Annotated in this window: 56 protein-coding genes and 2 pseudogenes (2 of these 58 running past the window's edge); 36 read left to right on the top strand and 22 right to left on the bottom strand. The window is 74.2% G+C overall.

Features of this window, described 5'->3' with window-relative positions:
* Positions 1–106, bottom strand: the beginning of a protein-coding gene (locus tag ACIP60_RS16840) for a DUF5937 family protein (protein WP_400684705.1). It extends 878 nt beyond the left edge of the window; only the first 106 of its 984 coding nucleotides appear in the window; its start codon is at positions 104–106; its stop codon lies beyond the left edge, outside the window.
* 160 nt (positions 107–266) lie between these two features.
* Between ACIP60_RS16840 and ACIP60_RS16845 the strand changes: the two genes are divergently transcribed.
* Positions 267–1,484 (top strand): MFS transporter, encoded by a 1,218-nt coding sequence (locus ACIP60_RS16845; protein WP_400684707.1) that lies wholly within the window; start codon positions 267–269, stop codon positions 1,482–1,484.
* A 25-nt stretch (positions 1,485–1,509) separates the two neighbouring features.
* Here ACIP60_RS16845 and ACIP60_RS16850 read toward each other — a convergent pair whose 3' ends face one another.
* Positions 1,510–2,373, bottom strand: coding sequence for an alpha/beta fold hydrolase (locus ACIP60_RS16850; RefSeq protein WP_400684709.1), 864 nt, complete (start codon positions 2,371–2,373; stop codon positions 1,510–1,512).
* 101 nt (positions 2,374–2,474) lie between these two features.
* Here ACIP60_RS16850 and ACIP60_RS16855 point away from each other — a divergent pair, with 101 nt between their 5' ends.
* Positions 2,475–2,876 carry a winged helix-turn-helix transcriptional regulator gene (locus ACIP60_RS16855; protein WP_400684712.1) on the top strand — a complete coding sequence of 134 codons (402 nt, stop codon included), beginning with the start codon at positions 2,475–2,477 and terminating at the stop codon, positions 2,874–2,876.
* 46 nt (positions 2,877–2,922) lie between these two features.
* Here the strand turns inward: ACIP60_RS16855 and ACIP60_RS16860 are convergent, their stop codons facing one another.
* A complete protein-coding gene (locus ACIP60_RS16860; protein ID WP_400684715.1) occupies positions 2,923–3,933 on the bottom strand; it encodes a zinc-binding dehydrogenase in 1,011 nt (336 codons plus the stop codon).
* A gap of 296 nt (positions 3,934–4,229) precedes the next feature.
* Here ACIP60_RS16860 and ACIP60_RS16865 point away from each other — a divergent pair, with 296 nt between their 5' ends.
* Together ACIP60_RS16865 and ACIP60_RS16870 are read left to right on the top strand one after the other, a co-directional pair.
* On the top strand, positions 4,230–4,766 hold the full coding sequence (locus ACIP60_RS16865) for a TetR-like C-terminal domain-containing protein (protein ID WP_100840530.1): 537 nt from the start codon (positions 4,230–4,232) through the stop codon (positions 4,764–4,766).
* Positions 4,767–4,893: 127 nt separating this feature from the next.
* A complete protein-coding gene (locus tag ACIP60_RS16870; RefSeq protein WP_400685367.1) occupies positions 4,894–5,322 on the top strand; it encodes a chemotaxis protein in 429 nt (142 codons plus the stop codon).
* 102 nt (positions 5,323–5,424) lie between these two features.
* Here ACIP60_RS16870 and ACIP60_RS16875 read toward each other — a convergent pair whose 3' ends face one another.
* From ACIP60_RS16875 to ACIP60_RS16885, 3 genes are all read right to left on the bottom strand, one after another.
* A complete protein-coding gene (locus tag ACIP60_RS16875; RefSeq protein ID WP_400684718.1) occupies positions 5,425–6,321 on the bottom strand; it encodes an aminoglycoside phosphotransferase family protein in 897 nt (298 codons plus the stop codon).
* Between the two features lie 112 nt (positions 6,322–6,433).
* Positions 6,434–8,926, bottom strand: a complete 2,493-nt coding sequence (locus ACIP60_RS16880) for a DEAD/DEAH box helicase (protein ID WP_400685370.1) — start codon at positions 8,924–8,926, stop codon at positions 6,434–6,436.
* Between the two features lie 338 nt (positions 8,927–9,264).
* Complete coding sequence (locus tag ACIP60_RS16885; RefSeq protein WP_400684721.1) at positions 9,265–10,215, bottom strand: beta-ketoacyl-ACP synthase III; 951 nt, start codon at positions 10,213–10,215, stop codon at positions 9,265–9,267.
* Positions 10,216–11,025: 810 nt separating this feature from the next.
* Here ACIP60_RS16885 and ACIP60_RS16890 point away from each other — a divergent pair.
* The 8 genes from ACIP60_RS16890 (at position 11,026) to ACIP60_RS16925 (ending at position 18,110) form a co-directional block, all read left to right on the top strand.
* Positions 11,026–11,418: a copper chaperone PCu(A)C gene (locus tag ACIP60_RS16890; protein WP_400684724.1), complete on the top strand. Its 393-nt coding sequence runs from the start codon at positions 11,026–11,028 to the stop codon at positions 11,416–11,418.
* 28 nt (positions 11,419–11,446) lie between these two features.
* On the top strand, positions 11,447–11,824 hold the full coding sequence (locus tag ACIP60_RS16895) for a hypothetical protein (protein WP_400684726.1): 378 nt from the start codon (positions 11,447–11,449) through the stop codon (positions 11,822–11,824).
* A 243-nt stretch (positions 11,825–12,067) separates the two neighbouring features.
* Entirely contained in the window at positions 12,068–13,189 is a 1,122-nt protein-coding gene (locus ACIP60_RS16900; RefSeq protein ID WP_400684729.1) for an NADAR domain-containing protein, read from the top strand.
* Positions 13,190–13,313: 124 nt separating this feature from the next.
* Complete coding sequence (locus ACIP60_RS16905; RefSeq protein ID WP_400684732.1) at positions 13,314–13,940, top strand: TetR/AcrR family transcriptional regulator; 627 nt, start codon at positions 13,314–13,316, stop codon at positions 13,938–13,940.
* Between the two features lie 85 nt (positions 13,941–14,025).
* Positions 14,026–14,553, top strand: coding sequence for a hypothetical protein (locus ACIP60_RS16910; protein WP_400684735.1), 528 nt, complete (start codon positions 14,026–14,028; stop codon positions 14,551–14,553).
* A gap of 290 nt (positions 14,554–14,843) precedes the next feature.
* Positions 14,844–15,686, top strand: a complete 843-nt coding sequence (locus tag ACIP60_RS16915) for a nitrilase-related carbon-nitrogen hydrolase (RefSeq protein WP_400684737.1) — start codon at positions 14,844–14,846, stop codon at positions 15,684–15,686.
* Positions 15,687–15,691: 5 nt separating this feature from the next.
* The gene (gene hydA / locus ACIP60_RS16920) at positions 15,692–17,080 is read left to right on the top strand and encodes a dihydropyrimidinase (protein WP_400684740.1); all 1,389 of its coding nucleotides are present in this window, start codon (positions 15,692–15,694) and stop codon (positions 17,078–17,080) included.
* A gap of 31 nt (positions 17,081–17,111) precedes the next feature.
* On the top strand, positions 17,112–18,110 hold the full coding sequence (locus tag ACIP60_RS16925; RefSeq protein ID WP_400684743.1) for a TIGR03842 family LLM class F420-dependent oxidoreductase: 999 nt from the start codon (positions 17,112–17,114) through the stop codon (positions 18,108–18,110).
* 29 nt (positions 18,111–18,139) lie between these two features.
* On the opposite strand, the gene ACIP60_RS16930 is transcribed toward ACIP60_RS16925, so the two are convergent.
* Together ACIP60_RS16930 and ACIP60_RS16935 are read right to left on the bottom strand one after the other, a co-directional pair.
* Entirely contained in the window at positions 18,140–18,577 is a 438-nt protein-coding gene (locus ACIP60_RS16930; protein ID WP_400684746.1) for a hypothetical protein, read from the bottom strand.
* Between the two features lie 109 nt (positions 18,578–18,686).
* Positions 18,687–19,127 carry a LamG domain-containing protein gene (locus ACIP60_RS16935; protein ID WP_400684749.1) on the bottom strand — a complete coding sequence of 147 codons (441 nt, stop codon included), beginning with the start codon at positions 19,125–19,127 and terminating at the stop codon, positions 18,687–18,689.
* Between the two features lie 31 nt (positions 19,128–19,158).
* Here ACIP60_RS16935 and ACIP60_RS16940 point away from each other — a divergent pair, with 31 nt between their 5' ends.
* On the top strand, positions 19,159–19,974 hold the full coding sequence (locus tag ACIP60_RS16940; RefSeq protein WP_400684752.1) for a polymorphic toxin-type HINT domain-containing protein: 816 nt from the start codon (positions 19,159–19,161) through the stop codon (positions 19,972–19,974).
* Positions 19,974–20,234 (top strand): hypothetical protein, encoded by a 261-nt coding sequence (locus ACIP60_RS16945; protein WP_400684755.1) that lies wholly within the window; start codon positions 19,974–19,976, stop codon positions 20,232–20,234. Before ACIP60_RS16940 ends, ACIP60_RS16945 begins: the two co-directional genes overlap by 1 nt.
* 105 nt (positions 20,235–20,339) lie before the next feature.
* Here the strand turns inward: ACIP60_RS16945 and ACIP60_RS16950 are convergent.
* From ACIP60_RS16950 to ACIP60_RS16960, 3 genes and pseudogenes are all read right to left on the bottom strand, one after another.
* Positions 20,340–21,656 (bottom strand): annotated as a pseudogene (locus ACIP60_RS16950) (tyrosine-type recombinase/integrase).
* Positions 21,656–21,865 carry a helix-turn-helix domain-containing protein gene (locus tag ACIP60_RS16955; RefSeq protein ID WP_400684758.1) on the bottom strand — a complete coding sequence of 70 codons (210 nt, stop codon included), beginning with the start codon at positions 21,863–21,865 and terminating at the stop codon, positions 21,656–21,658. The pseudogene ACIP60_RS16950 and the gene ACIP60_RS16955 overlap by 1 nt, the downstream one beginning before the upstream one ends.
* A 218-nt stretch (positions 21,866–22,083) precedes the next feature.
* Positions 22,084–22,530, bottom strand: coding sequence for a replication initiator (locus ACIP60_RS16960; RefSeq protein WP_400684761.1), 447 nt, complete (start codon positions 22,528–22,530; stop codon positions 22,084–22,086).
* Between the two features lie 615 nt (positions 22,531–23,145).
* Between ACIP60_RS16960 and ACIP60_RS16965 the strand changes: the two genes are divergently transcribed.
* The 5 genes from ACIP60_RS16965 to ACIP60_RS16985 all read left to right on the top strand — a co-directional run bounded on the left by ACIP60_RS16965 (position 23,146) and on the right by ACIP60_RS16985 (position 27,233).
* Positions 23,146–24,048, top strand: coding sequence for a hypothetical protein (locus ACIP60_RS16965; protein ID WP_400684764.1), 903 nt, complete (start codon positions 23,146–23,148; stop codon positions 24,046–24,048).
* Positions 24,049–24,324: 276 nt separating this feature from the next.
* Positions 24,325–24,804, top strand: coding sequence for an Appr-1-p processing protein (locus tag ACIP60_RS16970; protein ID WP_400684766.1), 480 nt, complete (start codon positions 24,325–24,327; stop codon positions 24,802–24,804).
* Between the two features lie 95 nt (positions 24,805–24,899).
* Positions 24,900–25,619 carry a hypothetical protein gene (locus ACIP60_RS16975; RefSeq protein WP_400684769.1) on the top strand — a complete coding sequence of 240 codons (720 nt, stop codon included), beginning with the start codon at positions 24,900–24,902 and terminating at the stop codon, positions 25,617–25,619.
* Positions 25,620–25,667: 48 nt separating this feature from the next.
* Positions 25,668–26,246, top strand: coding sequence for a helix-turn-helix domain-containing protein (locus tag ACIP60_RS16980; protein ID WP_400684772.1), 579 nt, complete (start codon positions 25,668–25,670; stop codon positions 26,244–26,246).
* 93 nt (positions 26,247–26,339) lie between these two features.
* A complete protein-coding gene (locus ACIP60_RS16985; protein WP_400684775.1) occupies positions 26,340–27,233 on the top strand; it encodes a class I SAM-dependent methyltransferase in 894 nt (297 codons plus the stop codon).
* 61 nt (positions 27,234–27,294) lie between these two features.
* On the opposite strand, the gene ACIP60_RS16990 is transcribed toward ACIP60_RS16985, so the two are convergent.
* Positions 27,295–27,918: a VanZ family protein gene (locus ACIP60_RS16990; protein WP_400684778.1), complete on the bottom strand. Its 624-nt coding sequence runs from the start codon at positions 27,916–27,918 to the stop codon at positions 27,295–27,297.
* Positions 27,919–28,111: 193 nt separating this feature from the next.
* Between ACIP60_RS16990 and ACIP60_RS16995 the strand changes: the two genes are divergently transcribed.
* Positions 28,112–28,492 carry a VOC family protein gene (locus ACIP60_RS16995; protein WP_400684781.1) on the top strand — a complete coding sequence of 127 codons (381 nt, stop codon included), beginning with the start codon at positions 28,112–28,114 and terminating at the stop codon, positions 28,490–28,492.
* A gap of 99 nt (positions 28,493–28,591) precedes the next feature.
* On the opposite strand, the gene ACIP60_RS17000 is transcribed toward ACIP60_RS16995, so the two are convergent.
* From ACIP60_RS17000 to ACIP60_RS17010, 3 genes are all read right to left on the bottom strand, one after another.
* Positions 28,592–30,769, bottom strand: coding sequence for an RICIN domain-containing protein (locus ACIP60_RS17000; protein WP_400684784.1), 2,178 nt, complete (start codon positions 30,767–30,769; stop codon positions 28,592–28,594).
* Positions 30,770–30,801: 32 nt separating this feature from the next.
* Entirely contained in the window at positions 30,802–32,265 is a 1,464-nt protein-coding gene (locus tag ACIP60_RS17005) for a ricin-type beta-trefoil lectin domain protein (protein WP_400684787.1), read from the bottom strand.
* A 467-nt stretch (positions 32,266–32,732) separates the two neighbouring features.
* Positions 32,733–34,820, bottom strand: a complete 2,088-nt coding sequence (locus ACIP60_RS17010; RefSeq protein ID WP_400684790.1) for a serine/threonine-protein kinase — start codon at positions 34,818–34,820, stop codon at positions 32,733–32,735.
* 206 nt (positions 34,821–35,026) lie between these two features.
* On the opposite strand from ACIP60_RS17010, the gene ACIP60_RS17015 reads away from it, so the two are divergent.
* From ACIP60_RS17015 to ACIP60_RS17025, 3 genes are all read left to right on the top strand, one after another.
* Positions 35,027–35,701 carry a hypothetical protein gene (locus ACIP60_RS17015; protein ID WP_400684793.1) on the top strand — a complete coding sequence of 225 codons (675 nt, stop codon included), beginning with the start codon at positions 35,027–35,029 and terminating at the stop codon, positions 35,699–35,701.
* 390 nt (positions 35,702–36,091) lie between these two features.
* A complete protein-coding gene (locus ACIP60_RS17020; RefSeq protein WP_400684796.1) occupies positions 36,092–36,418 on the top strand; it encodes a hypothetical protein in 327 nt (108 codons plus the stop codon).
* 94 nt (positions 36,419–36,512) lie between these two features.
* A complete protein-coding gene (locus ACIP60_RS17025) occupies positions 36,513–37,697 on the top strand; it encodes an alpha/beta hydrolase family protein (RefSeq protein ID WP_400684799.1) in 1,185 nt (394 codons plus the stop codon).
* Between the two features lie 143 nt (positions 37,698–37,840).
* Here ACIP60_RS17025 and ACIP60_RS17030 read toward each other — a convergent pair whose 3' ends face one another.
* Positions 37,841–38,209, bottom strand: coding sequence for a class I SAM-dependent methyltransferase (locus ACIP60_RS17030; protein WP_400684802.1), 369 nt, complete (start codon positions 38,207–38,209; stop codon positions 37,841–37,843).
* Between the two features lie 146 nt (positions 38,210–38,355).
* Entirely contained in the window at positions 38,356–39,279 is a 924-nt protein-coding gene (locus tag ACIP60_RS17035) for an acyl-CoA thioester hydrolase/BAAT C-terminal domain-containing protein (protein WP_400684805.1), read from the bottom strand.
* A 370-nt stretch (positions 39,280–39,649) separates the two neighbouring features.
* Between ACIP60_RS17035 and ACIP60_RS17040 the strand changes: the two genes are divergently transcribed.
* From ACIP60_RS17040 to ACIP60_RS17050, 3 genes are all read left to right on the top strand, one after another.
* Positions 39,650–40,612, top strand: coding sequence for a quinone oxidoreductase family protein (locus ACIP60_RS17040; protein ID WP_400684808.1), 963 nt, complete (start codon positions 39,650–39,652; stop codon positions 40,610–40,612).
* 26 nt (positions 40,613–40,638) lie between these two features.
* Positions 40,639–41,232 (top strand): TetR/AcrR family transcriptional regulator, encoded by a 594-nt coding sequence (locus tag ACIP60_RS17045; protein WP_400684811.1) that lies wholly within the window; start codon positions 40,639–40,641, stop codon positions 41,230–41,232.
* A 183-nt stretch (positions 41,233–41,415) separates the two neighbouring features.
* Positions 41,416–41,934 carry a rhodanese-like domain-containing protein gene (locus ACIP60_RS17050; RefSeq protein WP_400684814.1) on the top strand — a complete coding sequence of 173 codons (519 nt, stop codon included), beginning with the start codon at positions 41,416–41,418 and terminating at the stop codon, positions 41,932–41,934.
* A 57-nt stretch (positions 41,935–41,991) separates the two neighbouring features.
* Here the strand turns inward: ACIP60_RS17050 and ACIP60_RS17055 are convergent, their stop codons facing one another.
* Positions 41,992–42,843 carry a LysR family transcriptional regulator gene (locus tag ACIP60_RS17055; protein WP_400684817.1) on the bottom strand — a complete coding sequence of 284 codons (852 nt, stop codon included), beginning with the start codon at positions 42,841–42,843 and terminating at the stop codon, positions 41,992–41,994.
* Between the two features lie 148 nt (positions 42,844–42,991).
* Between ACIP60_RS17055 and ACIP60_RS17060 the strand changes: the two genes are divergently transcribed.
* From ACIP60_RS17060 to ACIP60_RS17075, 4 genes are all read left to right on the top strand, one after another.
* Positions 42,992–43,348 carry a DoxX family protein gene (locus tag ACIP60_RS17060; protein WP_400684820.1) on the top strand — a complete coding sequence of 119 codons (357 nt, stop codon included), beginning with the start codon at positions 42,992–42,994 and terminating at the stop codon, positions 43,346–43,348.
* Positions 43,349–43,566: 218 nt separating this feature from the next.
* Complete coding sequence (locus tag ACIP60_RS17065) at positions 43,567–44,325, top strand: GNAT family N-acetyltransferase (RefSeq protein ID WP_400684823.1); 759 nt, start codon at positions 43,567–43,569, stop codon at positions 44,323–44,325.
* 77 nt (positions 44,326–44,402) lie between these two features.
* Positions 44,403–44,627, top strand: a complete 225-nt coding sequence (infA, locus tag ACIP60_RS17070; RefSeq protein WP_030463886.1) for a translation initiation factor IF-1 — start codon at positions 44,403–44,405, stop codon at positions 44,625–44,627.
* Between the two features lie 122 nt (positions 44,628–44,749).
* Positions 44,750–45,922, top strand: coding sequence for an 8-amino-7-oxononanoate synthase (locus ACIP60_RS17075; RefSeq protein ID WP_400684828.1), 1,173 nt, complete (start codon positions 44,750–44,752; stop codon positions 45,920–45,922).
* A gap of 49 nt (positions 45,923–45,971) precedes the next feature.
* On the opposite strand, the gene ACIP60_RS17080 is transcribed toward ACIP60_RS17075, so the two are convergent.
* A complete protein-coding gene (locus ACIP60_RS17080) occupies positions 45,972–47,468 on the bottom strand; it encodes an alkaline phosphatase family protein (protein WP_400685373.1) in 1,497 nt (498 codons plus the stop codon).
* A 263-nt stretch (positions 47,469–47,731) separates the two neighbouring features.
* Here ACIP60_RS17080 and ACIP60_RS17085 point away from each other — a divergent pair, with 263 nt between their 5' ends.
* On the top strand, positions 47,732–48,499 hold the full coding sequence (locus ACIP60_RS17085) for a GntR family transcriptional regulator (protein ID WP_400684831.1): 768 nt from the start codon (positions 47,732–47,734) through the stop codon (positions 48,497–48,499).
* A gap of 63 nt (positions 48,500–48,562) precedes the next feature.
* Here the strand turns inward: ACIP60_RS17085 and ACIP60_RS17090 are convergent, their stop codons facing one another.
* Complete coding sequence (locus tag ACIP60_RS17090) at positions 48,563–49,051, bottom strand: GNAT family N-acetyltransferase (RefSeq protein WP_400684834.1); 489 nt, start codon at positions 49,049–49,051, stop codon at positions 48,563–48,565.
* A gap of 30 nt (positions 49,052–49,081) precedes the next feature.
* On the opposite strand from ACIP60_RS17090, the pseudogene ACIP60_RS17095 reads away from it, so the two are divergent.
* Positions 49,082–49,492 (top strand): annotated as a pseudogene (locus ACIP60_RS17095) (isochorismatase family protein); the annotation flags it as partial.
* Between the two features lie 120 nt (positions 49,493–49,612).
* Here the strand turns inward: ACIP60_RS17095 and ACIP60_RS17100 are convergent.
* Positions 49,613–50,428: an SAM-dependent methyltransferase gene (locus ACIP60_RS17100; RefSeq protein WP_282204028.1), complete on the bottom strand. Its 816-nt coding sequence runs from the start codon at positions 50,426–50,428 to the stop codon at positions 49,613–49,615.
* Positions 50,429–50,764: 336 nt separating this feature from the next.
* Here ACIP60_RS17100 and ACIP60_RS17105 point away from each other — a divergent pair, with 336 nt between their 5' ends.
* Positions 50,765–51,325 carry a sigma factor-like helix-turn-helix DNA-binding protein gene (locus tag ACIP60_RS17105; RefSeq protein WP_400684838.1) on the top strand — a complete coding sequence of 187 codons (561 nt, stop codon included), beginning with the start codon at positions 50,765–50,767 and terminating at the stop codon, positions 51,323–51,325.
* The gene (locus tag ACIP60_RS17110) at positions 51,322–51,993 is read left to right on the top strand and encodes a hypothetical protein (RefSeq protein ID WP_400684841.1); all 672 of its coding nucleotides are present in this window, start codon (positions 51,322–51,324) and stop codon (positions 51,991–51,993) included. The genes ACIP60_RS17105 and ACIP60_RS17110 overlap by 4 nt, the downstream gene beginning before the upstream one ends.
* A gap of 89 nt (positions 51,994–52,082) precedes the next feature.
* On the opposite strand, the gene ACIP60_RS17115 is transcribed toward ACIP60_RS17110, so the two are convergent.
* On the bottom strand, positions 52,083–52,625 hold the full coding sequence (locus tag ACIP60_RS17115) for an AAA family ATPase (protein WP_400684844.1): 543 nt from the start codon (positions 52,623–52,625) through the stop codon (positions 52,083–52,085).
* Positions 52,626–53,072: 447 nt separating this feature from the next.
* Here ACIP60_RS17115 and ACIP60_RS17120 point away from each other — a divergent pair, with 447 nt between their 5' ends.
* Positions 53,073–54,536, top strand: coding sequence for a sulfatase (locus tag ACIP60_RS17120; RefSeq protein WP_400684847.1), 1,464 nt, complete (start codon positions 53,073–53,075; stop codon positions 54,534–54,536).
* Positions 54,537–54,714: 178 nt separating this feature from the next.
* On the top strand, positions 54,715–54,792 hold the 5' end (the start) of the coding sequence (locus ACIP60_RS17125) for a formylglycine-generating enzyme family protein (RefSeq protein ID WP_400684850.1). 885 nt of this gene lie beyond the right edge of the window; 78 of the gene's 963 nt are visible here — the first part of the coding sequence; its start codon is at positions 54,715–54,717; the stop codon falls past the right edge of the window.

Raw genomic sequence — 54,792 nt, forward strand, 5'->3', positions numbered from 1 at the left:
CCCCGCCCCGGTCCAACAGCCGCAGCAGATTGGCCAGTTCGAACGCGGGCGAGAGCGCGAACCGGCTGCGCACCAGGTCCTCCGCGGCGACCTCGAACCTCAGCATCCGGCGCTCCCTCCACCCTCCCCGCCGGGCCGTCCGACGGCTTCCTGACGGCCGCCCGACCGCTGCCCGCTCGCGGCCCGTCCGCCGCCCGTCCCCGTGACCCTACGTCCGGGGACGAATCTCTCGCCCACACCGGCCCCCGGCCGCCAGGCTCACCGGCATGACGACCTACCGCGAGGTACTGGGCGACCCGCGCTTCCGCCTGCTGTTCACCACCCGCACCCTCGGCATCGTCGGGGACTCGCTGCGGATCACCACCCTGGCCGTGCTGATCTACGCGGGCACCGGCTCCGCGCTGCTGAGCGCCGTCGCCTTCGGCATCGGGTTCCTGCCGCAACTGCTCGGCTCGATGCTGCTCGGCTCGCTCACCGACAGCCTGCGCCCCCGGCCGCTGATCACGGCCGGGTACCTGCTGGACGCCACCGCCGCTGCCCTGCTCGCCCTGGTGCGGATGCCGGTCGCGGCCGGCCTGCTGCTGGTCGGCGCGGTCGCGGTACTCACCCCCGTGTTCAACGGCGCCTCCAGCCGCCTGGTCGCGCAGACCCTGCACGGGGACGCCTACGTGCTGGGCCGGTCGCTGACCCAGATCGCCTCCTCCGGCGCCCAGTTGCTCGGCCTGGCCGGCGGCGGCGTGGCGGTCGCCCTGCTCGGCCCGCACGGCGCCCTGCTGGTCGCCGCCGGGCTGCACCTCGCCGACGCACTCGCGATCCGGCTGCGGCTGCCCGACCTGCCGCCCCTGCGGCGGGCCACCGGCTCGGTGCTCCGGCAGAGCCTGCGCGGCAACGGCGACCTGCTGCGCCGCACCCCCGTCCGCCGTCTGCTGCTCGCCCAGTGGCTGCCGTCCGCCGCCGTGACCGGCGCCGAGTCGCTGGTCGTCGCGTACGCCGGGGCCCGGGGCTTCCCGGCCGGCGGGTACGGGTTCCTGCTGGCCTGCCTGCCGGTCGGGATGCTGCTCGGTGACCTGCTGGTCGGACGGTTCGCCGCCCCCGCCACCCGGGAGCGGCTGGTCGCGCCGCTGGCCGCGCTGACGGGCCTGCCGCTGCTGGTCTTCGCGCTGCCCGTGCCCCTGCCGCTGTGCGCCGCCGCCCTGCTGGCCGCCGGTCCCGGCTTCGCCTACGCGCTCGGCCTCCAGCGCTCCTTCCTGGACGTGCTCCCGGCGGACGGCCAGGGCCAGGCGTTCACCCTGCTCGGCTCCGGCACCATGACCCTCCAGGGCGTCGGCCCCGCCCTGTTCGGCACCGTCGCCACCTTCACCGGCACCGGCCCCGCGATGGCCATCGCGGGCGCGGCCGCCGTCCTGACCGCGTTCTGGATCGCCACCTGGCACCGCCCGCCCCGCCCCGCCGCCGCGTCCCCCACGGCCGCGGCGGCGGCCTGAGGCTCCGTTCCCCGGCTCCGGTCACTCACGTCGCTTCCGCGCCGCCGCCCCCGCCCCCGTCGGCCAGGAACGGGCGCAGCAGCGCGAGGAGGGCGTGCGGCCGGTGCAGCGGGACGATGTGGCCGCAGTCCTCGATGAGGTGCCCGGTGAGGTCGTCGGTGATCGGGCGGAGCTGGCGCTCCAGCGCCGCGCCGACCGGCCGGGCGCCCAGCGCCATCGTCGGCACCGTCAGGCGGGCGGTGGCGACCGCGCGTTCGATCTGGGCCGCGCTCTCGGGCAGCGCCCGGTAGTAGGAGAACGCGCGGCCCAGCGCCCGGCGGCCGGTGTACGCGCGGACGAAGGCGTCCCGGAGGGCGGGGCGGACCCCGTCGCCGAGGGTGCCGGCGTCCAGGAACCAGTCGACGTAGGCGGCCTCGTGGCCCTCCAGCACGGTCTCGGCCAGGCCGGACGCGGCGCGGTGGAAGCCGAACCACCACGGCGGCCCGCCGGCCAGGAACTCCTCGGCGCCGGGCAGCCCGCCCAGCACGGACTCCATGACGGCCAGGCGCCGGACGAGGTCCGGGCGGCGCAGGGCGAGCAGGAAGGCCGGCGGGGCGCCCGCGTCGATGCCCACCACCGCGGCCGAGGGGACGCCGAGCGCGGCCAGCAGCGCCGCGGCGTCCTCGGCCAGCGTCCCGGCGTCGTAGCCGGTGGCCGCCGCGCCGCTGGCGCCGAACCCGCGCAGGTCGGGCGCGATGACGCGGTGGCGGTCGGAGAGGCCGGCCATGACGTCCGTCCACAGCTCCCAGGTGTGCGGGAAGCCGTGCAGCAGCAGGACGGCCGGGCCCGACCCGGCGAGTGCGACGTTCAGGTCGACGCCGTTGACGGGGACGCGCCGCAGTTCGGGCACGGAGGGGCTCCAGGTGGGGTGGGGAACGGTGACCACCTCACGCTAGGGACCTATCCTGGCCCCTCCAAGACGGCACTTCTCCCTCAGGTGGTGAGCCCGGAGTGACCACGTCCGAGTCCGATGGACCCGGTCGGCGGCCCGGTGAGCGGGGCGACCTGCTGGACCCGCTCTGCCCGACCCGCCGACTGCTCGACCGGATCGGCACCAAGTGGACCTCGATGGTGGTCAAGGTGCTGGCCGAGGAGGCGCCGGACGAGCTGCGCTTCGCGGAACTGCGGCGCCGCGTCCCCGGCATCTCGCAGAAGATGCTGTCCGTCACCCTGCGCGGCCTCGTCCGCGACGGCCTGGTCGCGCGCCGGGTGGAACCCACCGTGCCGCCCGCCGTCCACTACCGGCTCACCGCACTCGGCCTGTCCCTCGAGGGGCCGCTCTCCGCCCTGCGGGTCTGGGCCGAGACGCACATGCCGGAGATCGACCGCAGCAACCGGCTCGCCGACGGGTGAGCCGTCGGCGAGCCGGTTGCTGCGGGGCGGGGGTGCCGACCCGGGGTCAGGGCTTGAGGATCAGGCGGATCGGGTCGCCCTGCTTGCTGTGCAGGCGCTCGACGGCCTCGGCGGCCCGTTCCAGCGGGAGGACCTCGCTGACGGAGCGGGAGAAGTCGAGGCGGCCGCCCGCGGCGAGGGCGATGAGCTGGGGGACGGCGTTCTCCTCGGAGCCGTAGTGGCCGAGGATCCGCTGCTGGAGGTAGGAGAAGCGGATGCTGTCCCGGACCGTCAGGGGCTGGTCGGTGAGGCCGACCAGGACCAGGCGGCCGTGCGCGCCCAGCACCTTCAGCGCCTGCTCGCGGACGGCGGGCACGCCGGCGAAGTCGAACGCGGCGGACAGGCCCGCGCCGCCGGTGGCCGCGCCGATCTTCGCGGCGAGCTCGGGATCGGCGGAGTCCAGGGCGAGGTCCGCGCCGAAGGCGAGGGCGCGTTCGCGGGCGGCCGGGGCGGGGTCGACGGCGACGATCGGGTTGGCGCCGATCGCGCGCAGCAGCTGCACGCCGTGCGCGCCCAGGCCGCCGACGCCCCAGACGCCGACCGGCTCGGCGGGGCGCACCCCGCCGGTGGTGGTGACGGCGCCCCACGGGGTGGAGACCGCGTCCGGGATGATCGAGCCCTGCTCGAACGGGATCGTGTCGGGCAGCCGGAACAGCGTGTCGGTGCGGGCCAGCGCGTACTCGGCCCAGCCGCCGTCGTAGTCCACGCCGCGCGTCCAGGTGGTCCCGTCGCGCTTCTCGCCGGCCTGCAGCACCACCCGGTCGCCGACCTGCCAGGCACCCGACCCGGGGCCGGGCTCGGCGACGGTGCCCGCGACCTCGTGGCCCAGCGTGACGCTCTCGCCGGGCAGGTACAGCGGGGTGAGCGAGCCGTCGATCAGGTGGACGTCGGACAGGCAGACGCCCGCCGCCTCCACCTTGACCAGCACCTGGCCGGGGCCGGGAACGGGACGCTCCACCTCCTCCACGCTCAGGGTGCGGGTGGGAACGTGCAGACGGACGGCACGCATCACAGCCATGGTCGATCCTCTCCGGCCGTCGGCGAGCCGTCGGCGGCCTCGTTGCCGCTCGCGACGGCCCGGCCGGTTGCGGCCCGGACTATCGCAAGGTGACTTGCGTTGTCGAGGCTACGACGCCGCCCGGTGCAACGCAAGGTCGCTTGCGTTAGGCTCCGGGTGTGCCCGCGAAAGAACCGTCCCGGGAGGAACCGCCCGGGGGAGAGCCGCCTCGGGAAGAGCCGCCCGGGGAAGAAGTGCCGGACGCCGCGCCGCAGACCGTGGCCGGCACCGCCCCGCTGCGCCGGCGCGGTGCCGCGATGCGCCGGGCGGTCCTCGACGCGACGGTGCGCCTGCTCGCCGAGGGCGGCCTGGAGGCCGCCAGCGTCGCGGCGGTCGCCGCCGCCGCCGGGGTGCACGAGACCTCGGTGTACCGCAACTGGGGCACCCGGGAGCGCCTGCTGCGCGAAGCGCTCGCCGACTACACCGACCAGGCCATGCCGCTGCCCGACACCGGCAGCCTCCGCACCGACCTGCACCGGCTGCTCACCGCCCTCGGCGCCTTCCTCGACACCCCCGAGGGCCCGGCCCTGCTGCACCTGAGCATCGCCCCCGCCACCGCCGAGACCCGCAGCGGACGCGACGCCTACTGGGCCGACCGCCTCGACCGCGCCGAACAGCTCCTGCGCCGGGCCGCCGCCCGCGGCGAGATCCGCCCCGACGCCGACCCCCGCGCCGCCGTCGAGGCCCTGATGAGCCCGCTGTTCGCCCGCCACCTGCTGCTCGGCGAACCCGTCACGCCCGCCTTCGTCACCGCCCTGGTCGACCTGGTCCTGGACGGCCTCGCCCCGCGCTGAGCCCGGCGGCCACGGTGGGCCGACGACGGCCCGGGTGACCGTGCTCGACGGCGGCTCCGGCAGCGGCAGGACCAGCCTCGCGCGGGCCCTTCAGGCCCGACTGCCGCGCCCCTGACCGGCCTTCGGCATCGACGGCCCGGCCGCCGCGCTGCCCCCGGCCCGGCGGGAGAGCGGCGACGGCATCGGCTTCGCCACCGACGGCACCGTCCCGGTCGGCGACGCCTTCCGCGCGCTGGAGGCCGCCCGGACGGCCGGCGCCGCCGCCACCGCCCGGGCCGGCGCCCCGGTCATCGTCGACGACGTGTCCCTCTCCGGCCCCGCCTCCCCGCAGCGCCGGCGCGAAGCCCTGCACGGCCCGGACGTCCTCCGGATCGCCGTCCGCTGCGACCCCGCCGAGGCCGCCGCCCGCGACCGCGCCCGCGGCGACCGCGCCACCGGCATGGCCGCCGACCAGGCGGTCCGCGTCCACCGCGGCGTCCACTGCGACCTCGGGTCGGACACCACCTGCACCCCGCCCGCCGTCTGCGCCCGCGCCGTCGAATCCCACCCCCGGTAAGGGAGTTGACGGCACGTCAGCTGGTGGTGATCGGTCGAAGCGGCAGGGCCCGGCTGGGGTGCGGCGCGGTCCGGGCCCGTCCCGGGAACCGGAGCCGGAGGGTCAGTCGGAGCGCAGGCCCGCCAGACGGGCCAGGAAGCGCGTCTCCGGGTCCTCGCCCCGGCCCGCGTGCGTCCGGGGGACGGCGGTGAGGGCGCTCAGGGCGCGGCACCAGGCCAGCAGGCGGTCGGGGGAGAGGCCGGGGACGAGCGCGGCCAGCCGGTCGGTCCGCCGCCGTAGCGCGGCCAGGTCGGTGACGCCCTCCAGGGCCCAGTCCACGGCGTCGAAGTCCGGGTCGCCCCAGGTCGGTCGCGGGTCGATCGCCACCAGGCGCCCGCCGGGGCCGGAGAGCACGTTGGACGGGTGCAGGTCGCCGTGCACCAGCCCGGTCGGCCCGTCGGCGGCGAGGGCCAGGGCCGCCGCCCGGGGCCCGGCCAGGTCGCTCCCGGCCCCGGCGGCGGACGCGCGGCGCTCGGCGAGGTCGAACAGGAAGTCGATCCGGTGCGCGAGCGGGCGCAGGCCGGAGCCTCCCGCGGGCCGGGCGGCGGAGCGCAGGTCCCGCAGCAGGGAGGCGACCCCGGGCAGGGTCCAGCCGAGCTGCCGCACCGGCGTACCGGGCCGGACGTCCGCCAGCAGCAGCGCCCCGGCGGCGGTGTCCGCCGCGAGCAGCGCGACGACCGACGCCCTGCCCGCCCAGACGCGCAGGGCCGCCGCCTCCTCGCCCGCGATCGAGGGATCGGGCGTCAGCTTCAACCACACCCGGGCCCCGTCGCCGCGCCGCACGCAGCGGAACACCCGCGAGGTGCCCCCGCCCCCCGCCGCGACCGGCTCCAGCCCCCACCGCCCGGCCAACTCCCCGACCAGTCCGGGCAGCGCGTCGCACCACCCGAGCACCCCGCCCCCGAACCGCCCGACGAACCGCTCCCGCACCTCCGGCCCGACCCGAGCCAACTCCTCCACCGCGCCCTCCCCGGCCCACCGATCCGGATGTCGGGTCAGATCCCGGTCCCGGTCCCGGGCATCCTACGGGCGCGATCCGTCCCGCTCGGTGGCCGGGGGAGGGGCGGGTGGGTCAGTGCGCGCCCACCGAGGTGATCTTGACGACGGCGCGGCCCTCCTCGTCGGAGCCGTAGAGGTCGACCTCGGCGGAGATGCCCCAGTCGTGGTCGCCGTTGGGGTCGTCGAAGATCTGGCGGACGCGCCACAGGCCCTCGTCCTCGACCTCCTCGATCAGCAGCATCTTGGGGCCGCGCGCGTTCGGGCCGGTGAAGAGGTCGTCGTACTCCTCCCAGTAGCCGTCCATCGCGTCGGCCCAGCGGTCGGCGTTCCAGCCGTCCTCGCCGTCGAGTTCGGCCAGCGCGTCGTACTGCTCCAGGGCGCACAGCTCGACCCGGCGGAAGAGCTCGTTGCGGACCAGGACGCGGAAGGCCCGGGCGTTGGCCGTGACGGGGGCGGGCTTGTCGTCCAGGCGGACCTCGGCGGCCTCCGGCTCGGTCGGGTTGGCGAGCGCCTCCCACTCGTCCAGCAGCGAGGAGTCGACCTGGCGGACGAGTTCGCCCAGCCAGGCGATGACGTCCTTGAGGTCGTCGGTCTTGATGTCGTCCGGGACGGTCTGCTCCAGCGCCTTGAACGCGCCCGCCAGGTAGCGCAGCACGATGCCCTCGGTGCGGGCCAGCTCGTAGAAGCCCACGTAGTCGGTGAAGGTCATCGCGCGTTCGTACAGGTCGCGCACCACGGACTTCGGCCGCAGCGGGTGGTCGCCGATCCACGGGTGGGCCCGGCGGTACACCTCGTAGGCGTGGCCGAGCTGCTCCTCCAGCGGCTTCGGGTAGCTGATCTCCTGGAGCCGGTTCATCCGCTCCTCGTACTCGATCCCGTCGCGCTTCATCTCCGCGACGGCCTCGCCGCGCGCCTTGTTCTCCTGCGAGGCGAGGATCTGCCGCGGGTCGTCGAGGGTGGCCTCCACGACCGAGACCACGTCCAGCGCGTACGAGGGCGACTCCGGGTCGAGCAGGTCGAAGGCGGCCAGCGCGAAGGTGGACAGCGGCTGGTTGAGCGCGAAGTTCTCCTGCAGGTCGAGGGTCAGCCGGGCGATCCGGCCCTCGGCGTCCGGCTCGTCGAACTGCTCGACCACGCCGCCCTCCCGCAGCGAGCGGTAGATGGCGATCGCGGTGCGGATGTGGCGGCGCTGCGCGGCGCGGTCCTCGTGGTTGTCGGTGAGCAGCTTGCGCATCGCCTCGAACGCGTTGCCCGGGCGGCCGATCACCGACAGCAGCATCGCGTGGCTGACCTTGAACCGGGAGACCAGCGGCTCCGGGTCGGCCCCGATCAGGCGCTCGAAGGTCTCCTCGGTCCAGGACACGAAGCCGTCCGGGGCCTTCTTGCGGACCACCTTCTTGCGCTTCTTCGGGTCGTCCCCGGCCTTGGCCAGCGCCCGGTCGTTCTCCACCACGTGCTCGGGGGCCTGCGCCACCACCTGGCCGACGGTGTCGAACCCGGCCCGGCCCGCGCGCCCGGCGATCTGGTGGAACTCGCGGGCCCGCAGGATCCGCACCCGCTGCCCGTCGTACTTGGACAGCGCGGTGAACAGCACCGTGCGGATCGGCACGTTGACGCCCACGCCGAGCGTGTCGGTGCCGCAGATCACCTTCAGCAGGCCGGCCTGCGCCAGCCGCTCCACCAGGCGGCGGTACTTGGGCAGCATGCCGGCGTGGTGCACGCCGATGCCGTGCCGCACGTACCGGGACAGGTTGCGGCCGAACTTGGTGGTGAAGCGGAAGTTGCCGATCAGGGCGGCGATCGCGTCCTTCTCCTGCTTGGAGCACATGTTGATGCTCATCAGGGACTGCGCCCGCTCCACCGCCTCCTTCTGGGTGAAGTGCACCACGTACACCGGCGCCTGCCCGGTGGTCAGCAGCTCCTCCAGGGTGTCGTGCAGGTTGGTGCGCCGGTACTCGTAGAACAGCGGCACCGGACGGGTCGCCGAGCGCACCACGGTGGTCGGGCGGCCGGTGCGGCGGGTCAGGTCCTCCTCGAAGCGGCGGACGTCGCCGAGCGTGGCCGACATCAGCAGGAACTGCACCTGCGGGAGTTCGAGGATCGGGATCTGCCAGGCCCAGCCGCGGTCCGGCTCGGCGTAGAAGTGGAACTCGTCCATCACGACCTGGCCGATGTCGGCGCGCGGGCCGTCGTGCAGGGCGATCTGGGCCAGCACCTCGGCGGTGCAGCAGATGATCGGCGCGGTCGGGTTCACCGAGGCGTCGCCGGTCATCATGCCGACCTGCTCGGTGCCGAAGACCTTGCACAGGTCGAAGAACTTCTCCGACACCAGCGCCTTGATCGGCGCGGTGTAGAACGTCCGCTTGCCCTCGGCCAGCGCGGCGAAGTGCGCGCCCGCCGCGACCAGGGACTTCCCGGAGCCGGTCGGCGTCGCCAGGATCACGTTGTTCCCGGAGACCAGCTCGATCAGCGCCTCCTCCTGGGCTGGGTAGAGGGTGATACCGCGCTCCGACGCCCACTCGGCGAAGGTCTCGAACAGCGAGTCGGGCGTGGCGGGCTTCGGCATCAGGTCCAGGAGGGTCACCCCGCTATCTTGCCCGTCCGGGATCACCGCGGGCAAAGCTCGCCCCCGCACCACCCCGCCCCGCCGCGCTCCGGACGATCGGATGGTCGCCCGGCGCGCCCGTTCCGTGACAGCGAGTAGCGGGGGAGGGCTGGGCCGCTCGCCCCCGACCGGGGCCGGCACTACGGCCCGATCGCCGGGGACGACGGCTTCGCGGGCTGGATCACCCCCACCCGGACTCCCCGCCGCCGCCCGACACGGTCGCGCTCACCCTCACCCGCACCCGCCGCTGAGACCCTCCCGGACGGGACCGAGCCGGCCCCGGGCGCGGGCCCGGCCCGTCACGGGCAGGTGACCACCTGGCCGGCCCAGGACAGGCCGCCGCCGAACGCGAACAGCAGCACCCGGGCGCCCGAACGCAGTTCGCCCCGCTCCACCAGCTTCGCCAGCGCCAGCGGCACGGAGGCCGCCGAGGTGTTGCCGGAGTCCACCACGTCCCGGGCGATCACCGCGTCCTCGGACAGGCCCAGCTTCTGCACCAGCGACTCGATGATCCGCAGGTTCGCCTGGTGGGTCACCACCCCGTCCAGCTCCGCCGGGCTCAACCCGGCCGCCCGGCACGCCTGTTCGGCCAGCGCGGGCAGCTCGGTGGTGGCCCACCGGAACACCGCCTGGCCGTCCTGCTCGAACTGCGGGTGCCACTCGTCCAGCAGCCGCACCGCGCTCGCCCGCGACGGGTCCGAACCCCAGACCACCGGGCCGATCGCGCTGCCCTCCCCGTCGGTCGCGGACAGCACCGCCGCGCCCGCGCCGTCGCCCAGCAGGATGCAGCTGCGCCGGTCCGTCCAGTCGACCAGGTCCGACATCTTCTCCGCGCCGATCACCAGCGCGTGCTTGGCGCCGCCCGCCAGCAGCGAGTGGTTCGCCACCGACAGCGAGGTGCAGAACCCCGCACACCCGTTGTTCAGGTCGAACGCGACGGCGGACGGAATGCCCAGCCGACCCGCCACCTGCGCCGCGATCGACGGGCAGCGGTCCACCGCACTGCAGGTGGCCACCGTGACCTGCCCGATCTCCGCCGGGTCCAGCCCCGAGGCCGCCAGCGCCTTCGCCGCCGCCCCCGCCGCCAGATCGGTCACCGACTCCTGCGGCCCCGCGATCCGCCGGGTCACGATCCCGGTCCGCCGCCGGATCCACTCGTCATTGGTGTCCACCATCGTCGCCAACTCGTCGTTGGTCAGCACCCGGCTGGGCTGGTGGTGGCCGAGAGCGGCTATCCGGACTCCGGGCATGGCGGTCCCCTTCTCCACGGGCGGCCCCCGGCCGACGCCGGGGCAACGGCCTGGAATATAGCAACCGACCGATCGGAAGCTAAACGCCGCCCGCAGAACGGACACCCGACGGAGTCCGTCCGACGCTCTCCGTCCCGAAGTCCGGACCGGGAGACCCGGCCGGCCACGCCCGCGCCGTCGAGGAACTGCCGGACGGCACCGTCCTGGCCACCCTCGACCGGAACTGCGTTCGCCCGTCGCCCGTCGCCCGTCGCTTCGCCGCTGACGGCGTGCCCCGCTGGATCTTCCGGAGATTCCTGCTGGAACGAGTGGTGGTCCGCCCTGTGTCACCAGGGCGCGGTCTTCCCGGCCGGCTACGCGGCGCTGCCGGTCCTGGCCGCCGCCGGCATCGACCGGCCCGACGACGGGGAGGACCCTTGCCCGGAGGGGGCGGGGCGTGGGACGGGCGGATCGACGCCCTCAGCGGTTCCGACGGTGGACTTTCCGGCGGCGCCGGTGGCCCCGGCTGCGCTCGGCGGGCCGGGGACGGCGATGGGGGCGTCCCGGCTCCGGCTCGCTGTCCGGTCCCGTGGGCTTCCCCGGTGTGCCGGGACGGACGTTCCCTGCGTGTTCTCGCTCGGGTTCTCGGTCGGGCGCGGTGGATCCGGGCGCGTCATGCGGGGAGGACGGGGGAAGGGCCGGACGGCAGGGGAGGGGCCGGGCACCGGTTCGGGTGATCTTCTCCGGGATCACCTTGTGCAGCCGGGCGGTCGCTGGGTGTGCTGGGGGTGCGGGGCCGATCGTCGGCCCTCCGACGAGGAGTTGCACGTCATGAAGATTCCGGTCACCACCGACATCACGGTCCGGGACAAGTCCGCCTGGATCCGCTGGCTGCCCAACGCCCTGCCGGCGGCCGGCTACCTCACGCTGGACAACTCCTCCGGCACGGCCGTGGACATCACCAAGGTCACCAGCCCGGACTACCAGCGCATCACCATCTACCAGAGCGTCGCCGACTCCGAGCACCCGAAGATGATCAAGCTGGACAAGGTCACCGTCACCCCCCGAGGGTTCGCCTTCGTCCCGGGCGAGCACCACCTCATGCTGGAGAAGCCGACCCGCCTGATCACCCCCGGCGACAACGCCCGGGTCGTCTTCTTCCTGGGCGACGGCAAGGTCTTCAAGGTCCGCATCCCCGTGCGCACCTCCCCCGAGCTGTACTGAACCGCCCGCGCCCCCAGGAGATCCGGACATGACCACCTTCCACCTCGACCTCGGCGGCAACCGCACCGAAGCGCTCGACTCCGTCGCCCAGCTCGAACTCATCAACACCGCCGTCGACCTCGACACCTACCTCTCCGGCGACTACCGGGCACCCGTCCCGCTGTGGGGCAGCGTGGTCCTCACCCGCGGCGACGACCGCCACGAGGCCACCACCCAGTGGGTCGAGGACGTCGAGGACACCACCACCCACCAGGACGTCGTCCTCATCGCGGGCGACCCCGCCGACCCCGCCGCCCGACGCGTCCGCCTCACCGACGCGTGGGCCAGCGCCACCTACCACCTCGACGAGGACGACGATCCCGACGCCTTCGCCATCACCTTCGCCGACATCACCGTCGAGAAGTAGCCACCCCCGCCTACCGGCAGCGCAGCGCGGGACCCGTCGACCCGTCACCGGCCACGGGTCCCGCCCGCGTCGGCGAAGACGCGGCAGGCGGCAGGGGGTGCGAGCTCCGGCGAGGTCCGGCGAGCCCCGGCGAGGCCCGGCCGCTCGGCATCCGTCCCGGCGGAGCCCGGTCGTCGGGACGCCGGCAGCCGCCCCGGAGGAAAATCACGGTCCGCGCGGCGGGCGCTGCGGCACAATCCCAGGATGATCGGCAACCGGATCACCCATCGCACGGCGGACGGCGTCCGCGTACCCGGAACCTGGCGGCACGCCTTCATCCGCAACGGCGGCCACTACTTCCTCACCGACCTGTTCGTCTACGCGGACGGGCTCATCGACTGCTGGGGCCTGGTCACCGTCGAGGAGTTCGAGGAGAAGCTGCGCACCGGCTGGGTGGCCACCACCTTCCCCGAGGGCGGGGAGGCGTCCGCGCACGAGCTGGCGGACTGGAAGTTCAGCGAGCCGGAGAGCTGGATCACGCCCGATCTGCTGGTCGCCGAAGTCCGCGACACCATCGACCTGTTGAACGGCCGCCCCGATTCGACCGGCCGCTGCCTGGCCGCCGTCGACGTCTTCCTCGCCGACCGGACCGAGGAGAACCGGGCCGCGGCCCGCGCCGCGTTCCTCGCGGTCCCGGAGATCCAGCGCCGCTACGCGCTGGGCGACATGGACAGCAAGGACTGGCCACTGCGGGTCCTGGTGGCGGGGCCCGGCGGCCGGACCTACCTGCCGTTCGACGGGACGGTCACGCAGGAGGACTACGACGGCGCCCTCGGGTACTTCGAGGAGCGGGCCCGGTGGAGGGCCGAGCGGTCCACCCGCGTCCCGGCGGACGGGCCGGTGACCCCGCACGCACCGGCCGTCCAGCTCCACCACACGTACCGGACCGAGCCGGTGGCCGATCCCGGCAAGATCGGCCTGCGCCACGACTACCCCGCCCCGATCACGGTCGCCGACGCCGACTACCCCTCCGTCGCCCGCGCCTACTGGGCCCTGTCGGTCGCCGACCCCGGGGCCCGGGACGCGATCGCGGCGGCGCAGACCGCCTCCGCGGCACGCACGCTCGCGGCCGAGGCCCCCCGCCGCGAGGGCTGGGAACACGCCCGGACCGCCGTCATGACCGCGCTGCTGCGCGCCAAGTACGACCAGCACCCCGAACTGGCCGAGGTCCTGCTGGCGACGGACGACGCCACCCTGATCTACGACGACATGAACTCGGGTTTCTGGGGCGACAACGCCGGCCGGGGCCGTAACTGGTCGGGACGCCTCCTCGAACTCGTCCGCTCCGAACTGCACGCCCGGCGCGCCGGGATTCCCGGGGCCTGACCCGAGCGGGCCGGGTCGGGCTGCGGTCGGCGCATCGTCGCACGTCGTAGGATTCCGGGGCCGGGGGTAGGACGGGACGCGTCCGGGCGGACGGATGGACGGACGGATCGCGGAGGAGGACCGGATGAGCCCGCGCAGCACGGTGGTCGAGGCCCGCCGGACCAGGGCCCGGATCATCGACCGCAGTGTCGCCCTCGCCTCGGTCGACGGGCTGGAGGGGCTGACCATCGGGCGGCTGGCCGCCGACCTCGGGCTGTCCAAGGCCGGGGTGCTCGGGCACTTCGGCACCAAGGAGGCCCTCCAACTGGCGACCCTGGAACGGGCCTCCGCGCTGTTCACCGCGCTGGTGTGGGACCCGGCGGCGGCCACCGAGCCCGGCCTGCGCCGGCTGCGGGCGGTCTGCCAGAGCTGGATCGACTACCTGGAGCACGCCCGCGAGGTGTTCCCCGGCGGCTGCCTGTTCACCACCGCGGCCGTCGAGTTCGACGCGCACGACGGCCCGGTCCGCCGCAACGTCGCCCGCCTGCTGCTGGTCTGGCGCCGCCGCCTGGCCGGCGAGGTCCGGCTCGCCGTCGAGGCCGGGGACCTCCCCTCGGACACCGACCCCGAGCAGGTCGTCCACGAGCTGACCGGCATCTACCTGGCCCTCAACCAGGCACTCCAGCTCCTGCGCGACCCGCTCGCCGCCACCCGCACCCGCCGCGCCCTGGACCGGCTGCTGCCCGCCGACCGCTCGCTGCCCGCCCGCTGAGCGTCGGCCGGGGTGGACGGAAAACGGGTGGCAGCGGGCCGCGCGGGCGGGGATCATGCGGGCATGACCGACTGCCGAAAGGCCGGTGCCGCGTAACCGGCCCGGCGCCCTGCGCGCCACCGCACCCCGTGCCACCGCACCCCGTGCTACCGCACCCCGTGCTACCGCACCCCGTGCCACCGCACCCCGTGCCACCGCACCCAGCCGCCGCCCGGAGGCCCCGCCGCCGCACGTCCCGGGGCTGTCCGCGGCCGCGGACCGGGACGTCCGCCGGGTCGAGTGGCAGCGCCCCGACCGCTGGGTGGAGCCGGGGGCCACTGGCGAGGCGCTGCGCCGCTACCGCGCGTTCCTGCGCGCCCCCGGCGGGCGGTGGCGGTACCCCCGGGCGGCGGAGTTCTCCTGCTGCCCGGGCTGCGCGCGCGACGACGCCCGCCACTGCCGGGACGTCCTGGCGGCGCTGCTGCCGCACCTGCCTCCCCGCTCCCGGGCCGAACTCGTCCGGCTGCTGCGCCCGTTGGACGCGGAGTTCCGCCGCCGCACGCTGCCCGACCCGTTCGCCCCGCCGGACGCCCCCTGGTGGTGGCGCCGCCTGGGCGACTCCCCGTGGGGCTGACGCCCCGGGCGGGAACCCTCGCCGGAAACCCCTGTGGCGGGCGTTCGGGCAGCACACCAGGACCCCGTAAAAGCGCATGAAATGACAGGCGGAAAATCAAAGGAAAGCGCCGGGCGGCGAATTTCCGGTTCCTCCCGCGTGGCACCCACCCATTCGCCGCGCAGCTCCTAGTCTCAACGGTCTACAGCGCTGCGGCACCTTCCCGCCGCGCCCCCGTTCCGCGCGTTTCCGCGTTCGCGCGTTCGCGCGTTCGCGCGTTTTCCGTGCCGTCGATCCGAGGAGTTGCGGCCATGAGCCGTGTCGTCAGGGCCGCCCTGTTCCAGACCGCGTGGACGGGCGACAAGGAGAGCATGCTGGCCGCCGCCGAGCAGGCCGCGCGGGACGCCGCCGGGCAGGGGGCGGGGATCATCGGGTTCCAGGAGGTGTTCAACGCCCCGTACTTCTGCCAGGTGCAGGAGCCGGAGCACTACGCCTGGGCCGAGCCCGTCCCGGACGGGCCGACGGTGCGGCGGATGCGGGAGCTGGCCCGGGAGTTGGGGATCGTGATCGTCGCCCCGGTGTACGAGATCGAGAAGCCCGGTTTCTTCTACAACACCGCCGCCGTGATCGACGCCGACGGCAGCTACCTCGGCAAGTACCGCAAGCACCACATCCCGCAGGTGCGCGGATTCTGGGAGAAGTACTACTTCAAGCCCGGGAACCTGGGCTGGCCGGTGTTCGACACGGCGGTCGGGAAGGTCGGCGTGTACATCTGCTACGACCGGCACTTCCCGGAGGGCTGGCGGGCGCTCGGCCTGGCCGGGGCGGAGATCGTGTACAACCCGTCGGCGACCAGCCGCGGCCTGTCCGCCTACCTGTGGCAGCTGGAGCAGCCCGCCGCGGCGGTCGCCAACGAGTACTTCGTCGCCGCGATCAACCGGGTCGGCGTCGAGGAGTACGGCGACGACGACTTCTACGGCACCAGCTACTTCGTCGACCCGCGCGGGCAGTTCGTCGGCGAGGTCGCCTCCGACAAGCACGAGGAACTGGTCGTCCGGGACCTGGACCTCGGCCTGATCGACGAGGTTCGCCAGCAGTGGGCGTTCTACCGGGACCGGCGCCCGGACGCCTACGGCCCGCTGACCGAGGGCTGAGCGCGATGGCCCGCACCCTGATCACCGGCGGCCTGGTCGTCACCGCCGCCGAGGAGACGCACGCCGACGTGCTGGTCGAGGACGGCCGGGTGGTCGCGCTCGCCCTGCCCGGCAGCCAGCGCTGGCACGCGGAGCGGGTGTTCGACGCCAGCGGGAAGTACGTCGTCCCCGGCGGCGTCGACGCGCACACCCACATGGAGATGCCGTTCGGCGGCACCCGCGCCTCGGACACCTTCGAGACCGGCACCCGGGCCGCGGCCTGGGGCGGGACCACCACGATCATCGACTTCGCCGTCCAGACCAAGGGCGCCCCGCTGCGCGCCGGACTGGACGACTGGCACGCCAAGGCCGACGGCCGGTGCGCGATCGACTACGCCTTCCACATGATCGTCTCGGACGTCAACGCGGCGACGCTGGACGAGATGCCCGGCCTGGTCGGCGAGGGCGTCACCTCGTTCAAGCTGTTCATGGCCTACCCCGGCGTCTTCTACTCCGACGACGGGCAGATCCTGCGCGCCATGCAGCGGGCCGCCGACACCGGCGCGCTCACCATGCTGCACGCCGAGAACGGCCCCGCCATCGACGTCCTGGTCGAACAGGCCCTGGCCCGCGGCGAGACCGACCCGCGCCACCACGGCGAGGTCCGCCGGGCGCTGCTGGAGGCCGAGGCCACCCACCGGGCGATCCAACTGGCCCGGGTGGCCGGCGCGCCGCTGTACGTGGTGCACGTCTCCGCCCGCGAGGCGCTCGCCGAACTGGCCGCCGCCCGCGACCTCGGCCTGCCGGTCTTCGGCGAGACCTGCCCGCAGTACCTGTTCCTGTCCACCGACAACCTGGCCGAGCCCGGCTTCGAGGGCGCCAAGTACGTCTGCTCCACCCCGCTGCGGCCCAGGGACCACCAGGCGGCGCTCTGGCGCGGCCTGCGCACCGACGACCTCCAGGTGGTCTCCACCGACCACTGCCCGTTCTGCTTCAAGGGGCAGAAGGACCTCGGCCGCGACGACTTCTCGAAGATCCCCAACGGCCTGCCCGGCGTCGAGCACCGGATGGACCTGCTCCACCAGGCCGTGGTCGACGGCCACCTGACCCGCCGCCGCTGGATCGAGCTCGCCTGCGCCGCCCCCGCCCGGATGTTCGGCCTCCACCCCCGCAAGGGCACCATCGCCCCCGGCTCCGACGCCGACCTGGTGATCTACGACCCGCACGCCGTGCAGACCCTCTCCGCCGCCACCCACCACATGAACGTCGACTACTCGGCGTACGAGGGCCGCACCGTCACCGGACGCGTCGAGACCGTGCTCTCCCGCGGCGAGGTGGTGCTCGACCGCGGCCAGTACCTCGGCCGCCCGGGGCACGGCACCTTCCTGCCCCGCTCCACCTGCCAGTACCTCTGACCACCCCCTCATCCGCGAGGAGCCCCCCGCCGTGGACTTCGGACTCGTCCTGCAGACCGACCCGCCGGCCGCCGAGGTCGTCGACCTGATGCGCCGCGCCGAACGGGCTGGGTTCAGCCACGGCTGGACCTTCGACTCCGCCGTGCTCTGGCAGGAGCCCTTCGTCATCCACAGCCGGATCCTGGAGCACACCGAACGGCTGCACGTCGGCCCGATGGTCACCAACCCGGCCACCCGCAGCTGGGAGGTCACCGCCTCCACCTTCGCCACCCTCAACGACATGTACGGCAACCGGACGGTGTGCGGCATCGGCCGCGGCGACTCCGCGATGCGGGTGGCCGGACGCCGCCCCAACACCCTGGCCCGGCTCGGCGCCGCCGTCGACGCGATCCGCGACCTCGCCGAGGGGCGGGAGGCCGAGGTCGACGGCACCCCGATCCGGATCCCCTGGATCAAGGACGGCCGACTGCCGGTCTGGATGGCCGCGTACGGCCCCCGGGCGCTCGCCCTGGCCGGACAGAAGGCGGACGGGTTCATCCTCCAACTGGCCGACCCCTACCTCACCGAGTGGATGGTCAAGGCCGTCCGCCGGGCCGCCGAGGAGGCCGGCCGCGACCCCGCCGCCGTCACCGTCTGCGTCGCCGCCCCCGCCTACGTCGGCGACGACCTCGCCCACGCCCGCGAGCAGTGCCGCTGGTTCGGCGGCATGGTCGGCAACCACGTCGCCGACCTGGTCGCCAAGTACGGCGAGCACTCCGACCTCGTCCCCGAGGAGCTCACCGCCTACATCAAGGACCGCCACGGCTACGACTACAGCCACCACGGCCGCACCGGCAACCCCTCCACCGACTTCGTCCCCGACGCCATCGTCGACCGCTTCTGCCTCCTTGGCCCCGCCACCGCCCACATCGAGAAACTCCGCACCCTGCGCGACCTGGGCGTCGACCAGTTCGCCCTCTACGCGATGCACGACGCCCGCGAGGCCGTCATCGACGCCTACGGCACGGAGGTCATCCCGGCACTGGCCTGATCCGGCGGCAGAACCGGAGCAGGGCGGTCCTACGCCGCGGGCGCGGGGAACTTCTTGAGGAAGCCCTCCAGTTCGGGCCGGGAGTGGAACGAGACGTTCAGCCGGGTCGGCTTCGCACCGCCGGGCAACCGCAGGTACAGGGCGTTCCAGGCACGCCCCCGCCGCACCCGGGCGACCAGGCCGTCGGCCTGCTCACGGGGGATGACGTGCACCAGCTCCTCGGGCCGGTTCCGCGCCCGGGGCCCGCGGTGGACGTAGACGGACCGCTCCGTGACGGTCAGGAAGTAGCTCTTCATCAGGAGCAGGCCGACCGGCCCCAGGAAGCCCATCAGGAACTGGCTCGGCCCGTCCACGGCCAGCAGCACCAGGCGCGGCGCCTCGGTCGGATCGGCGCGCAGCACGGCCCGCCTGGCCTCGGACTGCAGGTCGAGCTTGAGGTTGGTCGTTCCGAGCGGTTGTCCGGACATGGGGGTTCGCCTTTCGACGGGGTCGGTCGGGTCGGGTCGGTACGGAGCGGGGACGGGGGCCCGGTGTGGTCCGGGCCCCCGGCTGGTTCCCGTCGGATTCCCCGCCGGCTCAGGAGGCCGCGTAGAGCGCGGCCACCTGCTCGGTGCTGAGGGCGTAGGGGTAGGTGCGGGCGTCGGCGACGTTGCCGGCGGTCTTGTTGTCGAGGCTGCCGTCGGGGTAGCGGTTGGCTCCGATGGTGAGGTGGCCGGTGGACGCCCAGGTGGACGGGACCGCTGTGGAGCCCGCGTAGGTGCCGTTGACGTACAGCGTCATGGTCTTGCTCCCCGCGTCGTAGGTGCCGACGAGGTGGGTCCACTTCCCTGGGGCGGCGGGGGCGTTGGCCGAGGCGGTGTAGTAGGCGGTGGCGGCGCTGTCGGCGGAGGTGCCGACGAATGCCCAGGTCCCGGCCGACTTGCTGTACTGCAGGTAGAAGGGGCTGCGGGTCTGGGCGGTCTGGGACATGACGGTGGAGAAGTCGTCGGTGTTGTTGATCTTCGCCCAGGTGCTCACGGTGTAGCTTCCGGTGGTACCGGGGCTGGCGATGTTCGGGCTGAGCGCCCCCGCGCCGGTCCTGCTCGCCGACGGCACCGCCAAGCCCATCGACCAACTCGCCCAGGGCGACCAGGTCACGGCGACCGACCCCGAGACCGACACCACGTCCGCGGAAACCGTCACCAACACCTTCACCACCCCGGACGACCAGGAATTCACCACCCTCACCCTGACCACCGGCGAGGGCCCCGCCCCTCTGCACACGCTCACCTCGACCCAGCACCACCCCTTCTGGGACGTCACCACCGGCCAGTGGACCGACGCCGCCGAGCTCGAGGCCGGCGACAAGGTACGCACGGACACCGGAAGCACCGTGACGGTCCTGAAGGTGACCAACTACCTCACGGGCCCGACGACCGCCTACAACCTCACTGTCGCCGACCTCCACACGTACTATGTGCTGGCGGGGGCGACGCCGGTCCTGGTTCACAATTGCGATGGCGATGTTCATTGGGTCAATGAGAATGCCAACATGAGCTCCGCTGCCCGTACTTACGATGCTGGAGCTACGGGTTCCAGGTCGGGCTTGGCTCCGGCGCTGCAGTATTACAAGGCTGGCGCGAACAAGCTGTCGGATATCAAGTTTGACGGGTTTGATGCAACAAACGGTGTAATGATTGATCGGAAGGTCAGCGTCACGACCTTCAACAAGACCTATCGGCAGGCTACGAACCAGTCCTTGGCGCTTGAGCAGAACGGCTATACGGGACGGTGGGAGGTTCCCACCGAAGCTGAGGCCGTGCGAGCGCGGAGGGTCCTCGGAAGCCTCCTGATCACCAACATTCGAGTGAGGGTGGTGCCCTGATGGATGTCAACCAGGTCCTGGCGCAAGCATTTGCAAGCGTTGTGGTATCGATCGACCTGACCGACGACGGCGATATCGACCCTGATGTCGCCACGGATATTCTTGAGCCAGCTGCTGCCCTCTTCCGAGGCCTCTCGGAAGAGGGGCGTCGGGAGGTCGCTTCCTTGTTGCTTCAGTGTGCCGAACTTGAGGATAATCCGGAGCGCAAGAGGGCAATTCTGGAGCTTCCCGAAGCTATCGGTCTTCTTAGCGAAGACTGATCCCCAGGGTTTCCTTGGACTGAGATCAAACGTGCATGAAGCCCTCCCCGGGGTGATTCCGGGGAGGGCTTCATGACGTCTTGACGGCAGTAGTTGACGGCAACGTCAGCGTACGGGTGCTGCACAAACCGTCGGATCGTCACCGTCGTCGGGCTCGTTGGCGGCTTCGGAGTGCCTTCCGAGCGTGCGGCTGAGAAGGTCGATGGCGTCGCGTTGGAGGCGGAGCCGGACGTGGGCGTACACGGTCGCGGTGACGCCGATGTGGGCGTGACCCAACAGCTCCTTGATGATGACGAGTTCGACGCCCTGTTCCAGGAGGAGGGTCGCGGTCGAGTGCCTCAGGTCGTGGAACCGGATCGCCCGCAGGCGGGAGTGACGGAGCAGCGCGTTGAAGTGCCGTGTGAGGGTGGCGGGCTCGATGGGGTGGCCGTCCGGGCGGGTGAAGACGAGGCCGGTGTTCACCCAGCCTGCGCCGGCCTGCTGCTTCTCTCGGGCCTGCCGGTCGTGGTGCGCGCGGAGCGAGGCGACGCAGGCGGCCGGGAGGGCGATGCGGCGCTCCGAGCTGATCGTCTTGGTCGGCAGGGTAGTCAGGCCGCCTGTGCTGGTGCGCTGGAGGGTGCGGCGGATACTGGCGGTGCCGCCCGCCAAGTCGAGGTCTTCCCAGCGCAGGCCGAGAAGTTCGCCCTTGCGGAGTCCGGTTCGGAGGGCCAGTTCGAACAGGGCGTGCAGGCGGTGCCCCTGCGCGGCAGAGAGGAAGGAGCGGGCCTCGTCGGCGGTGAGGGGTTCGAACCGGCGGGGCCGGGGTGTTCCGGCACGGACGTTGCGGGGGATCTCTTCCTCGCGTACCGCGTGCTCCAGGGCGGACTTCAACACGGAGTGGATGTAGGCGAGCGTTAGCGGGGAGAGGAGTTTGCGGCAGCACTTGCCGATAGCGCAGCAGCGCGGCCGGTGGTCGGCCTGAGCATCAGGCTTCCGGCGGGCGTCGATGCCGCGTGCGCAGCACTGGCAGACGGTCCGCAGCCTGTTCAGCCAGGTGCGCACGTCCTTCGCGGCGAGTTTGGCGAGCTTCTTCTTGCCGAGGCCGGGGATGAGGTACTGGTTTACGCAGGCGGTGTAGCGGGGGTGGGTGGTCTCGCGGAGCTGGTGGATAGCGACGTTCTCCAGCCAGTACGTCAGGTAGGCGCCGACACTCCCCTGCACGGACGGGGCGGGGACGCCGCGGTTGCTGGTGGCGATCTTCTCGGTGAGTTTGGCGAGGGCTTCCTTGCGGGTGGTGCCGTAGACGCGGACGCGCTTGCGGGTGTCGCCGGGGGCGAGGACGTAGCCGGCGGCTTCTCAGCGGCCGTCCTTGCGCTGGTAGACGGTTCCGTCGCCATTGGCACGGACGCGGCGGGAGGCGGGGGTGTCGCGGTGTGTGGTCATCAGGCGGCGTCCTGTTCGAGGCGGGTGCGGATGAAGTCGGTGAGCGCGTGGGCGGGGATGCGGCGGGCGCGGCCGAGGGTGATGGAGGCGAGCTGCCGGGTGCGGAGCAGGTCGTAGACGGCGGAGCGGCCGAGTTGGAGGCGGGCCATGACCTGGGGGACTGTCAGCAGGTCTTCGTCCGTGCTCGGGGCCGTGAGCAACGTGCTCATCAGCAGCCGCCCTCTGTGGTGAACTGCCGCTCCAGTTCTCTGCGGTACCAGACGGCGGCGAGAAGTGCCATCCCAGGGCTGTGGCCCGAGCCGTGGTGGGCCCAGTGGCCGATGACGAAGGCCGTGGTCGGGCCAAGGCCGGGCAGGCCGGCGTGTGCGCAGGCTTGTTCGGTGCGCCAGGCGCGGCGGTCGTCGCGGAGTTGGCCGAGGGTGACGGACTAGCAGCGGGACTTGGTGGAGAAGTGGCCGCAGAAACCGAGCATGTGCGCCCACTTCCAGAGCTTGAGGTCGGCGAACTCCGGGCGCTTGCCCAACTCCCAGCAGGTGCGGATCATCTGCCGCACGTGGCGTTCGACGGCGAGGCGGGGTAGCGGCCGGGCCTGTCCGGTGCCGCCGCAGGCGGTGTACGTGAGCGGGGTTCCGTGGCCGGTCAGGGTCATGCCGCGTCCCTGGCAGAAGCGGCAGAACAGGGCGCAGTCAAGAGCGCCGGAGGAGTCGGCGGACTTGGCGGCGTACTTGGCCGCGTAGGCAGCGATTTCGCGAACGTCGAGCTTTTCGCCCCAAGCGAGTTCGCGTTCCCCGACCGCGTCCGAGACGACGCTGATCGAGACGCATCGGGCAGGTTGAGCAGGTGGGTCAGGTTCCCGTATGGCGAGGCTTGCCACGTGGCGCAGGTCCAGAGCAACCGTGTCGGGACGCGTCTCTTCTGTCGGGCAGGGTGACTCCGAGCAGCAACCGTCCAATCGAGAAGTTGTGTTGGTGCTGCTCGGGGCATGGGAAGTAGAGCCCGGTCGGTCGGAAGCCGGTCAAGTGGTGACTGTTCATCCGGCGGCGGAGAGATGGGAAGCGTGATCGCAGTGCCGTTCTTCGCCCTGCTCGCGGCCGTCTGCCTCCTCTTCCTGCTGCTGCGGTGACGCATAGCCATAAGGGGCGGCTGGCCCGGCAACCGGCGGGGACCGCCGCCTTCCTGCAAGGGGTCACCCTGCTGCTGGCCCTACCGGCTGCGGTGAGCCTGCCGTACGGCTGGGTCGGTGTCGCGGCCCTCGTGGTTGCGGAACTGATCGCCCTCGCCGTCGTCCTGAGCCCGCTCCGACCGCGACGCCGGGCCGCCGTTTCCTGGAGGCTGTCCCGTGACTGGTGGGATGATCGGTACTTCGGCGGGTTGGTTTCAGCGGTTGAACCGGAGTGGTGGCGGCATTCGGTATAGCCGTTCCTGGCGGCTGTCGCTGGGGGCGGGTGTTGCTGGTGGCCACCTGTTTCATTCCGGTAAGACCAGTAGGATGACGCCCGCGTCGAGGCTGGCGGTTTGGGGGAGCTGGGGCTGGGCGCTGAGCAGCCGACACGGTGGGGGGCCCATGAAGCCGGTGAAGAGTAGCGACCCTGTTCGGATGGTCCTGGTGGCCGCAGGGCTGGTGTTCCTGGTGATCTCGGTCGTCAGCATGGCCAGGTCATCGGTCGGATCGCGGGTGTTCTTCGTGGTCCTGACGGTCATTTCCGCGGTGTGGTGCTTCCGTGCGGTCCGGATGGGGCTGGTCATCGACCAGGACGGCGTTGTCGAGCGGTCGATCGGGCCCTCTCGCCGTACCCCCTGGGGGGAGGTCGCGGCGGTTGTCGTCCGTGCCGGACGGGGAACGGACGCGGCCGACTACTGGCTGGTCGAGTTGCGGCTGCGCGACGGCCGGGTCCTGCCGGTCGGGGGAACGGCGAGCCGTGACAGGAGCAGCGTCGAGGAGGTCGGGCACCGGATCGTCGCCATGCGGGCGGCACGCCTCGGCGGCGGGGACGCGGCCGGGTTGCTGGAGCTGGACGGTGGTGCGGGCCGGACGGGCAGTCAGCCGCGGGGGGATGCGGTCGTCGGTCCGGACGGTGTCCCGGTGGTGGTCCGGTTGACCGGCCCCGGCGGGGTGAAGCTGGACTGGGGCGCTGCGGCGCTGCCGGATGGTCTGCTGGTCGCGCTCGTGGCCGCCGTGGTGATCGGTGTCGGGAGACTGGTGTCGGTCCTCGTGCGAAAGATCCGCAGGATGCCGGGCTACGAGGTGAACATCGAGGTCGGCGGACCGGAACCCCGCAGCGTCACCCTGCCGTTCGACTCGCGGGCGCAGGCCGCCGAGCGCGCCCGCGAGCTGGTCGCCGCCGTCGGCGAGCGCGGTGCGGACGCCGTGCCCCGCGCCTCCGGACGGTAAAGGGCAGGCGTAGGGACGCCCTACAGCTGCTGGGTGGGTCGATGCGTGCCGAGCGTGGCGGGCCTTCGTCGAGGCGGCCCGGGAGACCGTCACCGACACCGTCCGGAGCGTCGGTTGGCGTACCGGGCCGTTCGGCACTGGTGTCGCCGACCGGTGGGTCGGGATCGACCGGGAGGGCACGGGCCTGAACCTCCGGCTCTGGGCTTACCGGGCGGGGCCCTGACGTGCTGTCACCGGCTCCGGTGGCTGTCGGTGGCGGCTGCGAGGATGGCCGGCATGGCTGGGACGATCACCTATCTGCGGGGCGACGCCACCGCGCCGCAGGGCGAGGGGCCGCGGATCATCGCGCACGTCTGCAACGACCTCGGGGGGTGGGGCAGGGGCTTCGTGCTGGCGCTCTCCCGGCGCTGGCCCGGACCGGAGGCCGCGTTCCGCCGTTGGCACCGGGAGCGGGCCGGTAACGACTTCGGGCTGGGGGCGGTCCAGTTGGTGCGGGTCGCGCCTTGTCTGTGGGTGGCCAACACGGTGGGCCAGCGCGGCATCCGGACCGGCCGTTCCACCGGTGTCCCGGTCCGCTACGAGGCGATCGACACCGCCCTGGCCGCCCTGGCCGCCGAGGCCGTCCGGCTCGGGGCCTCCGTGCACATGCCGCGGATCGGCTGCGGCCTGGCCGGCGGCAGGTGGGAGCGGATCGAACCCCTGGTCACCGACCGCCTCACCGCCCGGGGCGTACCGGTGACGGTCTACGACCCCTGACCGGTCGGCCCGCCGCCGCGGGCAGGCCCTCTTCCGCACCGGCCCGATCGGCGGGACGCTGGGAGCGCACCGGGGGAGCAGGGGGAGGGGGACGCATGGACCTGCGGCAACGGGTGGTGCGGCGCAACCCGTTCGTCACCTGGACGCTCAACGGGCTGGCCGCGGCGGCCGTCCTGCTGTTCGTGCACACCATGGTGCGGCAGAACCTGTCCGCGCGGGGGCTGCGCTCCTGGCCGTGGTCCTGGCAGCTGCTCGACACGCAGAGCGCGACCGCCGCGCTGCTGGCCGCGATCGGGGCGATCGTCGCCCGCGCCCAGTTCGCCCGTACCGTCCGTCCGCTGCTGGGCAACACCGGCTGGCCGGCGGTCGGCCACGCCCCCGACGGGGCACTCGCCTGGGCCAGCCACCTGCGCAACGGCGGGAGCGGCGCGGTGGTGGTGGTCTCCCTCGAGTACCGCCTGGACTTCTTTCCCGACCCGGTGGCCGAGGCGGGGGCGCGGGCCCCCGACGGGCCCGACGGGCCGGGCCCGAGTACGGGGTGGACCGGGCGGGACGGGGCCGTCGCGGCCGTCGCCGGGTACGGGCTGCGCTCCGGAGCCGACTACCGTTTCGCGTCCATCCGTCCGAACAGCTTCATCGGCGGCGAGAGCAGCTTCCTGCTCGGCTGGTTCGCCGAACCCGCCCTCGCGGTGGTCCGGGACCTGTACGTCCGGGTCACCGTCCGGGACCGGATCGGCGACCTGCACCAGCGGGTCATCTCCTGCCTGGTCGACGTCGACCGTCCGCTCGCCCACGTCGTCCCCGACCCGCGGTAGCGCCCCGGCGACCGGGGGGAGCCGGTGCGGCGGCCTACGATGCTGCGCATGACGGAAGACGCCGGTGACCTGGACGGGCTGGTCCGCAAGCGGATCCGCGCGCTGCGGGTCGCGCAGGGCTGGTCGCTGGAGGAACTGGCGGGCCGGGCCAACCTCAGCCAGTCCTCGCTGAGCCGGATCGAGAACGGGCAGCGCCGGCTCGCGCTCGACCAACTCGTGACCCTGGCAAGGGCGCTGGACACCACGCTGGACCAGTTGGTGGAGACCGCCGCCGAGGACGTGGTGATCAGCCCGACGGTCGACGGGCCGCACGGCACCATGCGCTGGCCGGTCAAGGGCGACCCGGGGATCAGCGTGGTGCGCCAGCGGATGACCGAGCCGCCGCCCGACAACCCGGCCCGGATGCGCGCCCACCCCGGCCGGGAGTGGCTGGTCGTGCTCTCGGGCACCGCGATCCTGATGCTCGGCCACCGCCGGATCCGGCTCGCCACCCACCAGGCCGCCGAGTTCCCCACGATGATGCCGCACGCCATCGGCGCCGAGGGCGGGCCGTGCGAGGTCCTCGGCATCTTCGACCGCGACGCCCGCCGCGGCCACCAGCCCGACCCCGGCCCGCACCGCTGCTGACGGCTTGCGCCTGCGGCAAGCGGGAACGGCACCGTCTTGCGCATTCCGGGAGGGTGCGTGCCCCACGCGCATGACGGCCGTACGGTGGCACACATGAGCCACCCGCAGCCCCACGTCCCCGCCCACGGGCACGCCCCCGCCCACGGGCACGCCCACGCCCACCACCAGCACCCGGTCGAGGACGACGCCGGGCAGGCCGAGGTCCTCGACCTGGACGCCGAGGTGCTGGCCGAGCACCTCGCCGCGATCACCGACTGGCTGCCGCTGGACGCCGACCCGCGGCACGTCGTCGACCTCGGGGCCGGCACCGGCGCCGGCACCTTCGCGCTGCTGGGCCGCTTCCCCGGGGCCCGGGTCACCGCCGTCGACGCCTCGCCCGGCCACCTGCTGCGCCTGCGCGAGAAGGCGCACGCGCTGGGCCTGGCGGACCGGATCACCACCGTGCAGGCCGACCTGGACGAGGCCGACTGGCCCGAACTCGGCCGGTCCGACCTGATCTGGGCGTCCGCCTCGATGCACCACCTGGCCGACCCCGACCGGGCCCTGCGCCGCGTCCGCGAACTCCTCGCCCCGGACGGCGTGTTCGCCCTGGTCGAGCTGGCCGGCTTCCCGCGCTTCCTGCCGCCGGACGCGCCCGCCGAGCGCCCCGGCCTGGAGGAGCGCTGCCAGCGCGCGACCGACCACTTCCACGCCGAGCACGTCCCGCACCGGGGCGCCGACTGGGGACCGCTGCTGACCGCCGCCGGGTTCACCGTCACCGGCGAGCGCACCGTCACCGTCCACATCGACGCCACCGAGCACCCGTCCGTCGGCCGCTACGCCCTGGCCACCCTGCGCCGGATCCGCTCCGCCGCCGCGGAGGCGCTCGACCCCGCCGACCTGGCCGCCCTCGACCGGCTGACCGACGCCGACGGCCCGGACAGCGTCGCGCTGCGCGAGGACCTCGCGGTGCGCACCGAACGCCAGGTCTGGGCCGCCCGCCGCTGACGCCCACCTCGCCGAGGCCCGCACCGCCGAGGCCGACCGCCCGGCCCCCGCGTCCGGTGCTTCAGGCCCGGCGCCGCTCGTACAGGGCGCGGCCGATCCGGCGGCCCAGCAGCAGGTGGGCCAGCAGGGCGCCGAGCGTGTTCAGCAGGACGTCGTCCACGTCGAACGCCCGGCCCTCCACCAGCAGGCCCTGCGCCGCCTCGACCGTGACCATCACCAGCGCGGTCAGCGCGGTCGCCGCCAGCACGCTGCGCAGCCGGGGGAACAGCACCGGCAGCAGCACCCCGAACGGCGCGCCCAGCAGGATGTTCCCGCCCACCTGCTGGGCGGCGGCCCGGACGGCGGGCTGGTCCAGGTAGCCGCGCAGCGAGGCGCCGAGGTGGAAGTTGGGGTGCACCAGGTCCCGGGCGCCGGGCTCCGGCACCAGCGTCACCCGGGCCAGCGCGACCGCGAACACCACGGTCAGCACCAGCCCCGCCAGCAGGATCAGCCACCGGGCCAGGACGGAGAACGGCCCGCGCCGCTGCATGAACGCCGGCCGGGTCCGCTCGGCCCGCGGGGCGCCCGCGTCCCCGGGGGCGACCGGGACGTCCCCGGACGCCGCCGGGGCGCTCCCGGGCTTCCGGGTCCGCCAGCGCTTCCAGTCCCACGACGAGGACCGGCCGCCCACCGGTTCCACGTCCACGGCCGGTGCCTCCTGCTGCCCGGCTCCCGCCGAAGTGGCCCGCACTCTGCCCACTGTCGAGGCCCTCCCCATTCCCGCGTTCCGCTCCCTGTTCCCCGTGCCACCGCCGAATACCCCGTGGCAGCGCTCCCATGCCGCGCCGACCGGCGCGGGCCGGTGGCCTCCGGCCGGGCGGTGCGGCAGACTCGTCTGCATGGTCTCCCTGGTGCAGAACGTGGCGATCGACTGTGCGGACGCCTACCGGCTGGCCCGGTTCTGGGGCGCGGTGACGGGCCGCCCGGTCGACCCGGACGGCCGGCCGGGCGACCGCGAGACGCAGGTGACCCTGGCGGACGGGCTGGTGCTCTACTTCAACCAGGTGCCCGAGGCCAAGACGGCCAAGAACCGGGTCCACCTCTGCCTGCGGCCCGAGACCACCCGCGACGCGGAGGCGGAACGCCTGCTGGCCCTCGGCGCCGCCCTGGTCGCCGACCGCCGCGACGCCGACGGCACCGGCTGGGTGGTGCTGGCCGACCCGGAGGGCAACGAGTTCTGCGTCCTGCGCGGCACCGCCGAACGGGCCCCCGTCCACTGACCCGGCGCACGGCGTAAGGCGTAAGGCGCAAGGCGGCGGCCGCCCCCTCCCGCACGGAGGGGGCGGCCGCCTTTCCGGTGGGGGCCGGGTCCGGGGGCCTTACGGGTAGGCCACCAGGTTCGCCACGTTGGTGGACGAGTTGGACGGTCCGCCGGTGGAGTTGATGACGTGGGCGATGGTGCCGGTGCCGCCGAGCGAGACGGTCACCATGTCGTGGAAGCGGACGGTGGAGCGGTTCGGGACCTCGAAGGAGTGCTCCTCGACCACGGACGGGTTGACGTTGAAGTAGGCGTAGGAGCCCAGGCCCCAGGCCTCGTGGTTGGTCACCGAGTCGGCGACCTTGTAGGCCGGGTAGCCGCGGGTGGAGCCGTTCATCCAGGCGGTCTGGTTCGGCGGGTCGTACGGCAGCTCGTTCTGGAAGAAGTACGTCCGGCCGTTGTTGCCGTTCCAGATCACCTGGGTCTGCTGGTAGTGCTCGACGAACAGCCCGTACATGGTGACGTTGTTGCCGTTGACGACCAGCCCGTTGGCGGCGGTGTTGCTGGTCCAGCCGACGCCGCTGCCGTGGTCCGCGCGCCACAGCCACATGTGGTCGCCGATCACGTTGTTCGAGTTGACCACCAGCGACTGGGTGGCCTTGCCGACGCCCGCGCCGCCGATCCGGAAGAAGACGTCGTGCAGCGAGGTCGGGTCGGCCGAGTGGTCGGCGGCGGAACCGGCCGCGCCGAGCTGCATCAGCACCGGCGAGTTGACCGTCCCGGCGTCGATCAGCAGGCCGGCCAGCTTCACGCCGTTCACGTCGGCGACGTTGACGGCGGTGATGCCGTTGTCCGGGACGAGGGTGGCCAGGCCCAGGCCGAGCACCACGGTGTCGGCGCGGTTGATGTTCAGGGTCTGGTTCAGGTGGTAGACACCCGGCGTGAACAGCAGGTTCTTGCCCTGCGCCAGCGCCCCGTTGATGTCGGCCGCGCTCGCGCCCGGCTTGACGATGAAGAACTGGTCGATCGGCAGCGAGCTGCCCTGCTGGGCGCCGCCCGCCCAGCTGGTGCCGGAGGCGTTGGAGCGCAGCGCCGGGACGAACACCTTGTAGGCGCCCGCGGAGTCCACGTACAGGAAGGGCTTCTCGCGCACCACCGGGGTCTGGTTGACCGTGGTGTAGGGCGGGTTGGGGAAGGAGTTGGCGGGCGCGTTGACGTCGCCGACGAACACCATGTTCCAGTTGGAACCGGTCCAGCTGCCCCACTGCGCGTTGCGCGACAGCCACTGCTGCTGGGAGCCGGAGCGGACCTGGCCGTCGATCTTCGAGTCGGCGATGAAGCCGCCCGAGGACCAGCCGCCGTCGTCCAGTTGCAGGTTGCCGCGCACGTGCATCCGGCGGTAGGGCGCGGCCTGGGAGACCGCCCAGCGGTCGGTGCCGCCGGTCGGGTTGACCGAGAGGTTCTCGGCGGAGCGCCAGAAGTTCTGCGTCGCGTTGCCCTGGAACCAGTCCGCCTCGGCGTGCACCGCGCCGTTGATGGTGACGTCGTCGGGGGACAGGCCCAGGCCCGCGACCTGGGTGTAGAAGCCGACGTTGGCGTCCACGTTGTAGCTGCCCGGCTTGAACAGCAGGGCCTGGCGCTGGGTGCCGAACTGGTTGCTCTCCTGCTGGGAGAAGACCGCGTTCAGCTTGGCCTGGACGGTCGCGGCGGGCGTCGACGGGTCGAAGACGGCCACGTTCGGCCCGAAGTCGGGCGTGCCGGGCGGGTTCGTGACGGTGCTCCCGAAGGTGAAGGACTGCGCGGTGGTGCCGTTGCAGGTGTACTGCTGCAGCTGCACCGCGTCGGCGGTGGAGGCGCTCGGCACGTCCAGGCACTTGCCGCTGTTGCGGTTGACGAAGTGGTAGGCGCCGCTCGCCTCGGCGACCGCCTGCCACTGCTGGTTCGGGCCGCCGCTGTACGTCCACAGCTGGATCTTGGCGGCGTCCGCGGTGGAGACGTCGGTGACGTCCAGCGCCTTCGAGGTGTCGTTCTGGTTGTTGATCCGGACGTAGCCGTTGCCGAGGTCCTGGACCTGCCACTGCTGGGCGGTGGTCCCGTTGCAGGCGTACTGCTGGACGGCGGTGCCGTTGGCGGTGGCCGCCGCGGCGGCGTCCACGCACTTGCCGGAGTTCTGCGCCACCAAGGTGGTCGCCCCGGTCGGGACGGCGGCCAGCGCGGCGGGGGCGGGGGCCAGCAGCACCGCGGAGGAGGCGAGCAGGCCGACGGTCGCGGCGAGCGGGAGGATTCTGTTGCTGCGCAAGGGGGTTGCTCCTTTCTCGGGCCGACGGGCGATCAGGCGGGCAGGTTCCACTGCTGGTTGGAACCGGCGAAGCAGTCCCAGATCTGGAGCCGGGTGCCGTTCGCGGAGGACGGGCCGGTGGCGTCCAGGCAGCGGCCGGAGGCCGGGTTCACCAGCGTCTTGTTGGACTGCGCCTGCCACTGCTGGGCGCCGGTGCCGTTGCAGTCGTACAGCTGGGCCTGGGTGCCGTTGGCGGTGCCGGCCGAGGTGAGGTCGAGGCACTTGCCGAGCGCCCGGACGGTGCCGTCGGTGCCCACCGTCCACTGCTGGGCGGCGGTGCCGTTGCAGTCGTAGAGCTGCACGGCGGCGCCGTTGGCCGAGCTGGCGGCCGCGACGTCCACGCACTTGCCGCCGTAGCCGGTGATCTGGCCGGTGCGGCCACCGGTCGGCGGCGGGGTGGTGGTGCCGCCGGTGAGCGCGTTGAAGGTCTTGGAGAACTGGTACGCCGACTGCGGGGTGCCGCTGCAGCTGTCGGAGAGCGTGCCGCTGCTGGCGCACGCCTTGTCGCGGCCGATCGCCCAGAAGGCCAGCAGCTGGATGCCCTTGGACGCGGCGAAGGACTCCAGGGTCTGCGCGTTGGCGGTGGTGAACACCTCGGCGGTGGTGTCGTTGACCCCGATCATCGGGGTGTTGCCCTCCATCGCCCACAGCTGGTCGGAGGTCTTGGACGTCCAGATCTGGCCGAGCTGGGTGTGCAGGCCGTTGGCGGCGCTGATCGCGGCCTGGCCCATGTCCATGGCCGGGCCGTAGTCCATCGTCATGATGTTGACCGCGTTGACGGTCAGGCCGCGGCTCTTCGCGTTGTTCAGCAGGCTGATCGAGTTGGATTCGAGACCCGAAGGGCTGACCGGCAGCGTGTAGTTGACGTCCAGCCGCTTGCCCGCGGCCGCCTGGGCCTGCTGGAGCTGGGCCAGCGCCTGGTTGCGGCGGTCGTTGGCGGTGGTGTCGTTCAGCGCGCCGCCCTCGATGTCCAGGTCGATCCTGGTCAGGTTGAGCGCGTCCACCACCCGCTTGTACTGGGCCTGGAGGCTGGAGACGCTGGTGCACGCCTGGCCCAGCTCGGTGCCGGAGGCGCCGCCGAAGCTGGCGATCACGTCGCCGCCGGCCGCCCGGTGCGCGTTGATCGCGCTGGTCCAACCGGCGTCCGTGATCGAGGTGTTGCCGTTGAACGTGGCGTTGCAGCTGCCGTCGCTGATCACGAAGGCGAGGGTCACGTACTTCAGCCCGCCGCTGGTGCGGGCGTTCGCCAGCGTGTTCGGCGAGTTCCAGGTCTCCAGGTACGGCGCGGCGTAGTGCGCCGGGAAGCCCGGCCCGGCGTTGGCCGCGGCCGAGGCCGGGCCGGCACCGGCCACCAGCAGGCCGGCGACGGTGGCGGGCAGCGCGACGGCGGCGGCGACGGCCCGGAGGCGGGTGCCGGTACGGCCTTCGGCGCGGGGGCGCAGACGGGTGCGGATCAAGGCGGCTCCTCGTGGGGGAGAACGTTCACTCGTTCAGTTAGTGAACGCGAAGCGATGCCTGAGGGAGCGTCCGGAGTGGTCCGAGCAGGGCGGATCATCCCCCTGAGGGGGAATCAGTGGTGGTGGCCAGCAGCCCCGCCGGCTTTGGTCTGGACCTTTTTCAAGACGTGAAGTTAGGGGGGTCTGCGCGGCCACGTCAACCCCCGTGCGTACAGGACTCGAAGACCGTGCACGGAGCGGCCCGGCGTGGAGCGCCGCAGCGGGACGTGCCCAGTTGTGTTTGTTAACAAATGGAAGTCGCCCGGGGCGGCCGCACCGGTGGCCCGCCGACGGCGGGGAGCGGGAAGGCGCCCCCCACGGCCGGGGACTTCAACCGGCAGGTCATCACAGAGCCCCGGGCGGGCGCCGGGAAGGCCGACGCGCTCGGCGGGGCGCGGCGGTCAGCGGGGCGCAGCGGGGTGCGGCGGTCAGCGGCTCCAGTGGGGCGGGACGCGGTTGAGGAGCAGGCTGCGGTGTTCCGCCAGTGTCATCGGGCGGGGCCGGAGCAACGCCCCGGCGGCGGTGGCGTCCCCGGCGGCGGTGAGGGCCGCCGCGGCTGCCGCGACGGTCGGCGGGGCCAGACGGCCGACCTCGTGCAGCAGGACCTCCAGGCGGCCGTGCTGGCCCGCCCGCCGGAAACCGGCGACCAGCGCGGGCAGGTCCGACGGCGCCCGTACCGCTCCGGCCCGCCGGACCAACCGCCCCGCGACCTCGAACTGCCCGGTGGCGTGGAACGCCGCGACCACCGCGCCCAGTTCGGCCGCCGGCCAGGCCCGCGCGACCGCCGCCACCAGGTCGTCCGGCGAGATCCCCGGGTGCCGGAGCCGGTGCAGCGTCGGCAGCCACTCCGCCCGGAACCGGCCCTCGTCCGAGGGCCGGGCCCGGACCCAGTCGAGGAACGCCGCCTCGTCCGCGGTCCCCGCCCCGGTGAGCGCGGCCACCGCTGCGACGACCGCCGCGAACGGGGGGATGTTCGGCCCGGCCGGCGGCGGGTCCGCCCGGCGGGCCGCGACGGCGCGCATCCGGTGGGCGAACCGGGCGAACAGCTCCGCGCGGGCCGCGCTGATCGGGATGCCCGGCGGGGTGCGGCGGGTCGGTGCCGGGGGCAGCAGTTCGGGTGCGCGGCTCTCCAGGGCGGCGGTCAGCATGGTGAGCCGGAGTTGCTGCCCGGCCGCGCGGAGCCCGGCGAGCAGCGCCGGGAACTCGGCGCTCTCCCGGTGGTCGGGGAGGCTGCGGGTGATCTCGTTGGCGAGGCGCGGCAGCCGGGCGCTCTCGTAGGTGGCCAGCAGCGCGCCCAGCTCCGCCGCCGGCCAGGCCCGGGCCACGGCGTTCGCCCAGGCGGTGGACTGGTAGCCGCGACCGTGCCGGGCCAGCATCCGTTCGGGCGGCGGGAGCTGCCCAGCGGCGTGCAGGGCGTTGATCCAGTCGACGTACACCGACTCCGTGGCGTGCGGCCCCGGGTCCGGGAGGGGCGCGGGCGTGAGGGGCGCGGACGAGAGGGGGAGGGCCGTCGGAGCGGCCGGAGCGGGCCGGGGCAGGCGGACGGTGATGGCCGTCGGCGGGGCGGGCGTCGTCGGCCCGGGGGCGGGCAGCGGTGTGGTGACCGCCGTCGGCGCGGCGAGCGGGGCGGGCGGCACCGGCGGGGGCGTCAGCCGGACGGTGTCGCGCCCGGTCGGGAAGGGGACGGGTGCAGCGGGCGCGGAGTCGAGGTCGCGGAGGCGGTCGGCGACCTCGGCGGCGGAGCGGGGGCGGGCGTCCGGGTCCTTGGCGAGCAGGTCGAGGACCAGGCGGTCGAGCGCGGGCGGGACGGGGCGGGGCGCTTCGCCGCCGGGCGGACGGGGCGGCTCGGCGAGGTGGCGCACCATCAGCTGGACCGGGTCGCCGGTGCCGAACGGCGGTCGGCCGGTGAGGAGTTCGAACAGGACGCAGCCGAGGGCGTACAGGTCCCCGCGGTGGTCGCCGGAACGGCCGTGGAAGCGCTCCGGCGGCAGGTAGGCCAGGGTGCCCATCACCCGGCTGTGGGTGTCGGACCGGCCCTCGCGGTGCTTGGCGATGCCGAAGTCGAGGATCTTCAGCCGTCCGTTCCGGTCCAGGAACAGGTTGGCCGGCTTGAGGTCCCGGTGGATCACCTGCGCGGCGTGCGCGAAGGCGAGCGCGCCGCAGAGCTGGAGCGCCCAGTCCACCGTCTCGGCGACCGGCGGCGGCCCGCCCGCGCGGAGCCGGACGGCCAGGTCGCTGCCGGTGAGCAGCTCCATCACCAGGTAGACCGTGCCGTCGGGCTCCCGGCCCAGGTCGTGGACGGTGACGATGCCGGGGTGGCCGAGCCCGGCGGCGAGCCGGGCCTCGTTGAGGAACAGGTCGGTGCCGCGCGGGTCGTGCAGGTCGGTGTGCAGCAGCTTGACGGCGATCCGGCGCCGCAGCGCGACGTCCCACCCGTGCCAGACCTGGCCCATCCCGCCGCGCCCGATCAGCTCGTCCAGACGGTAGCGCGCGGCGAGCACGCGTCCTGCGGCCAAGGCTGCCTCCCCGGTCTCCCCGGTCCTCCCGGTCTCCCCGGACTTCCCGACCGGGCCGCGCCGGGGCGTGCTGCGGTCCGCCGGGCCGGTCCGCCCGGGAATCTACCAGCCCGTCGCGGCCCGGGGCCGTCCGTCCGGGAACGGGCGGCGGCCCTCCCCGACGGGAGCGGGACGGCGCTGTGGGCGGGGCCTGCTTGAATGCGTGGATGCTCGTCGCCGAACTGATCCGCCGCCTCCCCGACACCCCCGCCGTCCTGGCGCGCTGCCGTGCCCTGGCGATGCTGGACGCCGTCCTCGGCCCGGACTGGGCGGACAGGTACTACTCGTGCGACTCCGGCTGGGCGCCCGGCGAGGTGATGGCCTCGATGCGGAACGGCAGCGGCGACTCCTACGCGATCGTCTTCACCGAGCAGGGCGCCCTCGCCCTGGGCTTCGACCATGAATCCGCGCTGAGCCCGTACCGGTACGACGCGCGGGAGCCGTGGCCCGGGCTGATCGACGAGGTGCCGGAGGCGTTCCGCGCGCAGCTGGAGGAGCCCGCCTTCCGCGACGAGGACGGGGTGCTGGAGGCCACGGTGTGCTTCTGGCGCGAGCGGGCCGACACCGCGTGGCGCACCGGCGACCTCGCCCCCGCGCCGGACGGCGGTGACCAGGACGGCGGCGCCGCCCGGCTGTTCGACCTGCTGCTGGACGGCAGCCCCGAGGCGTACCGCGATTTCGCCGAGGAGTACTACGAGGTGGACGTCGACCTCGACGCCGTCCGCCACGTCCACGCCCTGCGCCCGCTCACCGCCGAGCTGGTGCGCGCACTGAACCCGGAGCTGGACCTCGCCGACCTCGCCGACGACCTCGCGGAGATCGGCTACCCGACCGGCGGGTGAGGCCCCGCCGGGGAGCCGTCACCGGATGAACCTCCGCCGGAGGAGCCGCCGGCAGGTGGGCCTCCGACGGCGGGGTGCCGCCAGGCTGTGGCAGCGCGGCACGGCTCCGGGCGGGCGAAGGAGCGGAACGGCGGACCGATCAGCCCGGCGGCGTGCGGTCCGGCGGCGTGGGCGGGGCGGGCCAGGTGTCCTGTGACTGGACCGCACCGGCTTGGCCGGGGACTCCGGGTGGTGGTCGCGGCCGGGGGTTTCGTAGCTGTCGGGCGGTGGTCGGCTTCGCGTTCGGCGGGCGGGACGTGACCCGTCTCGCCGGGGAGTCGGCGGTACGGCGTCCCGGGGCGGCCCGCGCCACGACTTCACCGCGTCCGTCCGAGCCTGACCGCCTCGGCCGTGGCAGCGTGGATCGACCCGGCCTCGTCCGACGCCGGCCCCGTCGTCGAGGGAATCGCCGCCCGCTACGCGCACCTCCGCGGTCGCCCCGACGACGCCGCGCTGCGCCGCCGGTTGCTGCGGCGGCCGGAGAGGGCGCACGACCCGCGCCGGGACCGGCACCGCCACCTGCTCGCGGTGGTCGACCGCTGGTCCGTCCCGCAGACCTCGTCACCCGTGCTCGACCGGTCCGGCGCGGCCGTGCGCGCGAGGTCGCGCCGGACCGCCTGCCTGCCGGCGGCAGGCCCCCGACCCGGCTGCGTCGGAGCCCCCTGCGGTTTCCCGTAGGGGTTGTGCGCCGACGACGGGTTCGTTCTCCGGCGCAACCCCTACGCCGTTGAGCCGACGTCAACTTCCTCCAAGGGAACGTACGGTCACGCCCATGACCAGAATCCGCCCCGCCGCCGCCCTGGCCACCCTGCTGCTCGCCCTGCCGCTGTCCGTCGCCGCCGGCCCGCCCGCGGGGGCCGCCCCGGCCACCCCGGCCCGGGTCGCTGACTTCGCCACCCCTGCGGCCGCGGTCCGGGCCGAACTCCCGCGCCCCACCGGGCCGTACACGGTCGGACAGGACGTCCTGGAACTCGTCGACCGGGACCGGACCGACCCGTGGGTGCCGGCGTCGGGCCCGCGCCGGCTGATGGTGTCGGTGTACTACCCGGCCAGGGCGGGCACCGGCGACCCGGCCGCGTACATGACCCCCGGCGCGGCGCGGATGCTGCTGGACGCCAAGCTGCCGGGCAACACCGTCCCCACCGAGGCGCTCACCGAGATCCGGACCTGGGCCGCCTCCGGGGCCCGCCCCGCGCCCGGCCGCTACCCACTGGTGCTCCTCTCGCCGGGCTTCACCATGCCCCGCACCTCGCTGACCGGCCTGGCCGAGGACCTGTCCAGCCACGGCTACGTGGTCGCGCTGATCGACCACACCTACGAGAACACCGGGACGACCTTCCCCGACGGGAGCACGCTGCCCTGCGTGATGTGCGGCCGACTGCGCTCCCCGGAGGACTGGGCGGGCCTGGACCGCAGCCGGGCCCAAGACGTCTCCTTCGTCATCGACCGGTTGACCGCCCGCCCCCACCCCGCCTGGCGCTACTCCCGCATGATCGACCCGGCCCGGATCGGCACGGCCGGCCACTCCGCGGGCGGCGCGGCGGCCGTCCCGGCCCTGCTTGCCGACGACCGCATCCGGGCCGGCGCGGACCTGGACGGCACCATGGACGTCCCGGTGCCCGCCACCGGCCTCGGCGGCAGAGCGTTCCTGATGGTCGGTCACCCGCTGCCGGACGGCGCCGAGGACCCCAGCTGGGCCGAGAGCTGGCCCCGGCTCGACGGTTGGAAGCGCTGGCTGACCGTCGCCGGCACCAACCACGCCTCGTTCACCGACTTCCCGATCCTGCTCGACGCGCTCGGCCTGCCCGACACCGGCCGAACGCTCCCCGCCCCGCGCGCGCTCCAGCTCACCCGGGCGTACCTCACGGCCTTCTTCGACCTGCACCTGAAGGGCGTCGCCCAGCCGCTCCTCGACGGGCCGACCCCCCGGAACCCGGAGGTCTCCTTCCACCCGTAGGGACCGGCCGTCGGTCTCCTCCGGTCCCCTCCGAATCCGCCTGGCACGCGAAACCAGGTGACGAACCGGCTCGGCCCGGTGAACAGGCTCGGCCCGGTGAACAGGCTCGACAGCGCCTCCGGCCGTCGGTGCGGCGGCCAGGTTCACCGGGAGGAGACCGGCGGTCGAACCCACCTGTCGAGCGGTCGGGATCGGGTGCGGGAGGACACCGGGACGGTGCGGCGGACCCGGTGCCGGTCGAAGCACCCGCCGACCACGGCCCGCCCGCCGGGCCGCACCACCCGGCCCGGCTCCGGCAGCGGCACGCCCGGATCCGGGAACTCATCCGGAGCCGTCACCAGGTGCGCCGCGTCGAACGCGCCGTCGGGCAACGGCAGGGCGCGGGCGTCCGATCCGGCGGGGACGGTGCCGGTGGCGTCCTCCGCGGAGATCCGGACCGTCACGTGGCCGAGCGTCCCCTGCTGGACGTCGGCCACGTCGGCCACGTCGGCGATGCCGGTCACGTCGGCCACGTCGAGCCGCTTGGCGGGTCCCGCCGCGGCACCGCCCGCACGGAGACCAGCACCGTGCCCGGCCCGGTCTCCGACAGCACCGTCCGCGCCGGACTCGGCCTCCCGCACGCGGAGGCGGACCGCCGCCGGCTGCCGACGGTGCTGCGCTACCCGGGGGTGGCGGGCTGCCGGACCGTCCGGGGCGCTCGGCTCCCGCCCGGGAGGGGGAGGGGCAGACCGCCGCCGAGCAGGTCGAGGAGGTGGGGCCAGGCCAGGGCGCCCAGCCGGGTGTCGGCGGCCGGGGTGCCGCCGTGGGCGTGGACCGGGGACGGGGGCAGCGGGAGTTCGCCCGGGAGCACCACGCGGTGGCCCGCGTCCGGGTCGCTGACCAGCAGGGTGCGGGGGCCGCCGGACGCGGGGCGGTGCTCGCGGAGCCGCTCGGCGAACGGGAGGGACGGCCACATCGCGTCGGCGCCGCCCGCGACCAGCAGCAGGTCCGCCCGGGCCCGCTCGACCGGGATCCGGGCCGCGGGCAGGGCCGGGGCGAACGTCCGCGCGCTCCGCTCGTACCAGCCGCGGATCGCCGCCGGGGCGCCCTCCGGCTCCGCGGGCGTCCAGCCCTCGTCCATCGGGACGAACGGCAGCGGACGCCCCCGCCAGGTCCAGGAGGAGCGGAACGGGCGGTCCGCGCCGTCCGGGCCCGGGCCGACGTTGCACCACACCAGGGAGGTGGGCGCCAGCGCGACGACCGCGTCCACCCGGGGATCGCGCACGGCCGTCAGCAGCGCGGCCTCCGCGCCCTTCGACGTCCCGAGCAGGCCGACCCGGCGCGCCCCGTCCGCCCGCAGCAGGTCCACCGCCGCCGTGAAGGTCTCCAACGGGACCTCGCACACCCCCGGCGGCTGCCCCGGCCCGCCGAACCAGCGGATCGCCAGCGCGTCGAACCCCGCCCGGGCCAGCACCCGCGCCCGCGTCTCCTCCACCCGCCCGCTCGACCCCGACAGCACCACCACCCCGACCGGGCTGCCCCCGGTCGGCGTGCACCGCAGCCCCTCCCAGGGCTCCGCCCAGGCCCGCTCGACGATCTCCATCCGCCTTCCCTTCTCCGTCCTGCCACCGGCACACCCACCCTCGCCGGGCCCGTCCCCGCCACGCAAGGGCGTACCGGACACCGTCGAGCCGCGGCGCACGCGCCCCGCAGGCCCGGGATGCGGGTGCCGGGCGGGTGCGGTACGGCAGGACGGCCGGGCCCCCGCCGAGGAGCGCGGCGCCGCCCGGGCGAAGTGGTGCCCTGTCCCCGGACGTTGGCGCCCCTCCGGTGGGCGCCCCGGTCAGTGGAGCTCCCGTGCGCGGTGCGCCGGGCACCGGCGTTTCTGGACTTGCTGGTCCATTTTTGCCCGCCTAACGTGCAGTACGTGCCCGGACGACGGCGGACGGGCCCGAGCAGGAAGGCGGTGTGCCATGCACGCGATCCGGATCGAGGAGCACGGCGGCCCCGAGGTGATGCGCTGGACCGAGCTGCCCGACCCCGTGCCCGGCCCCGGGGAGGCGCTGGTGCGGCTGGGCGCGGCCGGGGTCAACTACATGGACACCGGGGCCCGTTCCCAGGGCGGCCCGGGCTGGGCGGCGCCGACGGTGCTGGGCGCCGAGGGCATGGGGTACGTCACCGCGCTCGGCGCGGGCGTCGAGGACCTGGCCGTCGGCGACCGGGTGGCCTGGTTCTACCACCCCGGCAGCTACGCCGAACTGCTGGCCGTCCCGGCCGCCGCCCTGGTCAAGGTCCCGGACGGGGTGCCGGACGAGATCGCGGGCGGCCTGCTGATGCAGGGCCTGACCGCCAACCACCTGACCACCGAGACGTTCTCCGTCACCCCGGGCAGCACCGCCGTGGTGCACGCCGCGGCCGGCGGGGTCGGGCAGTTGCTCACCCAGCTGGTCAAGGCCCGCGGCGGCAGCGTGATCGGCCTGGTCTCCCGGGAGGAGAAGACCGCGGTGGCGAAGGAGGCCGGGGCCGACCACGTCCTGGTGCACTCCGGCGGCGGGTTCGAGGAGCGCATCCGCGAACTCACCGGCGGACGCGGGGCCGACGTGGTCTACGACGGCGGCGGCGCCGACACCTTCCGCTCCTCCCAACTGGCCCTGCGCCCGCACGGCGTGCACGCCTACTACGGCCCGTTCATGGGCGTGCCGACCATGCGGCCCACCGACCTGCCCCACAGCATCCTGCTCAGCTACCCGGTCGTGCACCACCACGTCGCCACCCGCGCGGACCTGGTGCGGCGCACCGGCGAACTGTTCGACCTGGTCCTGGACGGGCGGCTCACCCAGCGGATCACCGGCCGCTACCCCCTCGCCGACGCCGCCCGGGCGCACGCCGACCTCGAATCGCGCCGCACCACCGGCAAACTGCTCCTGCTGCCCTGACCGCCGACCGTCCCGGGAGGAGAACCGTGCCGCTGACCCGCAAGGGCGCCGCCACCCGGCAGCGCATCGTCGAGGGAACCGCCGAACAGATCCGGGAGGACGGCGTGTTCGCGGTCCGGCTGGAGGACGTGATGGCCCGCACCGCGACCAGCAAGAGCCAGCTCTTCCACTACTTCCCCGGCGGGAAGGACGACCTGCTGCTCGCCGTCGCCCGGCACGAGGCCGACCGGGTGCTGGCGGACCAGCAGCCGGAACTCGGCGCACTCACCTCCTGGGACGCCTGGCGGCAGTGGCGCGACAAGGTCCTCGCCCGCTACCGCGCCCAGGGCGGCAACTGCCCCCTGCACACGGCCCTCGCCCAACTCGGCGGCGCCACCGACGCCACCCGGGCGGTGGCCTGCGAACTGCTCGCCCAGTGGCAGCGCCACCTCGTCGCGGGCATCCGCCACCTCCAGGCCGACGGCGCGATCTCCCCGGAGCTGGACGCCGACCGGGAGGCCGCCGCGCTGCTGGCCGGCGTCCAGGGCGGCGTGCTGATCCTGATGACCACCGGCTCCGCCACCCACCTGGAGGCCGCCCTGGACACCGCCCTCGACCGCCTGCGCGCAAGCGGGGCCTGAGGGGTGCGGACGCGCGCGGAGGCGGGGCGGGCGCTGGCGGGATCTTGACGGTCACAGGCGGTCACGCCACTCGTGGAGCGAGCGCGCGGGACCCGAGGATGGAGCCGTCGCCGACCGGTACCACCCGCACCCGTACCCGGTACGGCCCCGTCCCCCCTCGCGTCCCGTCAGGAAGAGGTCTCCGTGTCCGTCGCCGAGAGCACCCGTGAGAGCAGCAGCGCCGTCCCGGGCGACGCCGTTCCGATCAGCGCCGTCCTGAGCGTCCCCGCCGCCGCCCCGGCCGAGGCCGCCGCCCACTACGCCGCCCGGCTCGCCTTCGAGGCGGACGTCTCCGACGTGCACGCCGACCTCGCCGCCGGGGTGCCCGGCATCGTGGTGGTCGACACCCGCAGCAGGGCCGCCTGGGACCAGGGGCACCTCCCCGGCGCCGTCCACCTGCCCACCGCGCGGATCGCCGATCTGGCGCCGGGGACGATCGACCCGGCGCTGACCGTGGTCACCTACTGCTGGGGCCCCGGCTGCAACGGCGCCACCCGCGCGGCGCTGGCCTTCGCCCGGCTCGGCCACCCGGTCAAGGAGATGCTCGGCGGCTTCGAGTACTGGGTCCGCGAGGGCTTCGCGTACGACACCGCCGCCGGCACCGAGCAGCGCCCCGTCGACGACCTGACCGCCCCGCGCTCCGGCCTCTCCTGCGCCTGCTGAGCCCCGCGCCCCGCCCACGAACCCCCGCTCCGCCGCCGGTCCGGCGGGCGGTCGGCGTCAGTCGCGGTAGGCGGCCGTCGCCGTCTCGACGAAGGAACGGACCAGCGGGTCGGCCCCGCGCTCGTTCCACGCCACCACCACCCGGCTCGGCGCCAGGTCCACCACCGGCACCACCGCCAGCTCGGCGGGCAGTTCGTGCCCGAGCGGCGCCAGCCCGACCGTGCCGTTCCAGAGCACCGCCTGCAGGCACTCCTGGACGCCGCGCACCACCGGCCCCTCGCGCGGGACGCCGCCGTGCCAGTACGCCTGCCAGTGCGGATCGGTGCCCGGGGGGAAGCGGAACCAGCGCCGGTCGGCCAACTCGGCCAGCCGCAGCCGCTCGCGGCGGGCCAGCGGGTCGTCCGCCCGCAGCACCGCGCCGACCGGGTCGGACCGCAGCGTGCGCACCGCCAGGCCGGTCCCGTCGAACGGCGCCCTGGTGAGCGCGACGTCGACCAGCCCGGCGCGCAGCCCGCAGGTCGGGTCGGTCAGGTCGGTCTCCCGGACCCGGACGTCCACGCCGGGGTGGCGGCGGCGGTAGGCGGCCGCCGACCGGAACACGCCGGGGTCGGTGCCGTCGCCCAGGATGCCGACGGTGATGCCCGCGCTCCCGGCCGCCGCGCCCACCCGCACCCGGACCCGGTCGGCGTGGGCGAGCAGCGTCCGCGCCTCCGCCAGCAGCACCGCGCCCGCCGGGGTGAGCGCGACCCCGGCCGGCGAGCGGACGAACAGCGGCGCGCCGAGGTCGGCCTCCAACTGCTTGACGGCCCGGCTCAGCGGCGGCTGGCTGAGGTGCAGGCGGCGGGCGGCCCGGCCGAAGTGCAGTTCCTCGGCGACCGCGACGAAGTACCGCAGGGTTCGTAGCTCCACGCTGCGACGATACCCAGCCGGTATCGGCGGCCCGGAACGGGTCTTGGACAGCGCCCGGCCCCGGCGGTGGGGTGGACGGGGACGCGGCCGACCCGGCCGCCGCCACCGACCGGCCCCGCCCAGCGGCGGCCACGTCCGAACGGGAACCATGGAACTCGCCTACTGGATCGTCGCGGGCCCGCTCGCCCTCCTCTACCTCTACGGGGGCGCGCTGAAGGCGGTCCGCAGCCCCGACCGGCTCCGCCCGATGATGGCCTGGGTCGACCGCGTCCCGCTCCCCGTTCTGCGCACCCTCGGGGTGCTCGAACTCCTCGGCGCCGCGGGCCTGCTGCTCCCGCCGCTGACCGGCACCGCCACCTGGCTCGCCCCGGCCGCGGCGGCCGGTCTGCTGCTGCTCCAGGCCGGCGCGGTCCCGGTCCACCTCACCGGCGGCGACCGCCGGATCGGCCTCAACCTCGTGCTGCTGGCCGCCGCGGCCGCGGCCCTCGTGCTGTCCGTCGGGTAGCCCGGGCCGGGGCCGAGCGAGTCGGAGAACAAATGGGTTGGACGGGCGGCGGGAGGTTGCTACTGTTCGGATCACCGTGACCGGAAGCGAGGAGGTGAGTTCCCGATGAGAGCTGGATCGAGGCGGGTGCTCCCCCTTTCCCCACGGTGCAACGACTGACACAGGTGTCGTCGGGAGCGCTCGCGTGACAACGCAGGCACTCCCGAAAGGCGAAAGCCATGAACACCGTGCAGATCACCCGGGTCGACGAGACCCAGTGGCAGGCCCTGGCCGACGACGTGGTCGTCGGCCACGGCGACGTCTCCTCGCGCCGCCACGACCTCCGCTACGTCAGCATCGACGTCTGGGACGACGCGGCCTTCCAGCCGCTCGCCGGGGCGATGCTCACCGCCCTGCCCGCCCCGCTCCGCACCCTGGTGCCGGGGGACGACGACACCGGCCTGGCCGCCCGCTGGGAGCGGGCCGGCTTCGTCCCCGAACGACGGGAGTGGGAGTACCTGCTGTCCACCGCCGTCGCCGCCGAGACCCCCCGCCCCGCCCCGGGCGTCACGATCCTGCCCGCCGGGGCGGCCGACGAGGCCGCGCTGCGGGCGCTGGACCGGGAGATCCGGGCCGAGGTCGAGGCCGGGCCCGGCTGGCACACCATGCCCGCCGAGGTTCGACCCGGCCCTCCGGGGGACACTCTCATCGATCCCTCCCTGTACGCCGTCGCCGTCCACCGGGGCCGGTACGCCGGGCTGGTCCGGGTGGTCCGCGGTCGCGGCCCCGCCCGGATCGGCCTGCTCGCGGTCCGCGCCGCCGACCGGCGGCACGGCCTCGGCCGCTCCCTGCTCGCCCACGCCCTGCACACCCTGCACCGGGCGGGGGTCCCCGCCGCCTGGGCCGAGGTCGACCAGTCCCGCACCGCCGCCACCACCCTCGTCGAGAGCTTCGGCGCCGAACGGACCGGCCAGGTCCTGCACCTGATCCACCCCTGATCAGCCCTGATCGACCCGCACCACCCCTGATCGACCCGCACCACCCCGTCGGAACCCCACCAGAGAATCGAGATCCCTTGCCACGCGTCGCAAAGGGCCTGGAGCTCGAAGGCACCGTCCTCGAGTGTCTGCGCAACGCCACCTTCAAGGTGGAACTGCAGAACGGCCACCACGTGCTCGCCCACATCAGCGGAAAGATCCGCAAGAACTACATCAAGATCCTCCCGTTCGACCGCGTCCTGGTCGAACTCAGCCCGTACGACCTGACCAGGGGCCGCATCCTGTTCCGCTACCGCAACTGACCCCCCGCCAGGCCCGCCAGGCCCGTCAGACCCGTCAGGCCCGCCGCCCCGGAGTGTGGGACACCGCACATCGGGGCGGCGCGCGTTGCTCCGGCCCGCTGCCGGGTGACAGAGTGCCGGGCATGGCGGGAGACGGGCAGGTCGGGGACGTGGGTGCGGCGCCGGAGCGGGTGTTCGACTGGCTGGACGAGGCCGCGGCCGTCCGTGCGGAGGCCGGGCTGACCAGGCGGTTGCGCAGTCGCCCGGCCGAGGACCCGGTGCTCGACCTGGCGTCCAACGACTACCTCGGGCTGACCAGGCACCCGGCCGTCACCGCGGCCGCCGCCGGAGCCGCCGTGCGCTGGGGCGGCGGGGCGACCGGCTCCCGGCTGGTCACCGGGACCACCGAGGCGCACACCGAGCTGGAGCGCGAACTCGCCGAGTTCTGCGGGTACGAGGCCGCGCTGGTGTTCTCCTCCGGCTACACCGCCAACCTCGCCGTGCTCACCGCGCTCGCCGGGCCGGACACCCTGATCGTCTCCGACGCCCACAACCACGCCTCGCTGATCGACGGCTGCCGCCTCGCCAGGGGCCGCACCGTCCGCGCCGCGCACTGCGACCCCGGCGCGGTCCGGGCCGCCCTCGCCGGGCGGACCGAACCCCGCGCCCTGGTGGTCACCGACTCGGTGTTCTCGGTCGACGGCAACGCCGCCCCGCTCGCCGGACACCTCGCCGCGGCCCGGGAGTCCGGCGCCGCCCTGGTCGTCGACGACGCGCACGGCCTGGGCGTGCTGGGCCCCGGCGGCGCGGGCGCCGGAGCCGCCGCCGGCATCGCCGGACAGCCCGACGTGGTCGCCACCGCGACGCTCTCCAAGTCCCTCGGCGCCCAGGGCGGCGTCGTCCTCGGCCCCGAACGGGTCGTCCGCCACCTGGTCTCCGCCGCCCGCACCTTCATCTTCGACACCGGCCTGGCCCCCGCCGCGGTCGGTGCCGCCCTGGGCGCCCTGCGCCTGCTGCGCGCCGAACCCGGCCGGGCCGCCGACGCCCTGCGGGTGGCCCGCGAACTCGCCGACCGGCTCACCGAGTCCGGCCTGCACGCCTCCGCCCCCGACGGCGCCGTGGTCTCCGTCCGCGCCGAGGACCCCGAGCACGCCGTGCGCTGGGCCGCCGCCTGCCGCGAGGAGGGCCTGGCCGTCGGCTGCTTCCGCCCGCCGTCCGTCCCCGACGGCGTCCCGCGGCTGCGGCTGACCGCCCGCGCCGACCTGACGGACGAGCAGATCGCCTTCGCCGTCGGCGTGGTGCTCAAGACCCGCTGAACCGGTCCGGGGCGGGCCGGGCGCGACCCGCCCCGGACCGGGCGCGGCATCAGCCGAAGACGACCTGGTCGACCGTCCAGAACGCCGAGTTGGTACCCGTGTAGCGGAACTGGAACCGGGCCGTCGACGCACCCGCCGGGACGGCGACGTCCAGGTGCTCGACGGTGTTCAGGTCCGCCCGGTAGGACTTCACCAGCTGCGCGGCGCCGCCGTCGAACGAGACGTACACGTCGCCGGTCTGCGGGCCGTCGACCTTGTAGTCGGTGGCGAAGGACAGCGTGCCGTGCGTGCGGCCGGCCACCGAGTAGGCCGGGCTGACCAGCGTCGAGTCGAACTGGCCGGTGCCGTGCGACTTGTCGTCCCACTCGTCGGAGTCCGCGACCGCGAACACGTTGCGGGCCCGGACGTTGGTCTCCCGGCTCTGGCCGAGCTGCGCCGCCGTCCAGAACTCGTCGGTGGCGAACGCCCAGCCGCGCCACTCGGTGACGCCGCCGGACGGCATCCGCGCGTTGTCGATCGACCAGCCGGCCGGCGGGGTGTGGGTGAAGCCCTTGACCGTCGCGCCGATGCCGCTCTCGTCGACCCGGGTCTGCAGGCTCGGCCGCAGCGCGTCGAACTCGTCCGGCACGATCTCGTCCACCGGCGTGCCGTCCAGGCCCCAGGCCGGGTCGACCGGCGCGCCCTCGTGCTTGAGCACGGTCGGCGCGATGTCCACCGGCTTGACGTCGTAGCGGTGCGCGCCGGCCGCGTAGCCCCGGCCGTTGAGGACCATCCAGGTCTGCCGCTCGTTCGCCGAGTTGCCGCCGTGGCCGCCCGCGTCGGTGTGGCCGTGGTCGGTGGTGACCACCACCAGCCAGTCCTCCGCGGCGTAGGTGGCACGGGACCTGAGGCCCGCCAGCACCTGCCCGACCCGGGTGTCCGCGTCGTGGATCGCCGCCAGGTACTGGCTGGACGCGCCGCCGTACGAGTGCCCGGCCTCGTCCACCTCGTCCAGGTGCAGGAACACCGAGTCCGGGTTGCCGTGCGCCAGGTAGTCGGCGGTGTCCGCGGCGGCCTTCGCGTCGTTCTCGCTCTCCGAGACCCGCAGGTCGGCCCTGCTGCTGAAGACGGTGGTCGCGATCGGGTTCCAGGAGCCGACCACCAGCGTCGAGGCGGCCGGGGCGGCGCTCTCCAGCCGGCTCGTGTAGTCCGGGTACAGGTCGAAGCGCGAACCGGTGAAGTTGTTGTCCATCACCTTGTGCTTGTCCGGCCACACGCCGGTCGCGATGGTCGACCAGCCCGGGCCGGAGAGGGTCGGCGCCAGCGGGTTCGCGTACAGGTCGGACGTCGCCGTGGTGCCGGAGGCGATCAGGGCCTTCAGGTTCGGCGCGTCCGCCGTGAGCAGCTTGTCGTACCGGGTGCCGTCTATGCCGATGACCAGCGTCTTGGCCTGCTTGCTGCCGTTCGGCAGACCGTTGTACGCGCCGGTGGCGGCCACGGCGGACGAGCCGCCCAGCGGGACCAGCGCGGCCGCGACGACGGCCGCCGCGGAGAGGGAGAGGGCCATGGTGGAGCGGGAGTTGCGCACGGGGGCTCCCAACGGGAAAGCGTCACGGTGCGGTTGCACCGGCACCGAGGATGGGCCGGGCGGGCGAGCGCGAGCCCGCGCCGAATCCACGGTTGTATGAACAAGCGCCAAAATTCAGTACAGACCGGTTATCCGTTCGTGATGTTCCGTGGACGTCCGGACCGAGGGCGGGCCGAGGGCGGGCCGAGGGCGGACCGGGGGCGGACCGGGGGCGGGGGAGGGGTGCTCGCTACCCTGGGCCGGTGAACCACAGCCCCTCCCGCGCCCCCCTCGCCCCCGCCCGGTCCGGCGTCCCCGAGCACGGCCGGGTGCCCAAGTACTACCTGGTCAAGGCCGAACTCGAAGAGCTGATCGAGGAGTTGGGCCCCGGCGGACGGCTCCCCACTGAAGCCGGCCTGGCCGAGCGGTACGGCGTCGCCCGGGCCACCGTCCGCCAGGCCCTGCGCGACCTGCTGATCGAGGGCCGCCTGCGCCGCCAGGGCCGCGGCACCGTGGTGGCCGGCGCCAAGATCGAACAGCCGCTGTCGCTGACCAGCTACACCGAGGGCGTCACCCGCCAGGGCCTGCGCCCCGGCCGCACCCTGATCGCCCTGGACCGCCAGCCCGCCGACCCCGCGACGGCCGACCGCCTCGCCGTCCCCGCGGGCGAGCCGCTCTGGCACCTCGAACGCGTGCTGCGCGCCGACGAGGAGCGCGTCGGCCTGGAGTCCACCTACCTGCCGGTGGCCCGCGTCCCGCGGCTGGCCGCCGAGTTCGACCCCGCCGGCTCGCTCTACGGCTACCTGCGCGAACGCGGCGTCCACCTCGCCGGAGCCGAGGAACGCATCGAGACCGTCCTCGCCACCCCGCGCGAGGCCCTCCTGATCGGCACCCCGCCCGCCCTCCCGATGCTCCTGCTGAACCGCCGCAGCCGCGACGCCGCCGGCCGCCCGCTGGAACTCGTCCGCACCCTCTACCGCGGCGACCGCTTCAGCTTCACCCTCGACCTGACCGCCCCCACCACCGACTGACCACCGGCCGACCACCGGCAGGAGGCGGCCTCGCGCCGGCGGTGAACGCCGCGGAGCGCGGCGTCAGGCGAGGGACTTGCGCATCAGGGTGCAGACCGTCTCGTGGCGGCGCAGGGTGCCGTCCGCGTCCTCCACCTCCCAGGAGTCGGGGGCGCGGCCGAAGGCGCGGTAGCCGAGGCGCTCGTACAGGGCGCGGGCGCGCGGGTCGGACTCCTCGACGCCGAGCTCGGCCCGGGCCAGGCCGCGCGCGACGATCCGCTGCTCGGCGGAGCGGATCAGCAGCGTGCCGATCCCGCAGGACTGCAGGACCGGGTGGACGCCCAACTGCCAGAGCGTGCCCGCCCCGGGCGCGACCGCGTAGTCGACGCCGCCGACCGCCACCGGCAGCCCCACCGGCGTGCACACCGCCAGGTAGTCGACCTCGCCCGCCTCGGCCCGGCGGAGCTGCCGGACCAGCTCGCGCACGTGCCGGGGCGAACCGGCCCAGCCGCAGGACGGCAGGTCGGCCTCGGCGAGGTCGCGCACCGACAGGTGCAGCCTGATCTCGGCCATCGCGGTGTCCCTCCGGTTCGGCCCGGGCCGGTGCGGCTCCGGCCGTGGCCGTGGGCGTCCCCATTGCAGCAAGCCACGCCCCGGGACGTCCAAGGGATTTGTGACGGGGGGTCAGGCCGGAGCCCCGAGAACGGTGGTGGCGGCAGACCCGGGGCCACCCGGTTCCACCCCGGACTCGCCCCGCTGGAGGGCGGCATCGTGGTCCGCAAGGTCCGGATCGGCACCGGGGCCACCACGGACCTGTACGAGCGGCTCGCGGCCCGCGGCGTCGACACGCCGGTCCTGAGCGGGATCAGCACCGGCGGCGTCGTGCTGTCGACGCTGCTCGACGCCGCCGACCGGGACCACCGGCCCCACGTGCTCTCCGACGGGGTGGCCGCCCGCGACCCGGAGGTGCACCGCGTCCTGCTGGAGAAGGTGTTCCCGAGCCGGGCGCACGTCATCGACACCGCCCGGCCGGCCGGACTGCGGGGCCGAGGCGGCCCGTTGCCGCCGCCCGTTGCCGCCGTCCACCCCGGCCGCGACCCGCCGATGGCCCGCCCAGGTCACGGCCCGCCCGGGTCAGGGGCGGACGGCGACCGCGCCGTAGCAGGAGGCGCCGGCGTCGGTGATGTGCTCGGTGTCGTCCTCGGGGGAGGGGTTCCAGCGGGTGGTGGCGACCAGGCCCGGGTCGAGGAGGTCCCAGCCGGTGAAGAACTCGCCGAACCGGTCGCGGGTGCAGGCCGCGACCGGCGTGCCGGCGGCGGTGTAGACCTGGATGAGCCGGGCGGTCTCGTCGGGGGCGAAGTCGGGCGTCAGGTGGCTGATCACCAGCGCGGACCCGCGGGGCAGCCGGGCCTTGAGGCCCTCGGTGATCCGGTGCGCGTCGTCCGGGACGAAGTGCAGCAGCGCGTTCATGCTGAGCGCGACCGGCCGGTCGAAGTCGAGGGTCCGGGCGGCGGCCTCCAGCAGCGCGTCCGGCTCGCGGACGTCGGCCTGGACGTAGGCGGTGACGCCCTGCTCGGTGCCGCGCAGCAGGGCCTGGGCGTGCAGCAGCACGATCGGGTCGTTGTCGGCGTAGACGACCGCGGCGTCCGGCGCGATCCGCTGGGCCACCTCGTGCAGGTTGGGCGAGGTGGGGATGCCGGTGCCGATGTCGAGGAACTGCCGGATGCCGGAGCGGGCGAGCAGGCGGGTCGAGCGGCGCATGAAGGCGCGGTTGGCGCGGGCGGCGGAGCGGGCGTAGGGGAAGACGGCCAGGGCGCGGCCGGCGGCCTCCCGGTCCGCGGGGAAGTTGGTCGTCCCGCCGAGGTAGAAGTCGTACATCCGGGCCGAGTGCGCCAGGTGGATGTCGAGGTTGACCTCGACGCCGTCGGTCCGTCCGCTCACGTCTGTCACACGCGCCCCCTGATCGTCCGTCACTCCTTCACTGCGCCCACTATGCCCATACGGGCGAACGGAGAATCAAGGGGGGTGGCCGCACCCGGGGCGCGGCCGGGCGAAACGGTCGGAATCGATCATCGGTCGGTCCGATCCGGTCGGCGCCCCGGATAGGCTGGTTTTCCGGCAGGGTGATTTGCGGCTGATCCGGAAACCTCTTGTGCCGGATTACCATTTCGGCACCTGATGCGCCTTACTGTTCCTGTGGGGGACGCGAGTTCTGGCGACCGGTGCCGGCGGCCGGCGCCGGCGTCCGGCTGCGGCGACCAGGGTGCCGCCGGGGAGGAGTGGGGCGTGAACGAGAGCGAATGGGCGGTGGGCGACCGGCACCGCCTGACGTTCGACGCATTCTGCGACACGCACCACCGGACGTGGACCGGCTTCGCCGCCGCCCGCCTGGGCGACCCCGGCGCGGTGCACGGCGCGGTGGAACTCGCCAAGGGCCGGGTCTGGCAGGAGTGGCCGCGCATCCTGCGCGAGCAGTTCCCGGCCTTCCAGGCCTGGACGATCCTCAAGGAGGAGGTCGGCGCGGCCCTGCTGCAGCGGATGATGGACGGCGAACCGCCGCCCTCCCCGGCGCACGTCCCGCTCTGGGTCTGCGCGGTGCGGGTCGCCGCCGAGCGGGCCGGCGACCTGCCGGAGACCGCCGCCGACCACTGGCAGCTGTACGCCGCCCTGCGCGGGCTCTCGGAGCGGCGTCACGACGTGGTCCTGCTGCGCTACCTGCTCGGCCTGACGGACCGGCAGATCGCCGACTGCCTGGCCACCACGGAGGCCAACGTCCGCTCCACCGCCGCCCAGGCCCTCGACCGGCTGGCCGCCGCCCTCGGCGCCCGGAACAGGGAGCGCCGGTGACCGCCGGACCGGACAGCCTCCACCCACCCGCCACCCGCGAGCCCCGCCCGCGCCCCGGCGGTCCGCACCGCGCAGGCGGCCAGGGCGGCCCGGACGGCCCCGGCGTCTCCTGGGACCGGCTGCTCACCGCCCCCCGCCCGTTCCCCTCCGAACACCTCCAGGCCGCCCACGAACTCGACCTGGCCACCTCGCTGGTCCTGGCGATGCCCACCGCCGCCCCCTCGCTGGACCTGCTCGTCAACGACGAACGCATCCACCCCGAGGGCGCCCTGGTCCTGGGCGCGCTGCTGCACGCCGCCCGCCACCGCGAGGGCGCCCAGTTCTGGTGGCAGTTCGCGGCCGGCGGCGGCTCCTACACCGCCGCGTCCTGCCTGAGCCTGCTGCACCGCAGCCTCGGCGAGTTCCTGGACGCCGAGGTCTGGCGGCGCCAGGCCGAGGCGCTGGCCGCCCGCCCCCGCCCGCCGCAGCACGTCCTCGGCGTCCGCGACACCCTGCTCCCGGCGGGCGTGCTGGCCGAGATCCTCGCCCTGTGCCACGACGGCCTCGACGTGAAGCTCCCGCCCCGGCTGGCCGCCGTCATCCACCAGCTCCCGGTCGACTGCGACGACCTCGAGTACGGCGAACTCCCGCAGGTGAGCAGCACCCTGGTCCGCGACCTGGCCCGCTGACCTGCTGACCGGCACCGACCGGCCCGCACCGGCCGGCCCGCACCGGCCGGCCCGCACCGGCCGGCCCGCACCGGCCGGCCCGCCGGCCCTCAGCGCTGGACGATCACCCGCTCGCCCTCGCCCACCGGCTCCTGGAAGGCGTCGAAGTACCGCCGCAGCGTCTCGTCCGGGACGGTCACGCTGTTCGCGTCGCTGCGCCGGCTGCGGGCGGCCAGGCGGCGGCGCAGCGTCTCCAGGTCGGCCCGCAGCCGGACCAACTCCCAGCGGCAGCCGTGGTCTTCGATCAGCGCCTTGTACCGGTCGCGGGTCTCCCGGCTCCAGAAGCTGTAGTCGACGACCACCGGGCGGCGCGCCTCCAGCAGCCCGACCAGTTCCTCCCACAGCTCCCGTTCCACGGCCGTCTTGAGCCGCTCGTACACGGCCGGTTCCAGCTCCGCCCCGTCGCGCCCGGTCCGCGCCCAGATCACCTCGTCGATCGACAGCCGGACGAACCCGCGCCGCTCCAGCGCCCGCGCGTACGTGCTCTTCCCCGATCCGGGCAGCCCGCACATCAGCACCACCAGCCCGCGCTCGGTCCCGTCCAGCTCCGGCAGCAGCTCCGCCTCGCCCGGTACCGTCTCCACCTCGTCCACGCGGCCCAGCCTATGCCGTTCCGGACCGCGGCCGTCGCACCGGGGACAGGAGGACGGTCGGCGGCGCACCGCCCCGCGGAACCGGCACCGCACGGCGGGGGGCCCGGCCTACAGGGGGGGGATCGGCCGGGCCCTTCTTCCGCCGCACCCAGCGACTGCCCCGGATGCACGACTCCATGCCACCTTCTTCCGGGCCTCCGGGCCTCCGGGCCTCCGGGCTTCCGGGGCTTCTTCCGGGGCGGCGGGCGGGGGCCCCGGTCGGCGGGTGTGCGAAACATTGCAACGGGCCCGTGAACAGCGTGCGTTGTCTGCGCGCAGCCAATTGCGGGCCCTCGTCGCGCGCCCGTAGGTTCACCGTCAGTGCCGCGCACGCTCCGTCCGGCCGGGGACGCCCGCCGACCCGCTCCGCCCGCACGTTCCCTCCTGCCGCGAAAGGGTGCGCACACCATGAGCCGGAACACCGAACCTCCGCGCGACGAACCGAAGGCCGAATCGAAGGTGGACCGCCGCGGCTTCCTGGCCGGCGCGGTATCGGTCGCCGCCGCGACCGCCCTGCCCCTGACCCTGGGCGCCCCACCCGCCACCGCGGCCGCCGCCACCACCGAGCCCGGCGCCGCGCCGGGCACCCGGCCGAACATCCTGGTGATCCTCACCGACGACCAGCCCAAGCAGACCGAGTGGGCCACCCCCAGGACGGTGGACTGGCTGGTCGGCCACGGCGTCCGGTTCACCGCCGGGCACGTCACCACGCCGCTGTGCGCGCCGTCCCGCTCCTCGATCTTCAGCGGCCAGTACGCGCACCACCACGGCGTCCGCGACAACGGCCACCCGTACAACCTCGACCAGCAGCACACCATCCAGCGGGCGCTGCACCAGGCCGGCTACCGCACCGGCCTGTTCGGCAAGTACCTGAACGCCTGGCACCCGGCCGACAACCCGCCGCACTTCGACGAGTGGCTGCTGTCCGCGCCGGTGGTCTACAACAACGGCCAGTACAACGACAACGGCACCGTGCGCACCATCCCCGGCTACTCGACCTCGGTGATCCGCGACCACGCGCTCGCCTTCCTCGACAAGGCCGCCACCGACACGCGCCCGTGGTTCGCGTTCGTCGCGCCGAAGGCCTCGCACGAGCCCAACACGCCCGAGCCCAAGTACGCCGACACGCCCGTCCCGGCCTGGGACGGCCGCCCGTCCGTCGACGAGGCCGACCGCAGCGACAAGCCCGAGTGGATCCAGAACGGGACGGCCACCCTCGCCACCGCCCGGCAGCTGCGCGCCCGCCAACTGCGCACCCTGCTCTCGGTGGACGACGCCGTACAGGCCATCCACGACAAACTGGCCGCGCTCGGGCAGCTGCAGAACACCCTGGTGATCTACCTCGGCGACAACGGCTACACCTGGGCCGACCACGGCTGGTCGAAGAAGTCGGTGCCCTACCTGCCCTCGGTCGAGGTGCCGTTCTACCTGTCCTGGCCGGCCGGCGGCCTCGGGGCGGGCAGCCCCGCCGACCACCGGATCGTGGCCAACATCGACATCGCCCCGACCGTCCTCCAGGCCGCCGGGATCACCCCCGACTGGGCGGTCGACGGCCACTCGCTGCTCGGCGCGTACAGCCGCGACCACCTGCTGGTCGAGTTCTGGGAGCAGGGCGCCCACCAGGACGGACAGCCGCACACCTGGGCCTCGTACCTCGGCAAGGACAAGCAGTACACCGAGTACTACAAGCTGCACACCGATGCGAACGGCCTGCCCGCGGGCACCGGCCAGGTCGCCTTCCGCGAGTACTACGACCTGGACGCCGACCCGTACCAGCTGGTCAACAAGCTGTACCAGGCCACCCCCGCGCAGGAGCAGGCGCTGGGCATCCCGGCCCTCGCGGCGACCCTCGCCGCCGAACGCACCGCCTGACCGCACGGCCGCACGGCCGCACGGCTTCCTCGAAACCCCGGTCGGTCGCCCCCCACGGCGACCGGCCGGGCCCCACTTCCCGGCAACTCCGAACCACCCGGGCCACCTGAACCACCCGAACCCCCCGAACCACCCGAACCCCCCGAGCCACCCGAACCCCCGCACCGAAGAGGCCGTCATGCTCCCCTGCTGCACCCCCGGACACGAGCCCACCGACCTCGGCCTGCCCGTCCTGCCGCTCCTGACCCCGGAACCG

Origin of the sequence: Kitasatospora sp. NPDC088783, assembly GCF_044750705.1 — a bacterium.
GTDB lineage: Bacteria > Actinomycetota > Actinomycetes > Streptomycetales > Streptomycetaceae > Kitasatospora > Kitasatospora fiedleri.

Bases quoted from the DNA above. Each gene is read 5' to 3' on its own strand.
- ACIP60_RS16975 (WP_400684769.1), top strand. From the start codon at position 24,900: ATGGACCTGCGGCAACGGGTGGTGCGGCGCAACCCGTTCGTCACCTGG.
- ACIP60_RS16995 (WP_400684781.1), top strand. From the start codon at position 28,112: ATGGTCTCCCTGGTGCAGAACGTGGCGATCGACTGTGCGGACGCCTAC.
- ACIP60_RS17040 (WP_400684808.1), top strand. From the start codon at position 39,650: ATGCACGCGATCCGGATCGAGGAGCACGGCGGCCCCGAGGTGATGCGC.
- ACIP60_RS16970 (WP_400684766.1), top strand. From the start codon at position 24,325: ATGGCTGGGACGATCACCTATCTGCGGGGCGACGCCACCGCGCCGCAG.
- ACIP60_RS17035 (WP_400684805.1), bottom strand. From the start codon at position 39,279: ATGGAGATCGTCGAGCGGGCCTGGGCGGAGCCCTGGGAGGGGCTGCGG.
- ACIP60_RS17075 (WP_400684828.1), top strand. From the start codon at position 44,750: ATGGCGGGAGACGGGCAGGTCGGGGACGTGGGTGCGGCGCCGGAGCGG.
- ACIP60_RS17060 (WP_400684820.1), top strand. From the start codon at position 42,992: ATGGAACTCGCCTACTGGATCGTCGCGGGCCCGCTCGCCCTCCTCTAC.
- ACIP60_RS16900 (WP_400684729.1), top strand. From the start codon at position 12,068: ATGATCGGCAACCGGATCACCCATCGCACGGCGGACGGCGTCCGCGTA.
- ACIP60_RS16895 (WP_400684726.1), top strand. From the start codon at position 11,447: ATGACCACCTTCCACCTCGACCTCGGCGGCAACCGCACCGAAGCGCTC.
- ACIP60_RS16915 (WP_400684737.1), top strand. From the start codon at position 14,844: ATGAGCCGTGTCGTCAGGGCCGCCCTGTTCCAGACCGCGTGGACGGGC.
- ACIP60_RS17120 (WP_400684847.1), top strand. From the start codon at position 53,073: ATGAGCCGGAACACCGAACCTCCGCGCGACGAACCGAAGGCCGAATCG.
- ACIP60_RS16940 (WP_400684752.1), top strand. From the start codon at position 19,159: ATGTTCGGGCTGAGCGCCCCCGCGCCGGTCCTGCTCGCCGACGGCACC.
- ACIP60_RS16930 (WP_400684746.1), bottom strand. From the start codon at position 18,577: ATGTCCGGACAACCGCTCGGAACGACCAACCTCAAGCTCGACCTGCAG.
- ACIP60_RS17025 (WP_400684799.1), top strand. From the start codon at position 36,513: ATGACCAGAATCCGCCCCGCCGCCGCCCTGGCCACCCTGCTGCTCGCC.
- ACIP60_RS16955 (WP_400684758.1), bottom strand. From the start codon at position 21,865: ATGAGCACGTTGCTCACGGCCCCGAGCACGGACGAAGACCTGCTGACA.
- ACIP60_RS16880 (WP_400685370.1), bottom strand. From the start codon at position 8,926: ATGCCGAAGCCCGCCACGCCCGACTCGCTGTTCGAGACCTTCGCCGAG.
- ACIP60_RS16860 (WP_400684715.1), bottom strand. From the start codon at position 3,933: ATGGCTGTGATGCGTGCCGTCCGTCTGCACGTTCCCACCCGCACCCTG.
- ACIP60_RS16985 (WP_400684775.1), top strand. From the start codon at position 26,340: ATGAGCCACCCGCAGCCCCACGTCCCCGCCCACGGGCACGCCCCCGCC.
- ACIP60_RS16965 (WP_400684764.1), top strand. From the start codon at position 23,146: ATGACGCCCGCGTCGAGGCTGGCGGTTTGGGGGAGCTGGGGCTGGGCG.
- ACIP60_RS16885 (WP_400684721.1), bottom strand. From the start codon at position 10,215: ATGCCCGGAGTCCGGATAGCCGCTCTCGGCCACCACCAGCCCAGCCGG.
- hydA (WP_400684740.1), top strand. From the start codon at position 15,692: ATGGCCCGCACCCTGATCACCGGCGGCCTGGTCGTCACCGCCGCCGAG.
- ACIP60_RS16890 (WP_400684724.1), top strand. From the start codon at position 11,026: ATGAAGATTCCGGTCACCACCGACATCACGGTCCGGGACAAGTCCGCC.
- ACIP60_RS16905 (WP_400684732.1), top strand. From the start codon at position 13,314: ATGAGCCCGCGCAGCACGGTGGTCGAGGCCCGCCGGACCAGGGCCCGG.
- ACIP60_RS17065 (WP_400684823.1), top strand. From the start codon at position 43,567: ATGAACACCGTGCAGATCACCCGGGTCGACGAGACCCAGTGGCAGGCC.
- ACIP60_RS16945 (WP_400684755.1), top strand. From the start codon at position 19,974: ATGGATGTCAACCAGGTCCTGGCGCAAGCATTTGCAAGCGTTGTGGTA.
- ACIP60_RS16845 (WP_400684707.1), top strand. From the start codon at position 267: ATGACGACCTACCGCGAGGTACTGGGCGACCCGCGCTTCCGCCTGCTG.
- ACIP60_RS17090 (WP_400684834.1), bottom strand. From the start codon at position 49,051: ATGGCCGAGATCAGGCTGCACCTGTCGGTGCGCGACCTCGCCGAGGCC.
- ACIP60_RS16980 (WP_400684772.1), top strand. From the start codon at position 25,668: ATGACGGAAGACGCCGGTGACCTGGACGGGCTGGTCCGCAAGCGGATC.
- ACIP60_RS17015 (WP_400684793.1), top strand. From the start codon at position 35,027: ATGCTCGTCGCCGAACTGATCCGCCGCCTCCCCGACACCCCCGCCGTC.
- ACIP60_RS16865 (WP_100840530.1), top strand. From the start codon at position 4,230: ATGCGCCGGGCGGTCCTCGACGCGACGGTGCGCCTGCTCGCCGAGGGC.
- ACIP60_RS17080 (WP_400685373.1), bottom strand. From the start codon at position 47,468: ATGGCCCTCTCCCTCTCCGCGGCGGCCGTCGTCGCGGCCGCGCTGGTC.